Raw genomic sequence first — 48,884 nt, forward strand, 5'->3', positions numbered from 1 at the left:
CGCCTTTCTGTTTGCCGGACCAGAGCTTCAGGCCGTCATATCGAGTACGATACGCCCTTCGATCATGCCCTTGTGCATGCGGCCGAATACATCGTTGATATCTTCCAGCTTCGCGGTCGCGACTGTCGCTTTCACTTTGCCGTCGCCCGCGAAATCGAGTGACTCCTGAAGATCGAGCCGGGTGCCGACGATCGAGCCGCGCACGGTGATGCCGTTCAGCACCATGTCGAAGATGGGCAGCGGGAAATCCCCCGGCGGCAAACCGTTGAGCGCGACGGTGCCGCCGCGCGAAACCATGCCAAGCGCCTGTTCGAACGCCTTCGGGCTCACTGCCGTCACCAGCACGCCTTGCGCGCCACCGCTCGTCTCGCGCTTGATCGCCGCCGCCGGATCGCTTTCCTTCATGGCATTGACGGTAACGCTCGCTCCAAGCTGGCGGGCCAGATCCAGCTTGGCATCGTCGATGTCGACAGCAGCCACGTTCATCCCCATCGCCTTGGCATATTGCACTGCCATGTGGCCGAGCCCGCCAATTCCCGAAATCACCACCCAGTCACCTGGTTTGGTGTCGGTCACCTTCAAGCCCTTGTACACGGTCACCCCGGCGCAGAGCACCGGCGCGATCTCCGTGAAAGAGATGTTGTCCGGCAGGTGTCCCACGAAATTGGGATCGGCCAACACATATTCGGCGAAGCCCCCATTCACGGAATAGCCGGTGTTGAGCTGCTCCTCGCAGAGGGTCTCCCAGCCGCCGAGGCAATGCTTGCAATGTCCGCAGGCGGTGTAGAGCCAAGGCACGCCGACCCGGTCGCCCTCCTTCACATGCTTCACTCCCGCGCCGACGGCAGAGACGAATCCCACACCTTCGTGCCCCGGGATGAAAGGCGGGTTCGGCTTGACCGGCCAGTCGCCCTCCGCCGCGTGCAGGTCGGTGTGGCAAACGCCGGACGCCTGTATCGCCACCTGAATCATGCCCGGGCCAGGCTCTGGCACGGCCACTTCCTCGATTGCCAGCGGTTTGCCGAACTCGCGCACCACGGCAGCCTTCATCGTCTTGGACATCTTCGATCTCCCATTGATCGCAGGACAACCCCACCTGTTGTTGTCCTGTTAGAAAGACCGCATCGTGACGATCAATCAGGCTGGCGCGAAAGCCTCCGTCCGCTGTCCCGGATGCGAGACGGTTGGTCGCAGGCAACCGCCTTGCCGCGTACAGAGCCCCGCTCGCCGCACATTCGCCACCATATCCGTCCGTTCATCTGAGGTTGTGGATCAATGAACGAACTGCCGCGTTGATGTCGCAATCCATGCAACACGTATGAGGGCATATCCAATGCGAAACGCTATTCTCGCCGCCTTGATGGCAGCACTCACCCTTCCTGCAGCCATGGCTGTATCCGCGCCCGCCGAGGCCCATGACAGGCACGCCCGGCAGTATCACCGGACCGACAACGGCATTCGTTACTGGCGCGGTGACAATGGCCGTTATTACTGCCGCAAGTCTGACGGCACGACCGGCCTGCTGATCGGCGGCGTGGCCGGTGCACTGGTCGGCCGTTCGATCGACACACGCGGCGACCGCGCGACCGGAACGATCCTCGGCGCCGCAGCCGGTGCCCTGCTCGGCCGTGAGGTGGACCGCAACAACTCGCGTCCGCACTGCCGCTGACGCCCATCGACCTTTGCGAAGGCGCGCTGCCCTCCGGGAATGGCGCGCCTTCTCCACGCGCCGTCCGCAAAGGCAATTCCCGCCACGATCCGGACCATGGCCCCTTTCCTACACCGTGCCGCTATGCTCCAATGCGCCGCATGTCAGTTCCCACGCATCTCCCGTTTTCCATGGCTTCCAACGGTCACCGCACCGCCACCGCGGGCCGGCGGGATTTTCTCTCTGGACTGTGTAAACCGTGTCAACCTGCGTTCGCGATGGCGAACGCGTGATGACGACAAGGCCATCCATGCTCGTGACAGGCGGCGCCAAGCGGATCGGCGCGGCCATCGCCCGAGCATTCGCCGGCGCCGGCTGGCATGTGGTGATCCACTACGGCCGTTCGCAGACACAGGCCGAAGCCCTGGCGGCCGAATTGCCCTCTGCCGAAATCGTCAGCTGCGATCTTGAAGACTGGAACGAAGGTCCGGCGATGATCGCTGCACTGGCCGAGCGGCTGGACGACTGGCGCGTGTTGGTCAACTGCGCAGGTGTGTTCGACCTCGACACGGCGCAGGAACTCCAGCCGCCCGTTTTCGACACCGCCATGCAGGTCAATGCCGGGACCCCCGCGCGGCTCGGGCAGGCCTTTCTGGCACACGCGCGCAGCCCCGAAGGACGGCGGCTGATCCATGTGACCGACCAGAAGCTGCTCAATCCCAATCCCGACTTCTTCTCCTACACGATGAGCAAGCATGCGCTGGCAGCAACCATTCCCATGCTGTCGATGGCCCGCGCCGATCCGCGCGACCGCATCTATGGCATTGCCCCCGGCGCGATCCTTGCCAGTCACGACCAGACCGAGGCCGAGACCGAAGTCTCGCACCGGATGAACCTGCTCCACCGCAAGGCCACCCCCACCGACATCGCGGGCGCCGCGTTGTTTCTGGCCGGGGGCTGGCTTGCCAGCGGAGAAACGATCTTCGTCGATTCCGGACAGCACCTGCTCGCGCAGCAACGCGATGTCCTTTTTCTCGCCCGGCAATAACTGTGCAAAAGAGAGGCCGCACTGGTCATTGCAGCGATTGACGCTAGACTTCGCCTTCCCCCCTGGGCCGAGCCCGCAAGCAATTGAGTGTCATGGCTATTCTAGACCGTTTCCTGCAACGGGGCGTCCGCAACGGTGTCCTTGAAGTCGCGAGACCGGACGGCAGCGTGAGACGCTTCGGAAAGTCTGCCGAAGGGTTCCCCGAAGTGCGGCTGCGTTTCACCAATTCCTCAGCCGAACGGCAGATCCTGACCGACCCACGGCTCGGTGCCGCTGAAGCCTTCATGGATGGCACGCTCATCATTGAAGAGGGCGACATCATGGCTCTCGTCCAGCTGCTGCGCGCGAACAACCGCTGGGACAAGGGCGGGGAAGTCAGAGAGGTCTCAGCCCTCAAGAAGATGCGCGGGCGCGCCATCACCCTGATCGACGGGATGAACCGCGCCGCACGAGCCAAGGCCAACATCGCCCATCACTACGACATCGGCAACGCGCTCTATCGCCTGTTCCTCGATACCGATCATATGCAATACTCCTGCGCCTACTGGCCTCGCGAGGGCATGACGCTGGAAGAGGCACAGGAAGCCAAGCTTGCGCACATCGCCGCCAAGCTTGCACTCGAACCCGGGCAGAGAGTGCTCGACATCGGCTGCGGCTGGGGCGGCATGGCGATCTATCTGGCGCGCCACGCAGATGTTTCGGTCAAGGGCATTACCCTCAGCGAGGAACAGCTTGCACTCGCCAGCGAACGCGCGGTGGCCGCCGGCGTGGCCGGCCGGATCGAGTTCGAGCTGGTCGACTACCGCGACCTGGCCGCGCGCGGCGAGACATTCGACCGGATCGTCTCGGTCGGCATGTTCGAACATGTCGGCCAGGCCCAGTTCGCCCGCTATTTCCGCGATTGCGCGAAGATGCTGACTGACGAAGGGGTGATGCTGCTCCACACCATCGGCCGCATGGGCGGGCCTGGCGCGACCGATGCCTTCACCCGCAAGTACATCTTCCCGGGCGGCTACATCCCCGCGCTGAGCGAAACCGTCGCCGCCAGCGAAAGGGTGCGGCTGATGGCCACCGACGTAGAGAACCTGCGCCTCCACTACGCCCTCACCCTGCGCGAATGGTACAAGCGCTGCGTGGAGAACAGGGACGCGATCGTGGCCCTCTACGACGAGCGCTTCTACCGCATGTGGACCTTCTATCTCGCCGGGGCGACCGCCGCGTTCGAGAGCGGTTCCATGTGCAACTACCAAATCCAGTACGCCCGCAACCGCCATGCCCTGCCCCTGACGCGGGGCTATATGGCGCAGCGCGAGGCGCAGTTCCTGCAGGGCGGATGAAAACCCGGCATTGCACCGCGGCCCCTGCGCTGTTAGGCGCGCGTCGCATTTCCCGCCTTGTTTCCAGTGGAGCTCGCCGAGTCCATGTCTGACATCAAGAAGGTCGTCCTCGCCTATTCCGGCGGCCTCGACACCAGCGTCATCCTCAAGTGGCTGCAGGTCACCTACAACTGCGAGGTGGTGACCTTCACCGCCGACCTCGGCCAGGGCGAGGAGCTTGAGCCCGCGCGCGCCAAGGCGCAGCTGATGGGCGTGCCCGACAAGCACATCTACATCGACGACCTGCGCGAGGAATTCGTGCGCGACTTCGTCTTCCCGATGTTCCGCGCCAACGCCCGCTACGAGGGCGACTACCTGCTCGGCACCTCGATCGCGCGGCCGCTGATCTCCAAGCGCCTGATCGAGATCGCCCACGAGACCGGCGCTGATGCCGTGGCCCATGGCGCGACCGGCAAGGGCAACGACCAGGTCCGTTTCGAACTCAGCGCCTATGCGCTCGATCCCAGCATCAAGGTCATCGCCCCTTGGCGCAAGTGGGAGCTGACCAGCCGCACCGCGCTCATCGCCTGGGCCGAGCAGCACCAGATCCCGGTCCCCAAGGACAAGCGCGGCGAGAGCCCCTTCTCCACCGACGCAAACCTCCTGCACACCTCCTCGGAGGGCAAGGTGCTTGAGGATCCGTGGGAAGAGACCCCCGACTACGTCTATTCGCGCACCGTCAATCCCGAGGATGCGCCGGACCAGCCCGAATACATCACCGTGGACTTCGAGAAGGGTGACGGCGTCGCCCTCAACGGCGTCGCGATGTCCCCGGCGACCCTCCTCACCCAGCTCAACGAGCTTGGCCGCAAGCACGGCATCGGCCGCCTCGACCTCGTCGAGAACCGCTTCGTCGGCATGAAGTCGCGCGGCATGTACGAGACGCCGGGCGGCACCATCTACGCCGTGGCCCACCGCGGCATCGAACAGATCACGCTCGACCGGGGCGCCGCCCACCTCAAGGACGAGCTGATGCCCAAGTACGCCGAGCTCATCTACAACGGCTTCTGGTTCGCCCCCGAGCGCGAGATGCTGCAGGCGGCGATCGACCACTCGCAGGCCCGCGTGAACGGCACTGTCCGCCTCAAGCTCTACAAGGGCATGGCCTCGGTGGTCGGCCGCAAGAGCCCGGATTCGCTTTATTCCGAACGCCACGTCACGTTCGAGGACGACGCCGGCGCCTACGACCAGAAGGACGCGGCAGGCTTCATCAAGCTCAACGCCCTGCGGCTCCGTCTGCTGGCCCAGCGCGACCGCTGAGTCTTTTCAAGGTCTTACTCCTTTCAGGCGGCCCGTTGCCAAAGCGCGACGGGCCGCTTTTGCATGGGTGGCGCGGCGGGAGCCCCACCTGTAGGAGTCCGGGCCATCGTCAACTACTAAGCGTGGTAAGTTTTGTCAGTTCAGCGCACCGGACTCATGGCTGCCCTCGCAATGGCCGCTACCCTGCCCCTCGCTGGCCCGGTGCTCGCCGAAACTGACGCTCCCGCTGCCGTTCTGGCCGCTGTCGACTCCGCCATCACCATCGCCCCGCGCCCCGCGCCTGCCGTCGAGGTTGCCCCCGAAGCCGCCGCCACCCCTCAGTTCGAGACGATCGGCGAAGGCATGGCGAGCTACTATGGCCGCGAATTCGCGGGCAGCCGCACCGCCAGCGGCGCGCGCTTCGATCCCGCCGCGCTCACCGCCGCGCACCGCACCCTGCCCTTCGGCACGCAGGTGCAGGTGACCAACGAGGCGACCGGCGACTCGGTGATCGTCACCATCAACGATCGCGGCCCCTTCCACGGCAACCGCGTGATAGACCTCAGCCGCGCCGCCGCCGACGAGATCGGTCTGACCCGCGCAGGCCGCGGCATGGTCCAGCTCGCGGTCCTGACGGACACCCCCTCCAACAACTGATCGCCCGCCCGCTCCCGCGGCAAGAGCGCCTGCGCCATCGCTGCGCGCGGGCCGCAAAACCGTGCCCGGCCTGCATGTCATTGCTGTGGGGAAGAAGGTCAGGCCGGTACGCTCGTGGCAAGGGGGGTGTTATGCCGCGTCGCACCGACCTTCACCGCACCAACCGCGAACAGCACTTTGAGTTCCCCGCCTTTTTTCGGCTTTCGCCCAACCGTTTCCTGCCAGCGACGAGCCGTCAGGTTGACACGGTTTACACAGTCCAGAGGGAAAACCGGCGCCGGTCCGGTGAGCGATTTGTACTCCAGAGGCGCGTCATCCCCCTCCCCCGTCATCGCCGCATCCACCCGGCCAAAGGCACACCCCTGCCAGCCATCCCACCGCGCCGCGCTCGCCTCGCGGAAGGGCGCGTAGAGCGGCACCGGCGGATAGACCGGATCGGGCAGGTGCTCCGGCCGGTCCTCCTCGTGCGGCGCAAAGCCGTGCGCCTCCTCATAGGCGCGCTCGACCGCCTCGGCCGCCTCGTCCCACGCCGTGTTCGCCGCGATAAAGGCAGGCTCGGCGCTGGAGAGCACCCAGGCCGCGCGCCCCGGCGGCAAGGGCAAGGGATCATGCGCCCCGCCCCAGTCCTCCAGCGCCCGGTCCTCCTCCAGCACGCGCGCATCCGCGTCCTGCGCATCGGCGTCCGCGTCGCCGCCCTCTTCCGCGAAGTGCGCCTCGGGTCGCTCGCCCGCGACCATCGCCAGCAATTCGTCGAAACGGTCCTCGCACGGCCCCGCCTCCTCCGCCGCCCGGTCCAGCCGCGCCAGATGCGCCAGCAGCAGCCGCGTGTCATAGCGGCGCTTCTTGCCCACCAGCTCGCCCCGGAACCACACCGCCTCCTCGATCCCGTCGAGCGCGCGAGTGGCCAGCACTTCCTCGGCATGGCGCCGCGCCAGCACCAGCGCCGCCTGCCACCCCTGCGCAAAGCCCCCGTCGCGCCGCCGCAGCAGATAGGCCGACTGCCGGCTCATCCCCACGCGAGCGCAGGCCGCCCGCACATCGCCCTTCTCCGCAAGGTGATGGAGAAACCGCACCTTGCGGTCCGCGTCCCAGGCATGATGCGAAACGAACGTGGGATCGTCGCACTTTGGCGGCGGCCGGCAAAACCCGCCCGTCGCCGGACAAGACCACTCGCTGACCACGCCGTCCTGCGAAGGCACAGGCTTCGGCGGCACATCGCCCTGATAGAGATCGTCATAAGACGGATACTGCGCCGCGAACCACGCATCGTCCGGATCATCGTCAGGCAGCCCGATATCCCGCTCCACCGGAATCCACCCCCGCCCAAACCGCGTAGGCGGCCGATCCCGTTCCTCCCCGAGCTCGTCTCGGGGAGGGGGACCGCCCGGCTCCGCCGGGTGGTGGAGGGGCACAGGCCGCACATCCCGCCCTTCTTCCTCTACCCCTTCCCTAACCCCGCTCGCCCTGAGCTTGTCGAAGGGCCCACCACCCAAACCGTCAGCAAAGTCCGTCATCGTTCACCTCGCACAAAGCGGGAAACCCGCAGGAAGAGACCACGGCACGGCCCGGACGGCGGCGCCGAGGTGAACGACCCATTTATCGCAAGTCGGGGGCTGTAGGAAAATGGTTTGTGAGGGGGAAGGAAGGATGATGCGAGGGCCATCGCCCTCGCGCTCCCCATACTGTCGGCGGTGTGCCTTGCGGCTACGCTGGGCTGAGACTTGCAACCCTTACCCTATTCTTCGTCATCCCCGCGAAGGCGGGGATCCAGCTTCGGACGTCGCGTTTTCATCCAACCGTATGAATGGATTCCCGCCTTCGCGGGAATGACGAAGCGGCGCAATTCAACCTTGCTCAGGACATTTGTTCACTATATGTTCCGATTGGAGACACAGTCAATGCTGGCTTATGTCAACAACTTTCAGTAGGGGCTTGTCCAACATTTTGGACAAACTGAACTCTGCGGTGTGGTTTGAGAGATAACATGAAATGACCCTTTCTCGACCTCATTCAGATACTCCACCCTACGACATCAAAGGGCTTGCGAACCTATTTCTTGATTGGGCTGATGAGGATGGAATTCCCATCACTCCAATGAAAATACAGAAGATTTTATACTTCTCCCATGCAGACTACCTACAAATAACAGGCACCCCCCTCGCTTCACAATCATTTGAAGCTTGGGATTTTGGCCCTGTAGATCCCAGTGTCTTCGAAGAATTTAGGCGTTTTAGCAAAGCGCCCATCCAAGAGCGCGCCTACCGTTTTGATCCTATCGCTGGAAAACGCGTATTAGCAAAAATCGCCCCTTGCGGAGGGGATCTGAAAATTTTGAGAAGCCTGTACAATTTTTACAAGCGCGCAAGCGCGACCGCTCTATCCGACATGTCCCATGACCCAAATGGACCATGGGCGATGGCTAGACACCTATTTGAACAGGGCAAAAATGCCGATAGGCGGATGTCTGATAAGCTAATTGTTAGTTATCATCAAAGCAATCGCCCCAGCTAATTGACTCGACGGCCCCCTTATGTTCTCTTTTGGAGGATTCAATGGAGCCGTTATGAGCCGATCCAATTCGCCGTTAGCGTTGTCAGTTGTAAAAGTGACGATCCCGGGATCGGTCGAAAAAACAGCCGCAAAAATCCGACGGTTTGACACGGATGGCTTTGGCTTTTCGCACGATTACACTTGGGCCGTTATGGCCCAATCACTTCGCGGGGTCTTTGTGCCCAAGACCGTGCGGGCGTCGTTAGCAGGCAAGCATCCGCGAATAGCCAAATGTGTTGAGGCATTGTGCGTTCTCGGGTGTGATCTTAAGCTAGAAACAAGGTCTTTCGCAGATTTTCCAGACTCAGGGCTTCGCCCGGTGAGTATGCTGCAATGGGGACCTGACGTAACAGTCCGAGTTAAAGCCTCGTGCTGGTATATCGACAAATCTGACCGCCCTATTTTGCCAATTCTCCAGCCTCGGAAGGAGCCTCTGGATGATCAGGGCCTAGCTGTTTACCTAGCCTTTGCTCGGCAAGCCTTCTGTAAAGGCGACTGGAGTATGGCACGACCTCAACTGATTGATCTTTCCGGCGACGATAAAGATGGCGTGACAGCAGAGGTCATCAATGAAAGTGATCTACCCACAGTTTCCGACGAGCTTTTGGGCGAGTACGTAAAGACATATATTGAAGCCAAGAAGTTGGCAGATTCTGCAAAAGCACCGCGCCTTAGAAAGCCTAAGGACAAAGGTATGGGCGACCTCTTTGACCGCCCCTAATGAATCAAAAATTCCCTAGATAGCCCGTTGATTCTCCTCATTCGGGCTTTCTAACAAGTGAATAAGTCGGCACTTCTGTGTCATTCCAACTCGCCATTCTGTTGCCGCACACACTGCAATCAAAATGATCTTTGTCCCGCATAGGGAAACGCATGACAGTCACACTGTAAACTGCACCGCAATTTTCACACGCCACTTCGCCGCGATCTGCTTTACCCCATGTCTGTACCACGTGCAGTCTCCTCTCGACACGAGAGTGGCATGGTACTGCCAAAATTCCAAATTAACACATGGCACTGGTCAAGACGATGCAAGAGGGCGATCTTTGTTCGCCCTCTTGCATCGCGTAAACCGCCTGTACCCCTCCACCACGCTTCGCGTGGTCCCCCTCCCCTAGGGAAGCTCTGGGAGGGTTTGTCACTTCTCCAGCAACGGCTTCAGATAATGCCCCGTGAACGAGCGCGGGTTCTGCACCACTTCCTCCGGCGTGCCTTCCGCGACGATCTCGCCGCCGCGCACGCCGCCTTCGGGGCCGAGGTCGATGATCCAGTCGGCGGTCTTGATCACGTCGAGGTTGTGTTCGATCACCACCACCGAATTGCCCTGGTCGACGAGGCGGTGGAGCACTTCGAGCAGTTTGCGCACGTCCTCGAAGTGGAGGCCGGTGGTCGGCTCGTCGAGGATGTAGAGCGTCTGCCCGGTCGAGCGGCGGGCGAGTTCCTTGGCGAGTTTCACGCGCTGGGCCTCGCCGCCCGATAGCGTCGTCGCCTGCTGGCCCACCTTGACGTAGCCGAGGCCCACTTCGTTCAGCATGTGCATCTTGTCGCGGATCGGCGGCACGGCCTTGAAGAACTCTTCCGCGTCCTCGATCGTCATGTCGAGCACGTCGGCGATCGAGTGGCCCTTGAACTTCACTTCCAGCGTCTCGCGGTTGTAGCGCTTGCCGTGGCATTCCTCGCACGTCACGTAGACGTCGGGCAGGAAGTGCATCTCGATCTTGATCAGGCCGTCGCCCTGGCACGCCTCGCACCGGCCGCCCTTGACGTTGAAGCTGAAGCGCCCGGGCTTGTAGCCGCGCGCTTCGGATTCCGGCAGGCCGGCGAACCAGTCGCGGATCTGGGTGAAGGCGCCGGTGTAGGTGGCCGGGTTGCTGCGCGGGGTGCGGCCGATCGGGGACTGGTCGATCTCGATCACCTTGTCGCACATTTCGAGCCCGGTCACGCGGTCGTGCGGCCCGGCGATCACCCGCGCCCCGTTCAGCGTGCGCGCGGCGGCGGCGTGGAGCGTGTCGAGCGTGAGGCTGGACTTGCCCGAGCCGGAAACCCCGGTGACGCAGCAGAAGGTGCCGAGCGGGAACTTCGCGGTGACGCCCGTCAGGTTGTTGGCGCGCGCGTTCTCCACGGTGACGAAGTGGCCGTTGCCCTTGCGGCGCGTGGTGGGCACCTCGATCCGGCGGGTGCCGTTGAGGTATTGCGCGGTGAGGCTGTCCTTGCTCTTGAGCACCTGCTTCAGCGTGCCTTCGGCCACCACCTCGCCCCCGTGCACGCCCGCGCCGGGGCCAAGGTCCACCACGTGGTCGGCGGCGCGGATCGCGTCCTCGTCATGCTCGACGACGATCACCGTATTGCCAAGGTCGCGCAGGCGTTTCAGCGTTTCCAGCAGCCGGTCGTTGTCGCGCTGGTGGAGGCCGATCGAGGGTTCGTCGAGCACGTAGAGCACGCCCGAGAGCCCCGAGCCGATCTGGCTGGCAAGCCGGATGCGCTGGCTCTCCCCGCCCGAGAGCGTGCCGCTCGTGCGGTCGAGGTTGAGGTAGTCGAGCCCGACATTGTTGAGGAAGCCGAGCCGCTCGTTGATCTCTTTCAGGATGGCCCGGGCGATCTGCTGCTGCTGGCTGGTGAGCTTGCCCTCCAGCGCGCCGAACCACGCGAAGGCATCCGCCACCGAAAGCCGCGCGGCGTCGGCAATGTCGCTCTCCGCGATCTTGACGCTGAGCGCCTCTGGCTTGAGCCGCTTGCCCTCGCAGGTCTCGCAGGGCTGCGCGGTCTGGAACTTGCTCAGCTCCTCGCGCATCCATGCACTGTCGGTCTGGATCATGCGGCGGTTGAGGTTGCCGATCACGCCCTCGAACGGCTTGGTGACGGTATATTCCTTCTTGCCGTCCTTGAAGGTGAGCGGGACCGGCTTTCCGGCGGTGCCGTAGAGGATGACGATCTTCACCTCGCCCGGCAGGTCCTGCCAGGGCGTCGTCAGGCCGAAACCGAAATGCGCGGCGAGGCTGGAGAGCACCTGCATGTAGTAGGGGCTGGGCGGGTTGGACTTGGCCCAGGGCACGATGGCGCCCTGCTTGAGCGTCAGCCCCTCGTTCGGCACCACCAGCTGCGGATCGAACAGCAGCTTCTCGCCGAGGCCATCGCAGGCCGGGCACGCCCCCTGCGGCGCGTTGAACGAGAACAGCCGCGGCTCGATCTCCTCGATGGTAAAGCCCGAGACCGGGCACGCGAACTTTTCGGAGAACACGATGCGGTTGGGCGGCAGGCCGGCGCCCTTGAGGTTCTTGCCCTGCCCCTCGTCCTCGCGCCCCGGCACCACGCCGTCCGCCAGATCGACATAAGCCAGCCCCTCGGCCAGCTTCAGCGCCTGCTCGAAGCTGTCCGCCAGCCGCGTCTGGATGCCGTCCTTCACCGCGATGCGGTCGACCACCACCTCGATGTCGTGCTTGTACTTCTTGTCGAGCGCGGGGGCGTCCTCGATCGCGTAGAGTTCGCCGTCGATCCGCACGCGGGTGTAGCCCGCCTTCTGCCACTCGGCGAGTTCCTTGCGGTATTCCCCCTTGCGCCCGCGCACCACCGGGGCGAGCAGGTAGAGCCGCGTGCCCTCGGGCAGCGCCATCACCCGGTCGACCATGTTCGAGACCGTCTGCGCCTCGATCGGCAGCCCGGTGGCCGGCGAATAGGGAATGCCCACGCGCGCCCACAGCAGGCGCATGTAGTCCCAGATCTCGGTGACCGTGGCGACCGTCGAGCGCGGGTTGCGGCTGGTGGTCTTCTGCTCGATCGAGATCGCAGGGGAGAGCCCGTCGATATGCTCGACATCGGGCTTCTGCATCATCTCGAGGAACTGGCGCGCATAGGCGGAGAGGCTCTCCACATAGCGGCGCTGCCCCTCGGCATAGATCGTGTCGAACGCGAGGCTGGACTTTCCCGAACCCGACAGGCCCGTGATCACGATCAGCTTCTCACGCGGGAGCGCGATGTCGAAGCCCTTGAGGTTATGCTCGCGCGCGCCGCGCACGGTGATGTGGGTGAGACTCATGGGGAGCGTATGTTCCAGATTTGTTCACGCCAATCAAGCAGGCGCCGGGAGGTTTCCCTCTAGATATGCGCGCGTGCCCTCAAGGCAATGGTCCGGCAGGCGAGATGCCGCATCCAACCGTTCCTACCGACACTTTAACGCTTCGTCGCAAGGTCTTTGCAAACATATTCCGGATAGGCTCTGGTTCCCAGACAAGGGACTGAAGGGACCGGGACAACATGAGGGTATCGCACTTCGCACCGGCGCTTTGCGCGCTGGCTTTCGCTGCAGCACTGGGCTCCGCAGCATTTGTGTCGACTCCGGCACGCGCCGACGATCCGAAGGATCCATCCATGCGCACGGCCGAAGCCCGCGCGCGCGACAAAGCCATCATCAAGAAACTCAACGAAGACCAGCTCGCGTACGTGCGCAAGCGCGATGCGGAATATGCAAAGGGCTGGAACGCCTACCGCGAAGCGCAATCGGGCAATCACTACGAGGCAGATCAGCGCGCCTACGAAGACGCCCATCGTGACTACGAATCCGCAATGGCCTCGTGGCGCAACGACGTTGCCGCCTGCCGTGCGGGATATTACGAGCGCTGCGCCCGCTGATCGCACCAGGCGGCGGCGCCCGCTTGCCTGACTGGCTGGCCATAAGGTAAATTTCCGGCAGGCTCCACTGCCGGGACCCATCCCATAATTCTAATCCGCCGCGCTGTCGTTCTGCCTTCTGCTTGCAGCGCCCTGCTCCTCGCCGCGCTCATACCTGCGGCATGGCCCGCCGCCGCCCAGCCCGCTCCCGCCGAGGCCAGGCCGGTCGACATGGGACCGGAGCCCGGCGATCCGGTGGAGCGGTGCCGCGAACTCAACCGCGAACAGGCCTGCCTCGCGCGGGACCAGCTCGAAGCCTATGCCGCCAGCCAGAAGGCGCATGACGACGCCGTCGATGCCGCCACCATGCAGAGGCTGCGCGATAACGCGGCCTATTCGGCGGCACTGGAAGCCCACCAGAAGGCCGTCGAGAAATATCAGGCCGATTACGCCGCCTGGGAACAGGCCGTCGCGGCCTGTAAGCGGGGCGTCCGGAAATCGTGCGCGCAGGCCAAAGGCAACTAGAAAGACAACAAACAGGAACTGCCCCGACCCGTCCCCGGAATGCAATTTCCGGCAATTCATCGCTCACACAGGGCACTTCATCGCTCTCGCCGCGCTTGCAATCTTTTAATAACAATAGCCGAGTTGTATAAATGAAAATTACCGCAGGGAGAGACTGCACTTTTGGTAAGTTACACGAATGACTGCAAATTCCCGTAACAGACCCTTTTAAATACAAGCGACTCAAGACCTAACTGACAATCAGGCCTTCCGCCGCTTTTGGCTGGAAAGGACTTGCTGCATAGCAACGCGGCCTGTCTCGTTTTGCCGATTAACAATGATTTATCACCTGATTTCCGGACACATCCATCCGGAACTCCTCACCCTGCGCCTGCCCAGAGAGGAGATAGACCATGAGAAGGCTTACGATTGCCGCCAGCGCAATGGCAGCACTGCTCGTCGCTACGCCTGCGGTTGGAGACGTCATCGTGCAGGACGGAGGCTGGGCGGACCGGCCTTTCGTCGAAGTCCGCTACAGCGACCTCGACCTTGACAGCCAGGGCGGCCTCGCAACCCTGAACAGACGCCTTGCTGCCGCCGCGATAACCGTCTGCGGTGCTGACGAAATTCGCCAGTTACGGGTGCATGTTGCCGTTCGGAACTGCCGCAGCGATTCTATGGAGCGCGCTTTCGCCGATCGTGATGCCGTGATCGCCGCACGCATGGCCGCCCGCGACGATCCTACCCGGCTCGCTGCAATGGAACTGCCTGCCCTGCGCGTGCGCCGTTAACCCTGAGACCCCCGGCCGGGCCGACTTGCGGGCGACACCCTTGCAGCACGTCCCGCTGCAATCGCCCAGCGATCAAGTCCGGCCCGGCTCCAAGGCCCGCCCTATCCGCAAGCGGCGGGCCTTGGTTTGTCCTGCAACTTTGATGATCAGGCATGACCACGGGTTGCCTGCCTCGCCTCGGCGCTTAGGATGGCGCCATGATGATGATCCCCCCCAGCACTTTCGCCGCAGCCGTTCTGCTCGCCGGGACGGCACAGCCCGCCCTCGCCCAGATCTCCGTTGATCCGCACCATCTCGTCGAGGATGTGAAGGCCCTGGCATCCGACACCTTCGAAGGCCGCGCGCCCGGCACCGCGGGCGAGGAGCGCACGATCGGATACCTGATTGCGCGGATGCAGGACACCGGGCTCGAGCCGGCGGGGCCCGACGGGCAGTGGGTGCAGACGGTGCCGCTGCTCCACACCGCGTTGCAACCCGCGAAGACCCTGGCTTTCGCGACACCAGCAGGCGCCATGCCGGTGGCACAGAGCAAGGAGGTCTACGTCTCGACCGTACGCGCCGATGATGCAGCGGTAATCGCCAAGGCTCCGGTGGTCTTCGTGGGTTATGGCGTCAATGCGCCCGAGCGAGGGTGGGACGACTTCAAGGACGCAGATCTCAAGGGCAAGGTCGTGGTGTTCCTCGTCAACGATCCGGACTTCTCGGCCACGAAGGGCGAGGCGCCCTGGGGCAAGTTCGGCGGGCGGACCATGACCTATTACGGCCGCTGGACCTACAAGTTCGAGGAAGCCGCACGGCGGGGGGCCGTGGCCGCGCTGATCGTTCATGACACGGACGGTGCGGGCTATGGCTGGAACGTCGTGATCAGCCCCGGCGGCGAGAACTACGACATCGTGCGCAAGCCCGAAGACCTGACCACACTCAAGCTGCAGGGCTGGATTTCGGGCGTTGCGGCGAAGGACCTGTTCGCGAAGGCCGGGCTCGATCTCGAAAAGCTGCGTGCCGATGCGCGCAAGGCCACGTTCAAGCCGGTCCCGCTCAAGGGCGTGACTTTCGACGCCGATGTGCCCGTGACACACGAGCAGATCGCCAGCCACAACGTGCTCGGCCGCATTCCCGGCACCTCGCATCCTGACGAAGTGGTGATGTTCGGCGCGCACTGGGATGCCTATGGCAAGGGCGCGCCCGACGAACAGGGCCACATCTACCGCGCCGGGGCCAACGACGATGCGCTGGGCATTGCCGGTATCCTAGACATCGCGCGCGCCATGAAGGCGGGTCCGCCCCCGCAGCGCAGCGTGGTCTTCGCGGCATGGACTGCCGAAGAACGCGGGCTGCTGGGCTCCGAATACTATGCCGCAAACCCGGTCTATCCGATGGAGAAGACGGTCGCCAACCTTGCGATCGACATCCTGCAGACGGCGGGCGCGGCGAACGACGTCGTGCTGGTCGGCAAGGGACAGGACACGCTGGAAGACGACATGGCGCGCGTCGCTGCCACGCAGGGCCGCAAGGTCACGCCCGAAGGCTTGCCCGAACGCGGGCTGTTCTACCGCGCCGACCATTTCTCCTTCGCCAAGCGCGGGGTGCCGGTGATGCTGCTGATGGGGATCGCCGGAGCCGCCGACCTGAAGAAGGGCGGAACCGCGGCCGGTCAGGCCTGGATCGATGCCTATACCGGCAAGTGCTATCATCAGGCCTGCGACGCCTACGGCCCGGACTGGAACCTCGATGGTGCCGTGCAGGACATCGATCTGATCGGCACGATCGGCGAGGAACTGGCGAACTCGCGCGCATGGCCGCAGTGGAAGGCTGGATCGGAATTCAAGGCGATCCGCGACAAGAGCGCAGGTGAGCGGAACTAGGCCCATGCGGCGACGCCTCCTTGCTTCCGCGCTGCTGGCCCTCGCCCTCTCCGCTTGCGGTGGCGGCGTGCATTACCGGCCGGTGAGCGATGTGCCGGTGCGGATCGGGCCGCCCTATTCGGTGCGCGGAATGACATACACGCCCGCCGCCGATCCGCATTACGACATGCTGGGCTATGCGACGTGGTACGGGAACGAGAGCGGAAACCAGGTTGCCAATGGCGAGCGGTTCAAGCCGGACTGGATCACCGCCGCACACAAGACGCTGCCGCTGCCCAGCTATGTCGAGGTAACCTCGCTCGATACTGGCCAGCGCATTCTCGTGCGGGTCAACGATCGCGGGCCGTTCGGCGAGAGCGCGCGGATCATCGACCTGTCGAAAGGAGCCGCCGAACTGCTCGGCGTACGCGCCAAGGGCAAGGCGGCGGTGCGGGTCCGTGTAGTCCAGCCGGACGAGCGCGACCGCAAGGCGCTGCGCGAAGGGCATGCCGCGCGCAGGCTGTCACCCGTTTCGGGCCGGACGCTCACCAATCTGCAGGCGCAATTCGCACGTGGCGTCGGCACGCGCTGACAGGGCATCGCGCCGCCTCATTTCGCGATTGTCGTGTTTGCGACATTAGCGGAAGAGGGCCGTAGGTGGCCCTCAGAAGTTGCTGAAATGCCCTTCCTTGCGCGCCTGCGCACGCGCCGACGCGATGATCCCCTTCGATTTTCCCGGAGGAGAAACGCGTGAAATCAGTCGGTTGACCGAATGACTGCCGCATGTCGGGCAGACCGGTTGATCGCTCGAACGCATCAACAATTCGAAGTCGTCCGAGCATTGGGGACAGTGAAAATCGTATAGCGGCATCGGGCTTCCCGGTCGGTTTAGGTAAGACGCGAACCCCGATGCCAGTTCTGTGCCAGAATTCAGGCGCCCAAGATCAGGCAGCGCGCTGCTGGTATTCCTCAGCTTCCTTGCCGATCAGGATGTCGGCCAGGAACCAGTAGGCCTCCCCCCAGGCAGCAAGGATCTCGTCGGTCGCGGCCTCGCCCAGCACGTCGCGGATCGCGGGCAGCAGGGCTTCGGCCACGAGCGGATAGTGCTCGGCCTTCACGCCGGTGTCGCAGTGCCGCTCGACCATGCGGCGTACGGGCGCGTCGAGGTTCTGCAGCTTGTCGACATTCTCGGCATAGGCGAGGATCGCCACGGCCAGACGGCGCGGCTGCTCGCCCGACGCCTGCGCGGCCTGGTCGAACATGGCCTTCACCCCTTCATTCTGGAACAGGCGCTCGTACATGCAGGTCGTGATTGCGACGCCGTGCTCCTTCAGCGCAGGCGCCGTTGCCTTGACGATGGCGATGGTCTGTCCGGAAAGCGGTGCGGCCATGGTGTAATCCTCCCTGAAAGATGCGATTCGAATGCATCTATACGCAGATCCAAAAAGATGTAAATAGAATACATCATAAAGCACCGTACCCCGGAAGGACCCTGACTTGCGCCTGACCGCGCACACTGATTACGCCTTGCGTATCCTGCTCCACGCGGCACTGCTTGCGGACAAGGATGCGACAGCCCTGCTCTCGATCGCAGAGGTGGCAGCAGCCCACGCGATCTCGCGCAACCATGCGATGAAAGTGGTGAACCTGCTTGCCAACGCAGGCCTGCTCGAAACCGTGCGCGGGCGCGGCGGCGGGTTCCGGCTGGGCCAGCCTGCCGCGGAGATCCGGCTGGGCGACGTCGTGCGGCTGACCGAGCCGTGCCTGTCTCCCGCCGACTGCGCCAATTGCCTGCTGCGCCGGACCTGCGGACTGACCGCGATGCTCAACCGGGCGATGGGCGCATTTCTGGCCGAGCTCGACTCCCAGACGCTTGCCGACGCGGCGGCGACATCGCGCCTTCCCATGCCGGCGCCCTGATTTCTGGCACCCGTCCGGGAACTTTAGCCCTTCTCCTGCGTTAACCGTACGAGAGGAGAACCATAATGAGCATCGGAGCCGAAATTCCCTTCCGCCGCAGACGCCGTGGGCGGGACGCGACAGGCTCGCTGATCTTCGATCGCGAGCGCGAAACGCAAGTGCGTGAGCAGGCGGAGTCACGGGACGGCGAGATGCGCATCTGGGAGAACGGGCGCTTCCGCAAAGCCTGAACTCACTGCCTCTCGGGCGGCGGTACCCCCGCGTAACAAGCTTGCGCACGGGGATGCCGCCGCTTTACGTTTCCACTCTGCAACACACCCTTTGCGAAACCGTTTTACAAAGCCTCCGCAGGTGCTTGCAAAGCGCCGGAAACTCGGTTTGAAACGGCCTCCATGACCATTACGGCAGCTCTTTGCGCCGCGCCTTGTGCCGCGCCCTTCCCCCATTCCGGCTGCCGCACCCCTGGAGACCATAACAATGAATATCCGGCTCATGGCCGCTGCCGCTCCGCTCGCCGTTGCGGCATCCCTGCTTGGTGCGGGCATCTCCATGCCTGCTGAAGCCAGGACCGCGCAGGCCGCGCCCGCCTATTCCGGCCCCTTCGCGCAGGAAAGCGCGCTGCCCTTCCACGCGCCCGACTTCAGCAAGATCAAGGACAGCGACTACCAGCCCGCGATCGAGGCCGGGATCGCCGCCAAGCGCGCCGAAATGGAAGCGATCGCAAGCAACCCCGCCACGCCGACGTTCGAGAACACCGTCGTCGCCATGGAACGCGCAGGCACTCTGCTGGCACGCGTGACCGGCGTGTTCGACCAGCTGGTGAGCGCGAACACCAACGAGACGCTCGACGCCATCGACACCGCCATGTCCCCCAGGCGCGAGGCACTGAAGGACGAGATCTACCTCAACGACAAGCTCTTTGCCCGCGTGAAGGCGGTGCATGACAGCGCCGTGGGCAAGGCGCTGACCGGCGAGGACAAGATGCTGCTCGAGACGACGTATGCGACGTTCGTCCACCGCGGCGCCGAACTCGACGCCGCGCACAAGGCCGAGCTCAAGGCAATGAACCTGCGCATCGCCGCGCTCGAGACCAGGTTCTCGCAGACGCTGACCGCCGGCACCGATGCCGCCGCCGTCGTCTTCGACAGCAAGGAGCAACTCGCGGGCCTGTCCGATGCAGACATCGCCACCGCCGCCAAGCGCGCCGCCGACAAGGGGATGCCGGGCAAGTACGTGCTGGCACTGGTCAACACCACGCAGCAGCCCGCGCTTGCGCAGCTCACCAACCGCGACAGCCGCAGGAAGCTGTTCGAAGCGAGCGTCACGCGCTGCACCAGCGGCGAGAACGACACCACCGGCATCGTCAGCGAACTGGCGGTGCTGCGCGCGAAGAAGGCCAGGCTGCTCGGCCTGCCCGACTATGCGACGTTCCAGATGTACGACCGCATGGTCAGCAAGCCGGCCAAGGCGGTGGAGTTCATGAAGGGCTTCATCCCCGCGCTCGGCGCCACGCAATCGCGCGAGGAAGCGATCCTTGCCGATGCCGCCAAGGCCGACGGCGTGACCACGCTGGAGCCGTGGGACTGGGGCTTCTACGCCGAGAAGGTCCGCAAGGCGAAGTACGATCTCGACGATGCGCAGATCAAGCCCTACTTCAACGTGTGGAACACGCTGGAAAACGGCGTTTTCTATGCCGCCACGCAGACTTACGGCATCACGTTCAAGCGCCGCACGGACCTGCCCGTCTATCACCCATCGATGCGCGTCTATGAAGTCTTCGACAAGGACGGCAGCCCGCTCGCGCTGTTCTACTTCGATCCCTATGCCCGTCCCAACAAGCAGGGCGGCGCCTGGATGACGAACTTCGTCGAACAGTCCGATCTGCTGGGCGACAAGCCGGTGGTGGTCAACACGCTCAACATTACCCCGCCCGCCGAAGGACAGCCGCCGCTGGCGACGTGGGACGATGTGACCACGATGTTCCACGAATTCGGCCACGCGCTGCACGGCATGTTCGCCAGCCAGAAGTACCCCTCGCTCTCGGGCACGAACACCGCGCGCGACTTCGTGGAGTTCCCCAGCCAGTTCAACGAGAACTTCGCCACGGTCCCGGCGGTGCTGCAGCACTTCGCGAAAAACGCGGCGGGCGAGACCATCCCCGATGCGCTGATGCAGAAGATCGAGGCCGCCGCGAAGTGGAACCAGGGACTGGACTTCGGCGAAATCCTCGAAGCCGCCATGCTCGACATGAACTGGCACATGCTCGACGAGCAGCAGGCGGCACAGCGGCCGCTCGCCTTCCAGAGCAAGGCCCTGGCGGACATGGACGCCGAAGGCCTGCATACCAGCATGGTCCCGCCGCGCTACCTCACGCCCTATTTCCGGCACATCTGGAGCAACGGCTATTCGGCCGGCTACCACGCGTACATCTGGACCGAGATGCTGGCGCACGACGGCTGGGACTGGGTTGAAAAGAACGGCGGCATGACCCGCGCCAACGGCGACCACATCCGCGCCACCTTCCTCGGCCAGGGCCACAGCCAGGACTATTCGGTGATGTACCGCAACTTCACCGGGCATGACCCCGAGCTGGAACCGATGCTGGAAGCGCGCGGCCTGACCGGCGGCGAGTAAAGCTGAAGGATCCCCTCCCGCTCGCATCAAGGACGGGAGGGGATCTGCCGGTTGCGGCAGACCTCACGACACGCCCCGACAGCCTCCGCACGGGCAATCGCGTGCGGCCATATTAGCACCGTTCAGCGAAGGAGCTGCCGTTCCGGACGCCGGCATTGCGGACATTGCCGTCCCCGGATTCGTCATTCCCGCGCAGGCGGGAATCCAGTCAGCGCAGCGGTTCGGTTCTCAAAATAATGGCGAGATCACGCGGCTCAGGTTTCATTCTTCAGTCAGGCGAGAGTGTAGCCAGCAGGCGCAAACACATCCTTCACGGCAAGGTTCCTGCTGGATTCCCGCCTTCGCGGGAATGACGAAGGAGAAAAATGTCTGCCTCCCCAACTTATTCGCCGAAACGGGCCTTTCCCGATGCGCCGACGTCGCCGACATTCAGCGTGCCCGCTTTAAGCATCCGCTCCGCCTAGCGTGACATGAAGCAATCCACGGCCTCGCCGCGAATGGGCGATAGGCCAAACCCGGAAGCGGACTTGAATATCAGCGCGAAATCGCCATCAGGATCAGGATCATAAGCGAGGAAGATATCGTCGTCCTCAGCAACGATAATGACCCGTCTCGGCACCGGCTTGGATATACCTCCAGGAAAGCGCCCGTCACCATCAATCTCAGCGAGGTAAGGCTCGATCAAAGCCGCTCTCATCTCGTCTAGTTGCTGCGAAAACCATTCGGTGGGGAGTGACTCTCCGAGCTGATCCGGACGCGGGGTAGGCACGACGAAGGTTTCGATTTCCGCCACTACCTGTTGCCTGACATCGGCCAGAGAAATGCGTGCTTCCATATTCAGTAATTTTAGTGGAAGGCGCTGCGGTAGCAAGGTACGCTTCTCCCGACCTTCCCCCCGTCCAATCCCCGCAAGCAGCCTTCCACGGGTGGCCGCTCATTCACAGGCCGGTGCGCAGTTGAACTAACCCACAGACAGCGCCCGTGCGCCGGGTTCGCCCACCCAGCGCGCCGGGCAGCCCCAGACGCGCGCGACGACATCGGCGCCGAGTGCCAATTCGGGTGCGCCGTCTGCAGCGAGGCGGCCCCGGTCGAGCACGATGACCCGGTCTGCATGGTTCATCGCCATCGCCAGATCATGCAGCACCAGCACCACGCCCCGGCCCAGCTGCGCCTGTTTGCGGAAACAGGCCACCAGTGAGGCGGCATGGGCAAGGTCGAGGCTGGCCAGCGGCTCGTCAGCGAGCAGCCAGCTCGGCCCTGTCGCCAGCACGCGCGCCATCAGCGAACGCGCACGCTCCCCGCCCGACAGCTGTGAGACACGGCGATGACGGAACGCTTCGAGGTCCATCGCCGCGATCGCATCGTCGATGGCCGCCTGCGCCTCGCTGCCGGGAACGCCGTGCCAGGGCAGGCGCCCGAGCGAAACGAGCACTTCGACCGAGAGGTCCCACGCCACTTCAGGCATTTGCGGCAGATAGCCGATGGTCCGCGCGCGCACGTCCGGCCTCAGGCCCGCCATCGGCTGCCCACCCAATGCGACATGCCCGGCATCAGGCGCTAGCAGCCCGGCAAGGCTCGCCAGCAGTGTCGACTTGCCCGCGCCATTGGGGCCGCAAATTGCGGTAACCTCGCCGAGGTCCAATGTCATCGTAAGGTCCGCGAGACGGCTCTTCACGCCCAGACTCAGTGTCGCCAGCGTCATGCCAGCCCCCTTCGCATGCGCAGGAGCAACGCCAGAAAGAATGGCGCGCCCAGCAAGGACAGCGCGATGCCCAGCCGCAGTTCCCCTCCGGTGAGCGGCAGTACGCGGCACAGGCAATCGGCCACCAGCAGCAACAGCGCCCCGGCGAGCGCGCTCGGCACGATCAGCGAACTGGGGCGCCGGTCGGTCAGCGGGCGGACAAGATGCGGCACCATCAGCCCAACGAAGCCGATGATCCCCGCCACCGCCACGCCCGCCCCCACGGTCAGGCCGATCCCGGCGATCATCAGCCCCTGCAAGCGTCGCGGATCCACGCCCAGCGACCGCGCAGCCGCCTCACCCAGCGTCAGCGCGTCGAGGCTCCGACCCGCCGCCATCAGCACGCCGATGCCTGCCAAGGTGAAGGGCGTGGCCACCCAGACTTCGCGCCAGGACCGGTCGGCCAGCGTGCCCATCAGCCAGGTGACGATCTCGCTCATCGCGAACGGCGTGGGTGAAAGGCTGATGGCAAGGCTCATCAGGGCTCCGGCGAGGCTGGAGATCATCAGCCCGGCCAGCGTGAACAGCGCGATGCCGCCCTCGCGCCCGGCGATCAGCGCCAGCAGCGCCATGGCACCGCCAGCGCCGATCAGCGCAAAGACGGGCAGCAGCCACGCGGAAGCGGCATAGCCGGTCCAGAAGCTGAGCACAGCGCCCAGCGCCGCACCCGGTGCAATGCCGAAAAGGCCCGGATCGGCAAGCGGATTGCGCAGGAACCCCTGCATCGCCGCGCCCGAGGCGCCCAGCCCGGCGCCGAGCACCAGCGCCAGCGCCGCGCGCGGCAGGCGCAGCTGCATCAGGATCACCGAGGCATTGCGCGTTTCGGGTGCGAAAGGATCGATCCACACCCGCCCCGCCAGCAGCGAAAGCGGCACGGCCACGACGAGCGCAGCCAGCAGGATCAGGATGAGACGGCGGTTCATGAACCCTCCAGTCCCTTGCGCACTTCGGAGAGCCGCGCCAGCGCGCGCGGGATGGTCGGCCCGCCGCACCAGAGCAAGGCGCTGTTCAGCGGCGCGCGTTCGGTACCCTTGAGCGCCTTCAGCGCGGGATGCCGCAGCATGCGGTCTTCTTCCGATTGCGGATTGCCGACCGCGAAGATCACTTTCGGCGGATCGGCCAGCACGCGTTCGAGCGGCAGGAAGTCCGCCTGCGAGAGCCCACGTGCCGCTGCCCCGTTAGTGAAACCGGCGTGTTTGAGCAGGTCGGCGATCAGCGTCCCGTCTCCCGCGACGATGCCGCCCGATTCCCAGACGAGCGCGGGGACAGGCGCTTGCCCGGCGGGCGCTGCGGCAGCGGAGAGCGCCTGCTGCATGGCGTTCACCAGACCGGACCCGGCGTCGGGATTGCCCGTCATCCTGGCCAGTTCGCGCACTTGCGCTTCGGACTCGGCGATGTCGGCGGGCATGGCCATGGTCACTACCCGGATGCCGAGATCCTGCAGCGCCTGCCGGGTCGCCGGAGCGAGGAAGCTGCCGGCCACCACCACGTCCGGTGAAAGCGCCGCGACTTCTTCCACGGAACCCGACACGGCCCGGAAACGCCGCGCCTTGCCAAGGTCCATCGAACTCGAGGCCGGGTCATGGCTGTAGTGCGAGATGGCCAGAAGCTGCCCCGGCGCGGTCACTTCAGCCAGGATCGCATCGGTGCAGGGGTTGAGCGAGACCACGGTCGGGTGCGCGCCTGCAGGAGCGGGCGCCGCCGTCCCGCCGGTATGGGAACCGCCGCAAGCGGCGAGGCCCAGCGCGGCGAGGATGACGGCGCCGCGCATCGTCAGATCTTCACCCGGACCCCGGCATAGGCCGAGCGCCCCGGCGTGCCGTAAGTGCGGACGACCTCGTAATGCTCATCGAACAGGTTTTCCACGCGGCCATAGACCTCGATGTTGCTCGTCACGGCATAGGACGCACGCGCGCCCACGACGACATGGCCCTCCAGATAGTACGTGTTGGCCGTATCATCATAGCGCCCGCCGCCCACGCGCAGGTCGGCGCCGAGCTTCAGGCCCAGAGCCCAGCTCTTGTCGAGGCTGGCGTAGAAGTTGCTCTTGGGCCGCCGGGCAAGCTGTGCGCCGGTGTCCTCGTTGGTGGCATCGAGATAGGTATAGGCAAGGTTCACATCGAAGCCCTGCCGGTTCGCCACCTGCATGCCCAGTTCCAGCCCTTGCGCACGGGACCGGCCGACGTTGTAGTAGTTCCAGTTGGCGAAGTCGTAGTCGATCAGGTTCTTCGTCTTGCGGTCAAAATAGGTCAGCGTGAAGCGGCCGGTGCCTTCGGCAAACGGCTGCTCGATGCCCACGTCCCAGCCCTTCGAGGTTTCGGGATCGAGCGCGCGGTACCCGGCATTGGTGTAGAGCTGATAGAGCGACGGCGCCTTGAAGCCCTCACCATAGCTCGCGCGCAGGACCGGCGCTTCGTCGCCCGAGCCGATCACCCAGGCGCCGTTCGCGGCGAAGGTGGTCTTGTGGCCGAAGTCCGAATTGTCGTCATAGCGCAGGCCACCGTTGAGCGTCAGGCCGGCGAGCGGGCGCAGTGTCAGGTTGCCGTAGTAGCTGTCGATCGAGGTCGAATCCTTCGAACCGTAATTGTTGTCGAACTTCTGCTTCTCGGTCTCGGCGCCGATCAGGATCGAGGCCATCTCCACCGGCGCGAAGGACACCTGCCCTTCGAAGCGCTCGACGCGGCCATTGGTCTCATAGGGGCCCCACATGGCATCGTCCGAAATGCGGTGGGTGTCGGTCAGGCCATAGCCCACGCGCGCATTGAGGCGGTTGTCGAGGCCTGAATAGCGGAGATTGGCATAACCCAGCGCATCGCGCTTGAGGCCCACGTTCAGCGCATCGGCGCCGGTGTTGTCGTAATCGTAGTTGGCCTTGGTCCAGTAACCGCCGAGATCGGCAGAAAGGCCCGAAACCAGTGCCACTTCGGCGCGGGCATTGGCGCTCTTGCTCTCGAAGCCGTCCTTCTCCGCACCGCCAAGGCGCTCGTCGAAGGCCGAGAAGCCGTCGCCCTTCATCCAGTTGCCGCCCAGCGTCAGGCCGACCGGCCCCAGCTTGCCCATGGCCGAGGCGCTGGCCTGGCGGCGGTTGCGCCAGCCGTATTCGGCCTGCGCGCGGCCGGTCCACTGGTCAGTGGGACGCGCGGTGATGAAGTTGATGACGCCGCCGATCGCGCGGCTGCCCCACAGCACGCCCGAGGACCCGCGCACCACTTCCACGCGGTCGAACTGGCCGATGGTGAGCGAACCGAAATCGAAGCCGCCGCCGACATCGCCCGGATCGTTCACCGGCACGCCGTCGATCAGCACGAGGCTCTGGGCATTGTCGGCGCCGCGGATGAAGACGCTGGCGGGCTGGCCGAAACCGCCCGACTGCGTGAACGCCACGCCCGGCAGGCGCGCCAGCACGTCGAGCGCGGTGGTGGCCTGCGTGCGCTCGATCTCGTCGCGGGTAACAACGCTCACCGACTGGCCGACCTGGGTAACCGGGGTGGGCTCGCGGGTGGCGGTGACGACGATGGGATCGTACGCTTCATCCGCCAGTGCGGGCGTGCTCACGACAAGCGCGGTGCCGAGCAGAAACAGGTATTTCATAGATAGTCCTCCGAACCTTGAACGTTGATGCCGTTCATGGCGGAGGCGCGCGCCGATCCTTGCGGCACGCTCTCGCTGCATTCCGGTACACCCCGCCCGGCGCGGAACGACCGTCTCGGGCAGGTCTCCTGGCTCCCGGATCACTGTCCAGTCCCGCCTTCCCAGCCGTCCCGTTTAAGGGTTTGCGGCCAGTGGCATATCGGGCCTGGACTCCCCGGTCACAGTTGCGGGGGCAGCGCCGGAATCGAACCGGCTTCCCTCTTCGGCCCGGCCCCTCTTGCGAGAAACGCGGACAACCCATGACGTGGGAGCGCCGATAGAGCGGCCATCACGGCTTTGCAAGCACGGCCCGCAAACAGCCCCCTCAGCCCGGCCAAAGCGATTTCTTAAGCCATTAAGTCTATCTGCTCACCCTGTCCCGCCAAGGGACGGCGCGCAAAGCGCGGATGTGCCACTGGCAAAGGCCGGTTAGGCCCTTTTCTGCGCCCTTGCACCTGCCGCCGCGAAAGGAACCGAGTGCCCGCGACCGCCCCCTTCCCTGACCCGCTCCGGGCCGAATGGGAAGAAGCGCGTCCGCGCGATTTCGCCGCGCGGTTCGCCCGGCGCACGCAGGGGGCCGGGCGCAAGCCGGTGAAGATGCCGCGCCGCTGGACGCTGGGCGTCACCGCCCTTGCCGCGATCGCCCTGCCTGCCTTTGCCGCCCCGGGCGAATGGAACCGCTTCCAGATCGCCGACGCCGTGAAACAGGACGCAGCCGTGGCGCCGATGCCCTTCGAGCAGGCCGGCTCAAGCTTTCCCGGCTCGGCATTCTACTATCTCGAAGCGGCGCAGCCCGTGCAGCAGGTGGGCGAAGGCATCCATTCGGATGCCGATGACCCGGCAGCAGGCCCGACGCTCGGCAACGGGCCCGTGGCGCGGCCGCTCTATGCCGACAACCCGGGTGTCGACCGCACCCGTGCGCTGCAGTGCATGACGGCCGCCATCTACTACGAGGCGGCGAGCGAATCCGACGCGGGCCAGCGCGCGGTGGCGCAGGTCGTCCTCAACCGCGTCGCCCATCCTGCCTTTCCGGACACGGTCTGCGGCGTCGTCTATCAGGGGTCCGAACGGTCTACCGGATGCCAGTTCTCGTTCACCTGCGACGGCTCGCTGGCGCGCCGTCCCGTGGCGCTGTTCTGGAACCGTGCCGAAACGATTGCGCGGCAGGCGCTGGCCGGCCACGTCTATGCGACAGTCGGGCTGGCCACGCACTACCATACGGTGCAGGTGCACCCATACTGGGCGCCGAGCCTGCATTACCTGGGCACTATCGGCGAGCACCGCTTCTACAGCTTCAACGGCCCGGCCGGGAACCCCGGCTCGTTCCATTTCGCCTATTTCGGCGGTGAACCGGCCGCGCGGCCGCACGCGCGCACCAGGTTAGCCGAGCCCGACCCGGGGCTTGACCCGGTCACTCTGCAACGCGCCTTCGCCAGACCGGACCTGCCCACGCCAGCAGCGACGCCCACAGCCGCCTCGCTGGTCGCACAATCCACGCCGAACTATACCCGCGACCTGCGCGACCGCGGCGGCGATGCCGTCTACCGTGCCCGGAACCTTCCCGAAGCGCATGGCATCAAGCCGGAGTTCGCCAATACGGGCCGCTGGATCGCGCAACCCGGAAGCTGAAGACCTTAGGGTCAGGACCCATTAGTCACGCCATCGAGGCGCCCGACTGGCGAACATATCGGGCCAAATTGTCCGCCGGGAAGGCTGGTTGCCTTTCCCAGGGCGATTTGGCTCGAGATGGAAGCCATCCGGGCGTCCCGCAGGGATTTGACCAAAATGGCCCACCGCCGCGTCGAGAAGTCTTGAAATATCGACATATTCCTTTGCCTTCTCTCCTTGCGCTGAGCCATTTTGCCTCAAACCGCGATGGCGTGAATAATGGGTCCTGACCCTAACGGTTTCCGCGGCGTTAGCATTCGTAAATACCCGGATCATGGTGATGAACACGCAGGCAACCAAAGCTTCTCACCAATGTTTAGCGCCTGCCCCGTTAAAACCGGTGTCCATGCAGCTGACCCGATTCGAGGCCCCCTGAAAATGACAATCCGTTTTGCTGCTGCCTGGGGTGGAGCAACCCCGGTCATCATGCGCTCCCTGTGCCGCTCGGCACCGCTCGGTGCAGTCAACGACAATTACCGTATGCTGACCGTCCGGCGGATCAAACAGCGCCCCACCCTCGCCATCGCGCCGGTGGAGGGTGACGGAGAGATTCTGACGGCAGCGCTGCGCCATTTCGGCCGGTACGGACTCGCCGCCGCCGCGAAAGCGCGCACCGAAGCCATAGTCGCCCATGCAGCTGGCGACGTGGAAGGTCGCGACAGGTGGATCGCGATCTGCCGCCAGCTCGACCGGCGCATGGCGTCGTCCTGCGAACTCACCCTGCTTACCGAAGACGACTGAGCCACCGGGCCGGATGGCCCCACGAGCTATGGGAGCCGGTCCGGCGCGCCGTACGCCAGCCGCACGCACGATGCCCGCTGCCGCATGACGCTTGTCAGCGCCCGGAACGGATGGCAACGGCCTGCCCGGACCGAAAATCCGTGAGCCTGAAAGACGTTGCTTTCCAAAATTCACACGCATTATTGCTATTGCGAACTGTTATCAATTAAATCTTCAGTCACGGCCTCGAAATCGGTCGTTTAGCGGTTGCAATGCCCGCACGAGGGGCGTAGGGCGCGCTCTGCAACACCGGCGCCTGCCTTTAGCGGGATGAAGCAGGCCGTCTTGAAGTCCGTCAATCCCGCCACTGGGAAGGACACGAACGCATCATGGCTCGTAAGAAGATTGCCCTCATTGGCGCCGGTAACATCGGCGGCACTCTCGCGCACCTCGCCGCGCAGAAGGAACTGGGCGACATCGTCCTGTTCGACATCATGGACGGCGTTCCGCAGGGCAAGGCGCTCGACCTGTCGCAGTGCGGCCCGGTCGAAGGCTTCGACGCCAAGATCACCGGCACCAGCGACTATGCCGACATCGCGGGCGCGGACGTCGTGATCGTCACCGCCGGCGTGCCACGCAAGCCGGGCATGAGCCGCGACGACCTGCTGGGCATCAACCTCAAGGTCATGAAGGCCGTCGGCGAAGGCATCAAGAACAACTGCCCCGACGCGTTCGTCATCTGCATCACCAACCCGCTCGACGCGATGGTCTGGGCGCTGCGCGAATTCTCCGGCCTGCCCCACAGCAAGGTCGTCGGCATGGCCGGCGTGCTCGACTCGGCCCGCTTCTCGACCTTCCTCGCCTGGGAATTCGGCGTCTCGGTGCGCGACGTGACTTCGTTCGTGCTCGGCGGCCACGGCGACACCATGGTGCCGGTGGTCGAATACTCGACCGTCAAGGGCATCCCCGTTCCCGACCTCATCAAGATGGGTCGCACCACGCAGGAGCGTATCGACGAAATCGTCAAGCGCACCGCCAACGGCGGCGGCGAAGTCGTCGCCCTGCTCAAGACCGGTTCGGCTTTCTATGCTCCGGCGGCTTCGGCGATCTCGATGGCCGAATCGTACCTCGGCGACCAGAAGCGCATCCTGCCCTGCGCTGCCTACCTCGAAGGCCAGTACGGCGTTGACGGCCTTTACGTCGGCGTGCCGGTCATGATCGGCAAGGACGGCGTCGAGCAGATCATCGAGATCGAACTGAACGAGAAGGCCAAGGCCGGCCTTCAGGTCTCGATCGACGCGGTCAAGGAACTGCTGGTTGCCTGCAAGGGCATCGACGGCGACCTGGCCTGACATTTCCGCAATCGGTCCCGCGATACCGGCCTGTTCCTATGGCCAGTGTCGCGGGCACAAAATAACTACTTGGTACCTCCCCGGCCCTCACCGGCTGCTTCCAGGCTCAGGAACAGGAATAACCAATGTCCATTCTCGTCGACAAGAATACCAAAGTCATCACGCAGGGCATGACCGGCAAGACCGGCAGCTTCCATACCGAAACCGCTCTCGCTTATGGCACCAAGATGGTTGGCGGCGTGACCCCCGGCCGTGGCGGCACCGAGCACCTCGGCCTGCCCCAGTTCGATACCGTGCATGAAGCCAAGGCCGCGACCGGCGCCACCGCTTCGTGCGTCTACGTGCCGCCCGCAGGTGCCGCCGACGCCATCCTCGAAGCCATCGATGCGCAGATGGAACTGATCATCTGCATCACCGAAGGCATCCCCGTGCTCGACATGATCCCGGTGAAGCGCGCGCTGACCGGTTCGAAGTCGCGCCTGATCGGCCCGAACTGCCCCGGCGTGCTGACGCCGAACGAGTGCAAGATCGGCATCATGCCCGGCAACATCTTCTCCAAGGGTTCGGTCGGCGTCGTCTCGCGCTCGGGCACGCTCACCTATGAAGCCGTGTTCCAGACCACCAACGCCGGCCTCGGCCAGACCACCGCGGTCGGCATCGGCGGCGACCCGGTCAACGGCACCAACTTCATCGACGTGCTCGAACTCTTCCTCGCCGACGACGAGACCAAGTCGATCATCATGATCGGCGAAATCGGCGGCTCGGCCGAAGAAGAAGCCGCGCAGTTCCTCAAGGACGAAGCCAAGCGCGGGCGCAAGAAGCCGATGGCCGGCTTCATCGCGGGCCGCACGGCGCCTCCGGGCCGCCGCATGGGCCACGCCGGTGCGATCGTCTCGGGCGGCCAGGGCGGCGCCGAAGACAAGATCGCGGCAATGGAAGAAGCGGGCATCCGCGTCAGCCCTTCGCCGTCGCTGCTCGGCGAAACGCTGCTGCAGGCGCTCAAGGAAACCGTCTGATTTCCTTCGGTCGGGGCGCGGATTTAGGGAAAACACCCGATCCGCGCCTCACCGGACAATAACCATAAGGCGCAAAGACGCCGTATAACAACATCGTGGACTGACTGCCTCCCTCCGGGAACCGGCCAGCCCGAAACTAGATTGCTCGATAGCGGCGGACTACCGCCGCGCGAAAGGTGCTCCCTATGGGCAACGAGAATATGGATTTCACGCCCGACGTCGATCTCGACGAGACGCAACCCGGCCCCAGCTGGCAGCGCGCCAATTGGCCCCGCGTAGGCGCGGAGTTCGAGGACGACTGGACCCAGGGTCTGGACCCCACGGCCCTCAGGGTGCAGCTCGAAAAAGCTGCCGCCAAGGGCGGGGCCAAAGTCGACCAGGCCCGTCTAGACGAAGCGGCGGCCGACGCCATCCGCGCAATGATGCTGATCCGCACATATCGTGTCCGCGGTCACCTTGCAGCAGATCTCGACCCGCTCGGCCTCAACCAGCGCCAGCTCCCCGCTGATCTCACACCCGAGTACCATGGCTTCACCGGCGCCGCGCAGGACCGCCCGGTCTATGTCGGCGGCAATCTCGGCCTTGAATGGACGACCGTGCGCGAGCTCGTGCAGATCCTGCGCGCGAACTACTGCGGCAAGGTCGGCCTGGAATACATGCATATCGCCGATGTCGAGGAACGCCGCTTCCTGCAGGAACGCATGGAAGGCGCCGACAAGGAGATCGAGTTCACCCCCGAAGGCAAGAAGGCGATCCTTCAGGCCGTCGTGCGCGGCGAGCAGTACGAGAAGTTCCTCGGCAAGAAGTACGTCGGCACCAAGCGTTTCGGCCTCGACGGCGGTGAATCGATGATCCCGGCGCTCGAAGCCGTGATCAAGTACGGCGGCCAGCTCGGCGTGCGCGAGATCGTCTACGGCATGGCCCACCGCGGCCGCCTCAACGTGCTCGCAAACGTGATGGCCAAGCCCTACAAGGTGATCTTCCACGAATTCTCGGGCGGCACTGCCAACCCCGAGGACGTGGGCGGATCGGGCGACGTCAAGTATCACCTCGGCACCTCCACCGACCGTGAGTTCAACGGCATCAAGGTCCACATGAGCCTGATGCCCAACCCCAGCCACCTCGAAACCGTGAACCCGGTGGTGCTCGGCAAGGTCCGCGCCTACCAGACGATCCACGACGATATCGGCGACGACATCGGCCCCGGCGCCAGGCACAAGACGATCCTGCCCGTGCTGATCCACGGCGACGCCGCTTTCGCCGGTCAGGGTGTGGTGTGGGAGTGCTTCGGCCTTTCGGGCGTGGCCGGTTACAACACCGGCGGCTGCCTGCACTTCGTCATCAACAACCAGATCGGCTTCACCACCTCGCCGGCCTTCGCGCGCAACTCGCCCTACCCGACCGACGTCGCCAAGGGTGTCCAGGCGCCGATCCTGCACGTCAACGGGGACGATCCGGCCGCGGTGACCTTCGCCTGCAAGCTGGCGATCGACTACCGCGAGACCTTTGGCCGCGACGTCGTGATCGACATGTGGTGCTACCGCCGCTTCGGCCATAACGAAGGTGACGAGCCCAGCTTCACCCAGCCGCTGATGTACGCGCAGATCCGCAAGCATCCGCCGGTGAGCAAGATCTACGCCGAAAAGCTCAAGGCCGAAGGCGTGATCGACGATGCGTTCCTCGCCGAGACCGAGGCTGCGTTCAACGATCACCTCGAAGAGCAGTTCGAGGCAGCCAAGACCTACAAGTCGAACCATGCCGACTGGTTCGGCGGCCAGTGGAGCGGCTTCCACAAGCCGGCCGACGCCGAAACCGCGCGCCGCAACGTGCACACCGGCATCGAGGCCAAGCTGTTCGAAAGCCTCGGCCGCGTGCTCACCACCGTTCCCGATGACCTGACCGTCCACAAGACGCTCAATCGCGTGATCGATGCCAAGCGCGAAATGTTCACCACCGGTGAAGGCTTCGACTGGGCGACCGCTGAAGCGCTGGCGTTCGGTTCGCTGTGCTCGGAAGGCTACGGCGTGCGCCTGTCCGGCCAGGACTGCGAACGCGGCACCTTCTCGCAGCGCCACGCGGTCTGGGTCGACCAGAAGACCGAGCGCAAGTACACCCCGCTGACGACGCTGCCGCACGGCCGCTTCGAAGTGCTGAACTCCACGCTGTCCGAATATGGCGTGCTGGGCTTCGAATACGGCTATGCCAGCGCCGACCCCAAGACCATGGTCCTGTGGGAAGCCCAGTTCGGTGACTTCGCCAACGGCGCGCAGATCATCATCGACCAGTACGTCGCCGCATCCGAAGCCAAGTGGCTGCGCGCCAACGGCCTCGTGATGCTGCTGCCGCACGGCTACGAAGGCCAGGGTCCTGAGCACTCCTCCGCGCGCCTGGAACGCTTCCTGCAGCTGTGCGCCAGCGACAACATCCAGGTGTGCAACATCACCACGCCGTCGAACTACTTCCACGTTCTGCGCCGTCAGATGCACCGTCCGTTCCGCAAGCCGATGGTCATCATGACTCCCAAGTCGCTGCTGCGCCATCCGATGGCCAAGTCGCAGGCTTCGGACTTCGTCGGCGAAGGGCACTTCTTCCGCATCCTGTCGGACATCAAGCCCGCCGCCGACAAGGACACCAAGAAGGTCATCCTGTGCTCGGGCAAGGTCGCCTACGACCTGTTCGAAGCGCGCGACCAGAACGAGATTGACGACACGCAGATCATCCGCCTCGAGCAGCTCTATCCCTTCCCTGGCGAGCCGCTGGCCCTGCGCCTCTCGCGCATGACCAACCTCGAGGAAATCGTCTGGTGCCAGGAAGAGCCGCGCAACAACGGTGCCTGGTTCTTCGTCGAATCGCTGATCGAGGAAGCCGCCAAGGAAGCCGGCGTGAAGAACCCGCGTCCGCGCTACGCCGGCCGCAACGCCTCGGCCTCGCCGGCCACCGGCCTCGCCAAGCGCCACGCCGCCGAACAGGCCGCGCTGGTTGCCGACGCGCTCCACCTTTCCGTCCGTGACGAACTACGACGCAAGCAGAAGGCTTGAGATAAACCATGTCCACCGAAGTCAAGGTCCCCACCCTCGGCGAATCCGTCTCCGAGGCTACCATTGGCCAGTGGCTCAAGCAGCCCGGCGAAGCTGTCGCCGCTGACGAGCCCATCGCCAGCCTCGAGACCGACAAGGTCGCCATCGACGTCATGGCGCCCCACGCCGGTGTCATGGGCCAGCAGCTCGCCGCCGAAGGTGACACCGTCGTCGTCGGCGCGTTGATCGCCACCATCGAAGCGGGCTCGGGTGCCGCCGCGGCCCCCAAGACCGCCGCGCCCAAGGCGGAAACGCCTGCCCCGGCAGCTGCCGCTCCGGCTCCGGCCGCCGAGGAAGCCACTGGCGCTGCCGTGCTCTCGCCCGCGGTGCGCCGCGCGGTGCTCGAATACGGCATCGATCCGGCCACCATCAAGGGCACCGGCAAGGACGGCCGCATCACCAAGGATGACGTGATCGCCGCCGCCAAAAACAAGCCCGCTTCGGCGCCCGCCGCCGCTGCACCTGCCGCGGCCCCGGCCTCGGCCCGCAATGAAGAGCGCGTGAAGATGACGCGCCTGCGCCAGACCATCGCCAAGCGCCTCAAGAGCGCGCAGGACAACGCGGCGCTGCTCACCACCTTCAACGATGTCGACATGTCGGCCGTCATCGAAGCGCGTGAGAAGTACAAGGACGTGTTCCAGAAGAAGCACGGCATCAAGCTCGGCTTCATGAGCTTCTTCGCCAAGGCTTCGGTCCTCGCGCTCAAGGACATCCCGGCAGTCAACGCGCAGATCGACGGCGACGAGATCGTCTATCACGACTACGTCGACATCTCGATCGCGGTCTCGGCCCCGAACGGCCTCGTCGTCCCGGTCGTCAAGGACTGCGACAAGCTGGGCTTCGCGGGCATCGAGAAGGCCATCGCCGACTTCGGCAAGAAGGCCAAGGACGGCACGCTGACCATGGAAGACATGAAGGGCGGCACCTTCACGATCTCCAATGGCGGCGTGTTCGGCGGCCTGATGTCGACCCCGATCATCAACCCGCCGCAGTCGGCCGTGCTCGGCCTGCACCGCATCGAGGACCGTCCGGTCGTCCGCAACGGCGAGATCGTGATCAAGCCGATGATGTACATTGCGCTTTCCTACGACCACCGCCTGATCGACGGTCGCGAGGCTGTGACCGCGCTCAAGACCATCAAGGAAGCGATCGAGGATCCGACGCGCCTGCTGATCGATCTTTGAAGTTCCCATGCCGTGCGGCATCCTTCGACAAGCTCAGGATGAGCGGACGTTGCGCGGCATTCTATTGAAGTAAGCACAATTCCCGCTCAGGCTGAGCTTGTCGAAGCCCAGGCGCGACGGAGGCCTCATATGGCTGATTACGATTACGACGTCCTTGTCATTGGTGCCGGCCCCGGCGGTTATGTCGGCGCGATCCGCGCCGCGCAGCTGGGCCTGAAGACCGCCTGCGCCGAAGGGCGCGAGACGCTGGGCGGCACCTGCCTCAACGTGGGCTGCATCCCCTCGAAGGCGCTCCTCCACGCTTCGGAATACTTCGAGGCAGCCAAGGGCGGCGCGATGGCCAAGATGGGCATCAAGGTCACCCCCGAGCTCGACCTCGACGTGATGCAGGGCCAGCGCAAGGACGCGGTCTCGGGCCTGACCGGCGGCATTGAGTTCCTGTTCAAGAAGAACAAGGTCGACTGGCTGAAGGGCTATGCCCAGTTCAAGGATGCCCACACCGTCGAAGTGGCGGGCAAGACCTACACTGCCAAGAACGTGGTGATCGCCACCGGTTCCTCGGTCACCCCCCTGCCCGGCGTCGAGATCGACAATGCCAAGGGCGTGGTCGTGGACAGCACCGGCGCGCTGGAACTCTCGGCTGTGCCGAAGAAGATGGTCGTCATCGGCGGCGGCGTGATCGGGCTGGAACTCGGCTCGGTCTGGCGCCGTCTGGGCGCGGAAGTCACCGTCGTCGAATTCCTCGACCAGCTCCTGCCCGGCATGGACATGGACGTGCGCAAGGAAGCGTCCAAGATCTTCAAGAAGCAGGGCATGACGCTCAAGCTCTCGACCAAGGTCACCGGCGTCGAAGTGAAGGGCAAGAAGGCCAAGGTGACGGTCGAGCCGTCCAAGGGCGGTGATGCCGAGGTGCTGGATGCCGATGTCGTGCTCGTCGCGATCGGCCGCCGTCCCAATGTCGACGGCCTCGGCCTCGACAAGATCGGCCTCGAACTCAACCAGCGCGGCCAGATCGAGACCGACCATGACTTCGCCACCAAGGTGGACGGCGTCTGGGCGATCGGCGACGTGATCCCCGGCCCGATGCTGGCGCACAAGGCCGAGGACGAAGGTCTTGCCGTGGCCGAGAATATCGCTGGCCTCACCGGCATCGTGAACCACGACGTGATCCCGGGCGTGGTCTATACCCAGCCCGAAATCGCCGGCGTGGGCCTGACCGAGGAAGCCGCCAAGGAGCGCGGTGCAGTGAAGGTCGGCAAGTTCCCGATGCTCGCCAACTCGCGCGCCAAGACCAACCACGAGCCCGACGGCTTCGTGAAGGTGATCGCCGACGCCGAAACCGACCGCGTGCTCGGCGTGTGGTGCATCGCCTCGGTCGCCGGCACGATGATCGCCCAGGCCGCACAGGCCATGGAATTCGGCGCCACCAGCGAGGACATCGCCTACACCTGCCACGCCCACCCGACGCACTCGGAGGCGATCAAGGAAGCGGCGATGGCCGTGACCGGCAAGCCGATCCACATCTGATACTTGCTATGCTTCGACAAGCTCAGCATGAACGGGTGTATTGCATAACCGCAAAACCCGCTCGCCCTGAGCCTGTCGAAGGGCCTTGCGCCGCACGATGACCCTGCGCCCCTTCCACCTGGCCTTCCCCGTCCACGACCTCGCCGCCGCGCGTGCGTTCTGGGGCGGACTGATGGGCTGCGCGGAAGGGCGCAGCAGCGACCACTGGGTGGATTTCGACTTCTTCGGACACCAGATCGTCGCGCATCTGGTGCCGGACATGACCGGCGCTGATGCTGCCACCAATCCGGTCGACGGCCACGGCGTTCCGGTGCCGCATTTCGGCATTGTGCTGGACATGGCGGACTGGCAGGCGCTGGCCGAGCGGCTAAAGGCCGCCGGGATCGAATTCGGGATCGAACCTTATATCCGCTTCAAGGGCCAGCCGGGCGAGCAGGCCACGATGTTCTTTCGCGATCCCTCGGGCAATGCCATCGAGATGAAGGCGTTTGCCGATTTGGGTCAGTTGTTCGCGCGCGATTGAACCGGCACGCGACCGGAGGGCCCCTCCCCGCTCGTCCTGAGCTTGTCGAAGGACACTGGCGCAGCGCCGGAACCGGCACCCTTCGACAAGCTCAGGGTGAGCGGCGCTTTAGGGCGCACGCAATTGCCCGGTGCCGACCCGCCCTGTCACTTCACCACGTCCGCCTCGTGCCAGACGACGGCCTGCGCGGCTTTCATGCAGTTCTCGGCGGTGTCCCAGCTGATCGTGGGCGAGCCGTAAAGCCGCCAACCTTGCGCCAGCGCCTCCGAAACGCGCTCGCAAAAGGCGCGGTCATCCTGGCCGGTGAGCAAGCGGTAGATCGGCCGGTCTTCGGGTGTCTTGTACATCGCAAATCCTCTCTGACCGCCTTGAGCCGGATTATGCGCCGCTTTGCAAGCGCATCAGAATAGCGAGCGCCCTTGGCGCGTCCCCCTCTGGCACGAACACATGATCATGGTGATAAGCGGCGACCATGTTGCACGGAATGCCCACCTCGGCGAGCGCGCCCGAGACCGCGGCTGTCAGGCCCGTTCCGTCGAGCGCCGAGTGCACTTCCAGCACGATCCGCGCCATCGGCAGCGAGAGGTCGTGAGCTGCCTCCCGCGCAGCATCCAGCGGGAGGATCTGGCTCAGCCCCTCGTCCTCGTGGAAGGTCGCAAGCGCGTCCTGATGCCATGGGCCGCCGGTGCAGAAGACCCAGGGCTGCGGATCGAGGCGGGGGTTCATCCCCGCGATCATCGCCCCGCGTCCCTTGACCGGCGTGCCCATCGCGAAATCAGAGAATGTACTTCGACAGGTCAGCGTTGCCCGCAAGGCCAGCCAGCTTCTCGCGGACATAGGCCTCGTCGACCGTGACGGTCTCGCCCGTGCGGTCCTCGGCTTCGAAGCTCAATTCCTCGAGCAGCTTTTCCATGACCGTCTGCAAGCGGCGGGCACCGATGTTCTCGACCGTCTCGTTTACCTGCGCGGCGATCTTGGCCACTTCGCCGATGGCGCCGGGCGTAACGTCGATGGTCACGTTCTCGGTGCCCAGCAGCGCGCGGTACTGTTCGACGAGGTTCGCGCGCGTTTCGCTGAGGATGCGCACGAAATCCGCCTCGGTGAGCGCACTCAGTTCCACGCGGATCGGCAGGCGGCCCTGCAGTTCGGGCAGCATGTCAGAGGGCTTGGCGACGTGGAACGCGCCCGAGGCGATGAACAGCACGTGGTCGGTCTTCATCGGGCCGTACTTGGTGGCGACCGTGGTGCCCTCGATCAGCGGCAGCAGGTCGCGCTGCACGCCCTCGCGACTGACCGAACCGCCGCGCACATCCGAAACGGCGATCTTGTCGATCTCGTCGAGGAAGACGATGCCGTTGATCTCGGCATTGGCCAGCGCGGCGCGGGCGACGTCGTCCTGGTCCATGCGCTTTTCGGATTCCTCCTCGACCAGCTTGTCCCAGGCATCGGGCACCCGCATCTTGCGGCGCATGAGCTTCTGGTTGCCGAACGCCTTGCCCATGATGTCTGACAGGTTGATCATGCCGACCGAGCCGCCCATGCCGGGGATTTCCATCGGCGCGCTGGGTGCGTCCTCCACCTCGATCTCGACCTCGGTGTCGTTCATCGCGTTTTCGGTGATGCGCTGGTGGAAGGCGGCGCGGGTCGCCTCGGAGGCGCCCTCGCCAACGAGCGCATTCAGCAGGCGGTCCATCGCGGCCTTGCTGGCGGCTTCGCGCACGGACTCGCGGCGGCGGTCCTTTTCCAGCCGGATCGCTTCCTCGACGAGATCGCGGGCGATCTGCTCGACATCGCGGCCGACATAGCCGACTTCGGTGAACTTGGTGGCTTCCACCTTCACGAAAGGCGCATCGGCCAGCTTGGCGAGACGGCGGCTGATCTCGGTCTTGCCGCAGCCCGTGGGGCCGATCATCAGGATGTTCTTGGGCGTCACTTCGTCGCGCAGCTCGAGCGGCAGGCGCTGACGGCGCCAACGGTTACGCAGCGCGACGGCGACGGCCTTCTTGGCCTCGCTCTGGCCGACGATGTGCTCGTCGAGCGCGCGGACAATGGCTTTGGGGGTGAGGCTGTCTGTCATGGTGTCCTGCGGATAATCAGATGGTCTCGACCGTCACGCGGTCGTTGGTGAAGACGCAGATGTCGGCGGCAACCTGCATGGCCTTTCGCGCCATCTGCTCGGCGTCTTCCTCGTAGGCATCGAGTGCGCGGGCGGCAGCAAGCGCATAGTTCCCGCCCGAACCGATCGCGGCGATCCCGCCTTCAGGCTCGAGCACATCGCCATTGCCGGTGAGCACCAGCAACGTCTCCTCATCGGCCACGATCATCAAGGCTTCGAGATTGCGCAGGTACTTGTCGGTGCGCCAGTCCTTGGCGAGTTCGACCGCTGCACGCATCAGCTGGCCGCGATACTGCTCCAGCTTGCGCTCCAGCCGCTCGAACAGGGTGAAGGCATCGGCGGTGGCACCGGCGAACCCGGCGATCACCTTGCCGCCCTCACCGATGCGGCGCACCTTGCGCGCATTCGGCTTCATCACCGTGTTGCCCATGGAAACCTGCCCGTCACCGGCGATGACGGTCTTGCCGCCCTTCTTCACGCCGATGATGGTCGTACCGTGCCACTGGATCAGGCCGTGGCTCGCCCCGTCATTTTGCATGGGCCGCATATATGCCGCGCCGGGCCATGTTCAAGCCACGGCGGCGCCAGCAAATCAGCTGCCGTTCGGTCCCGGCCCGCTCGGAGCGGCGCTGCCGGTGCCGCCAGCCCCCACCGCGCCGATATTGCCGAACAGGTCTTCCAGCAGCGAGCGGTGGCGGCCCAGCGTCGGCGTCTTGTCGCCTTCGGGGCTGATCCGCGCGACCTGCTCCATGCCGCGCTTGTCGACGGCCACGACATTGCCTGCCGCGTCAAAGCGCACGCGCAGGATCGTCTCGTCCGACGTGCGCGGACGGCCGAACGGTGGCGTCCTCACCGTCTGCGAGACGTAGTAATAGTCCTTCTGTCCAAACTGGCTGATGAAGGTCGGTCGGCCGAGCGTCTTTTCCACCGAAAGACGATTGTCGATGCCCGGCTGGACCGAATCGAGCAGGGTCTGGTCGATCAGGTAGCCACGGTGATCGCGGATCGACGCGCAGCCGGCCGTCAGCGCCGAAAGCGCCAGAACCAAGCCTGCCGTCCTGATCTTGAGACCAACCTTGCGCATTCTCGTACTCCAAACCCGGCGGATACCGACACTGCCCCGTCGAAACATCGATGCAGGCATTGCAGCGGGTATCCTAGCCCTATATCGCCCATGGCCTTAAGGCCCCGAAAGCGCCCGCGCAATGGGCGTTGGCCCGGATCGATTGAATTGCCGCTGAACGAAAGGCTTCTATTCCCGTGTCCCTCATCTCACGCATTCTCGGCAAGCGGCCGGATTCCCGCGAAGCGGTACGCCCGCTGTGGCACCGCGTGGTCGAAATCGCGCGCGAGAAACCCTGGTACGCCGAATGTGGCGTGGCCGATTCCGTTGCGGGCCGCTTCGATGCGATCACTCTGGTGCTGGCGCTGGTCATGCTCCGGATGGAACGCGACAAGGCTGAAGACGACACGCTGATTGGGCCGTCGGTGCGGCTGACCGAACTCTTCGTGGAGGACATGGACGGCCAGTTGCGCCAGTCGGGGGTGGGCGATCTCGTCGTCGGCAAGCACATGGGCAAGCTGATGAGCGTTGTCGGCGGCCGCATCGGCGCGCTGAAGGAGGCGCTGCCGCAGGATGATACAGCCCTGACTGCCGCACTCCAGCGCAACGTCACGCTGATCGAAGGCGCCGACACGGCCCGCCTTGCGGCTGAAGTGCGCCGCCTTCACGCACAGATCGGCGCCCTGTCGAACGAGGATCTGCTGGCGGCGAGGATCGCACGGTGAGCACCCCTGAATTATCGCGCGTGTTCGACGTGCGACAGGTCGAGGGCAAAGCCGCCCGTATCGAAGCAAACGAGGCCGAACGCCAGGCGCTCGCAGAGCGCTTTACGCTGGTTCGGGTGGACAGCCTTGTTGCCGATCTGGAACTGCATCGGAACGACCGCACCGTGGAGGCGCACGGGCGGCTGAAGGCTGAATTCGTGCAGTCCTGCGCCGTGTCGGGGGAGGACCTGCCCGTCTCCGCCGACGAGCCGCTCTACTTCCGTTTCGTGCCGGAAATGACCGGATACCAGCCCGATGAGGAAATCGAACTCACCGCCGACGATTGCGACGAGGTCGAATATTCCGGCTCCCACTTCGATCTGGGCGAGGCTGTCGCGCAAAGTCTGGGGCTGGTCATCGATCCCTATCTCACCGGCCCGCAGGCCGATGCCGCACGCAAGGCCGCCGGGATCGGCACGCCCGAGGATCAGGGCCCCTTCGCGGCGCTCAAGGGATTGAAGCTGGGGAAGGACTAGGCCTTCCCCGGATATTCCGGCTCAGAACGGGATATCGTCGTCCAGATCGTCGCCGAAGCCGCCGCTGCCGCCCGAGGAACCGCCGGTGCGCCCCCAGTCATCGCCACCGCCGGACGAACCGCCCGAACGGCCCCAGTCGCCACCGCCACCCGAACGGCCGCCGCCACTGCTGCCACCGAAGCCGCCACCCGAGGAACCGCCCTCATTCCAGCCACCGCCACCGCGCTGGCCGCCACCGCCGCCCGGCGCACCGTCGAGCATGGTCAGCACGCCGCCCATGCCGCCCACCGAAATCTCTGTGGTGTAGCGGTCATTGCCGCTCTGGTCCTGCCACTTGCGGGTGCGGAGCTGGCCTTCGATGTAGACCTTCGAGCCCTTGCGCAGGAAGCGTTCGGCAACCCCGACGAGGCCATCCGACTGGAGCACCACGCTGTGCCATTCGGTGCGTTCCTTGCGCTCGCCGGTGGCGCGGTCCTTCCAGCTTTCCGAAGTGGCAATGCGCAGGTTGGCGATGCGTCCGCCGTTCTGGAACGACTTCACCTCGGGATCGGCCCCGAGGTTGCCGATGAGAATGACCTTGTTGACGCTGCCTGCCATGATGGAATCGCTTTCCTCTCGAATTCAGGCAGAGGGGTTAGCGAACGACAGGGCTTCCTGCCAACCATCGACAGGACTGTTTTCCCCGCTTCCCAAAGCGGGAGAGGGTCATCTGCCGATGATGCGGTCAAAAAGGCTTCTGCCCCGTCGGGAAGGCGGCGTCTGCCCCGTGACGCGAAACAGGTAGTTCGCTAGCTGCACGGCCTGATTCTTGTCCATCAGCACCAGCTGCGTGTGCACATCATCAGGTGTGTGCGGCGGCGGCTTCTGCACTGTCTCGAGCTTGAGCGCCAACCGGGGGCCAAGGTCCTGCGACGTCCAACCCACAAGTGCACCGGAACCCCTCTCCATAGGCTGCCACCCCGCGATAGTTCCCCAACAGGGCTATACGGCTCGGGGACAGATTACAATTTTGTTATTCAGCCTGTCCTGAAGTGGGCCGGGCCATGTGCCCGAAGCATGGGTCCTTCGGGCAGAAGCACACGGTGCCTCGCGGCCTCGCTTCCAGACGGCAGGCGCGCCTGTCCTGCACAGCCGTCAAAGCCCGGCAGCTACCGCGATCCAGTACGTCGCGCCCGCCGCCACATAAGCAAGGCCAAACAGGTAGGCGAGCATGAACGCCGGCCATTTCCAGCCGTTGGTCTCGCGCCGGGTCACGGCGATGGTCGACATGCACTGCGGCGCGAAGACGAACCACGCGAGGAACGCCAGCGCCATCGGCAGGGTCCAGCGGCTCTTGAGCTGATCGCCGAGTTCGGCGGCCTGCTGGTCCTCGTTGTCACCCGCATCGACGGCATAGGTCGTCGCCAGCGAGGAAACCGCCACCTCGCGCGCGGCCATCGCGGGGATCAGCGCCAGCGCCATGTCGCGGTTGAAGCCGATCGGTTCGACCACCACGGCAAGGCCATTGGCGAGCCTGCCTGCGATCGAGACATCGACCTGGCTCTCGCCGGGCTTCGCCTGCGGGAAATTGAGCAGGATCCACAGCACCACGGTGACGGTGAAGATGATCGTGCCCGCGCGGCGCAGGAAGATCCACGCGCGCTGCCACAGGCCAATTGCCATGTCCTTGAGGCGCGGCAACTGGTACTTGGGCAGTTCCATGATGAAGCCCGAAGCCTCGCCCTTCGTCACCGAACGGCGCAGCACCAGCGCAACCAGCATCGCCCCCAGCACGCCCGCAACATAGAGCGCGAGGAGCACCAGCCCCTGCAGCCCAACGCCGCCACCGACGTTGGTATTGGGAATGAAGGCGGCGATGATCACCGCATAGACCGGCAGGCGCGCCGAGCAGGTCATCATCGGCGCGATCAGGATCGTCGTCAGCCGGTCCTTGGGATCGGTGATCGAGCGCGTCGCCATGATGCCGGGAATGGCGCAGGCAAAGCTGGAGAGCAGCGGAATGAAACTGCGCCCGGACAGGCCGACATGCGCCATCATCCGGTCCATCAGGAACGCGGCCCGGGCCATGTAGCCCGAAGCTTCCATCGCCAGGATGAAGGCAAACAGGATCACGATCTGCGGCAGGAACACGACGACCGAGCCGACGCCGGATATCACGCCCTCGGTAATCAGGTCGCGCAGCAGACCGTCCGGCATCAATGCACGCACCGTATCGTGCAGCCAGCTCACACCCGCGTCGAGTGCGTCAGCGAACGGCGTCGCCCACGCGAAAACCGCCTGGAACACCACGAACAGCAGTGCCAGCAGGATCACCGGCCCCAGCCAGGGGTTGAGCAGCATTCGGTCAAGCCGGGCGTGCAGGCGGTGGCGCTTCGATTCGGACAGGATCGCTGCATCCGCCATGGCGTGGGCGGCAACGCGCCGTTCGGTCTGCGTGAGATTGGTCAGGCCCGGCCCGGGATGGCGCGCCTCGGCCGAAGCGATTGCCTCGCCCAGTTCGGTCAGTCCGCGCCGCCGCACGGCGACGGTCGGGACCACCCGAACGCCCAGCTCTTCCTGCAGGACGGCGGGATCGAGCACCAGCCCATCACGCTCGGCCAGATCGACCATGTTGAGCGCGACGACCGCGGGCTTGCCCAGCGCCAGCACTTCCTGCGCGAAAACGAGATGCTGTTCGAGGTTGGAGGCATCGAGCACCACTATCAGCACATCTGGCGCGGCTTCGCCCGGGAAGTGGCCGCTGATGACCTTGGACGTGACTTCCTCGTCCGGACTGGTGGGATCGAGACCGTAGGCGCCCGGCAAGTCGGTCATCTCGACCGGCTCGCCAGTGGGCAGAATGAGCCGGCCGGACTTGCGCTCGACCGTGACGCCAGGATAGTTCGCGATCTTCTGGCGCGCGCCGGTCAGCGCGTTGAACAGCGCGCTCTTGCCCGCATTGGGGTTCCCAACCAGGGCAACTTTACGAGGACGGCTCAAATGCTGGCCCTCTCGAGAAGCTCCACATTCATAGCCACCGCATGGGCCCGGCGCACAGCGACCGTCATGCGCCCCACCGTGATCGCGATCGGGTCACGACCGCCCAGAATGCCGCGATGAGCGACAGCGACACGCGCCCCTTCCTCAAGCCCGAGCGCACGCAGGCGGCGTGCTTCCTCCGGCACCAGCGCCGGCCAGTTCACCGCCACGATTCGGGCCGTCTCACCGATGGGAAGCAAGTCGAGTGTCATGAATGCCGGGCTGCCAGAAATTGCGACCAATTGCAACTGGTTCGCAATAACTTCGGGGACCTGTCATTGTCCCGGATCAATTTGCGCGATCGCCGTGACGAAACCCGGAGTTTCAGGCCTTACCGGAAACGGGCCTCAATGCGCCGGGTAACGCATCCGTCCCAGCAGCCGCGTCACGCTGAAGCGCTCCTCCGGCTTGCGCAGAAACTGCCCTTTCGCCTTCTCGAAACGCATGATGCCTTCGATCCGGCGATCAAGGAAGGCGCGGGTCTCGGCCTTGTCCTCACTGGTGTCACGGGCAAAGACCTGCAACGTGGCGGCATAGATCCCTGCAAGGATCGCGCGCTTGGTGTAGTGGTTGTAGTCCGTCGCGGTATCGCCCGCGAGCCGCCACATCCTGTCCGCGCTGCGCCAGCCCAGCTTCGCGGCCGTTGCCACATTGCGCGGCATGGCCATGATCGCCAGCGCGCGCGTCAGCGCCTCCTCACGCCCGGTCGCCGCGTCGAGCCGGGCCATCACCAGACGCCGAATGCGTTCGCGAATCGGCAGGTTCGACAGCGTCGCGGCCGGAACCGTTTCCACCATGCGCGCATCGACATGACCGATCCACGCCTCGATCATGGCCATCTGCCCGTCCCGAAAGGCGAATGCGGCAAGGTCCGGGTCGATACCAGCCATGTCGGCAGCATGCTCGATGGCCTGCATGGTCCATCCGTCGAAAGCGGCGGCATCGGCAATCGCCGGAGCCAGTTGTGCCCGCAGGGCATCAAGCGTCGTGGGGTCTTCCATGATCCGTCAGCCTTCAGAAAACCGGGCCGTAGACCGGCTTTGAGGATTTCGACGCGCCCTTCTTGGCGTAAGTCTCGATCGTAGCGGTGAGACTGTTCCCCTCACCTTCCAGCTTCGCATAATCGCGCGCGCTGCGGCCGGAGTTGTCGGCTGCATCCGGGTCCGCCCCCGCCTGCAGCAGCGCCTGCATCAACTGCTTGTCCTTGCGGTGGACTGCGGAAATCAGCGGCGTCTCGCCGGCATCGTTGGACACGTCGGTGCGCGCGCCATGCTCGACGAGGAACTCCGCACCTTCGCGCCAGCCAAGGTTGACCGCCAGTTGCAGCGGCGTGAGCCCATGATCATCGCCCTGGTTCACATTGGCGCCCTTTCCAGCGAGATAGCTCAGCCAGGTCAGGTCACGCCGCTGGGTCACGATGTGCAGCGCCGTCTCGCCGGTGGAGACATCGCGCGCGTTGACGAGCGACCCCGAGTCCATGAGCGCCTGCTCGACCTTGTCGCCCTCTTTCTTCTTCACTGCTTCGAGGAACTTGTATCCATCCGAAAAGTCCGCCCATGCGGGAGCGGGCATCATCAGGCCCATGGCCAATACGGGAACGGCGGCTCTCAGGACCGCCCGGGAAAGGGACATCCTGCTTGCGGTCTTACGCTTCGACACGTTGAAATTCCTCCGGACTCTTCTCAATCGCAGGACACGCCCGCCAACCGCGCCTTGCATAGGCGCGTTTAGCAGAGCATGAACCGGCACGCCATGACCTACCGAAAATCCCGGTTCGCCCGAATCCCCTTTGCCCTGGCCGCTTGTCTGGCCCTGTCCATGCCCCTCGCTGCCTGCCAGCAGCAGCAGACCGAGCAGCCGCCGCTCGAAGGCGCGGCGATCGGCGGCCCGTTCACGCTGGTCAACAAGAACGGCAAGACCGTCACCTGGGCCCAGTTCAAGGGCGAATGGCGGATCGTCTATTTCGGCTACACCTTTTGCCCCGATGCCTGCCCGCTGGACGTTCAGGCGATGATGCGCGGCTTCAATCTCTTCACCAAGGCGCATCCCGATCTGGCAGCCAAGGTGCAGCCGATCTTCATTTCGATCGACCCGGCGCGCGACACGCCCGAGGTCGTCGGCGAATGGACCGGCGCCTTCGGCCCGCGCCTGATGGGCCTGACCGGCACGCCCAAGCAGGTAAACAAGGCCGCCGATGCCTTCGCCGTCTATCACAAGCGCGGCGCGGATACCGCCGGCGGCTACCTGATGGACCACAGCCGCATCAGCTACCTGATGGACCCCGACGGCAAGCCGATCGCCATGCTGCCCACCGACAAGGGCCCCGACGCCGTCGCCGCCGAACTGGCGAAATGGGTGCAGTGAGCCACGACAAACCCTTTTGGGAACGGCCGCTCGCCTCGCTCAGTCGCGAGGAGTGGGAAGCGCTGTGCGATGGCTGCGGCCAGTGCTGCCTGCACAAGGTGGAAGACGCCGACACCGGCGAGATCTACCACACCAATGTCGCCTGCAAGCTGCTCGACCTCACGACCGCGCGTTGCAGCGACTACACCCATCGCCGCCGCTTTGTGCCCGACTGTATCCGGCTGACCCCGGAAACCGCGGGTGAACTGGCCTGGCTTCCGCACAGCTGCGCCTACCGCCTGCGCGCGGACGGCGAACCTTTGCCCGAGTGGCACTATCTTGTCTGCGGAGACCGCGAGGCAGTGCACCGCGCGGGCATGTCGGTGGCGGGCAAGGTCATCAGCGAGACGGTTGCCGGTCCGCTCGAACACCACATCGTCTGGCCTTACGGCGAAGATGATGACGATGAATACGAGGACGACGGCGCCGCGCCATGGGACGTGAGCTGAGCGCCGTGCTCGACTGGCTGCGCCGCGATCCGCACGCCGATCCCACAGTGGAAGTCGCGGGCCGCGCCTTGCCGGTGGTGATCCGGCGGCTGGAACGCGCGCGGCGCATGACCATGCGGCTCGCGCCCGATGGCAGCGAAGTGCGCATCTCGATCCCTCGCTGGACGCGCACCGCCGAAGCGATTGCCTTCGCGCAATCGCGCCGCGACTGGCTCGCGCGGCAGCTCACCGCCCTGCCCCCGGCCGTCGTGCTTGCCCATGGTACAGAGCTGCAGTTCCGCGGCCGCTCCCTGCAACTGGTCCACGATCCCAAGGCGCCACGACGCCCGGTGGTGACGGATACAGCGCTCCATCTGGGCGGCCCCGAAGCATCGCTGGAAACGCGCCTGCTGCGCTGGATGCGCACCGAGGCGCTCGACGTACTAACCGTGGACCTTGCTGAATATTGTGAACGCGCAGGCGAGCCCGCCCGCCGCGTGGCCCTGTCAAACGCGCGGCGGCGCTGGGGGTCTTGCGCACCTGACGGCTCGATCCGGATCAACTGGCGACTGATCATGGCGCCCGACATGGTGCGCCGCTCGGTCGTCGCGCATGAAGTCGCCCATCTCGTCCATTTCGACCACTCCCCGGCGTTCCATCACTGCCTGAAGGAACTGTTCGAAGGCTCGGTCCATGAGGCCAACCGCTGGCTCAAGGCCCATGGTCGTTCGCTCTACGCGCCATTCGGGTAGCGTTCCGCCCGATTAGCGCCTAGATAGCGCCGATGGTTTTCATGAAGCGCTCGGGATACTGGAAAGACGTCAGCCCTACCGGGATGATCGCGGACTTCCGGCTGGTCTGGAATCAGGCCGGGCACAACCGCTGGCGCATCGCCGCGCTGGCTGCTGCCTGCACTTTCGCGGTGTTCTACCTCATGGTGCAGCAAGGCGGCGAGGCGCCGCATCCGCCGCCCAAGGTGATCTACATCTCCACCCTGCCCGCGCACCGCAGCGACGAGGAGATCATGGCCGAGAACCTCGCGAACCAGAAGCGCAAGGAAGCCTGGCAGGCCGAACAGGCCAAACGCGACGAGGAAGTACGTGACCTCTACCGCACCATTGGCCGCGCCTCGGGCATGGACGTCGACAAGATCGAGCGCGACGCCGCCGCCGAAAAGGCTGCCGCGGACAAGGCAGCGGATGAAAAGGCCAAGGCGGAAATCGCCGCCGGACGGGCCGCCGCCGAAACGAAAGCCAAGCAGCAGCAGGAACAACAGCAGCAGTGAGTGAGGACGCGCGCTGGCTCGCGGCGGCCGCTGCTCTGGCCGCGCGCGCCCGGCCGCTCAGCCGCCCCAATCCGGGC

General features: G+C 64.9%; 50 protein-coding genes and 1 riboswitch. Of the genes, 29 read left to right on the forward strand and 21 right to left on the reverse strand.

Annotated elements, in window-relative coordinates:
- Positions 1 to 27: 27 nt before the first annotated feature.
- Positions 28 to 1,062: an alcohol dehydrogenase AdhP gene (gene adhP / locus MTR64_RS09830; RefSeq protein ID WP_243993308.1), complete on the reverse strand. Its 1,035-nt coding sequence runs from the start codon at positions 1,060 to 1,062 to the stop codon at positions 28 to 30.
- 271 nt (positions 1,063 to 1,333) lie between these two features.
- Here adhP and MTR64_RS09835 point away from each other — a divergent pair, with 271 nt between their 5' ends.
- The 5 genes from MTR64_RS09835 (at position 1,334) to MTR64_RS09855 (ending at position 5,968) form a co-directional block, all read left to right on the forward strand.
- Positions 1,334 to 1,669, forward strand: a complete 336-nt coding sequence (locus tag MTR64_RS09835) for a glycine zipper 2TM domain-containing protein (protein WP_243993309.1) — start codon at positions 1,334 to 1,336, stop codon at positions 1,667 to 1,669.
- 289 nt (positions 1,670 to 1,958) lie between these two features.
- Positions 1,959 to 2,696 (forward strand): SDR family oxidoreductase, encoded by a 738-nt coding sequence (locus tag MTR64_RS09840; protein WP_243993310.1) that lies wholly within the window; start codon positions 1,959 to 1,961, stop codon positions 2,694 to 2,696.
- Between the two features lie 92 nt (positions 2,697 to 2,788).
- Positions 2,789 to 4,033 carry an SAM-dependent methyltransferase gene (locus tag MTR64_RS09845; RefSeq protein WP_243993311.1) on the forward strand — a complete coding sequence of 415 codons (1,245 nt, stop codon included), beginning with the start codon at positions 2,789 to 2,791 and terminating at the stop codon, positions 4,031 to 4,033.
- Between the two features lie 84 nt (positions 4,034 to 4,117).
- Positions 4,118 to 5,332, forward strand: a complete 1,215-nt coding sequence (locus MTR64_RS09850; RefSeq protein WP_243993312.1) for an argininosuccinate synthase — start codon at positions 4,118 to 4,120, stop codon at positions 5,330 to 5,332.
- A 156-nt stretch (positions 5,333 to 5,488) separates the two neighbouring features.
- Positions 5,489 to 5,968 carry a septal ring lytic transglycosylase RlpA family protein gene (locus tag MTR64_RS09855; RefSeq protein WP_243993313.1) on the forward strand — a complete coding sequence of 160 codons (480 nt, stop codon included), beginning with the start codon at positions 5,489 to 5,491 and terminating at the stop codon, positions 5,966 to 5,968.
- Between the two features lie 98 nt (positions 5,969 to 6,066).
- Here MTR64_RS09855 and MTR64_RS09860 read toward each other — a convergent pair whose 3' ends face one another.
- Positions 6,067 to 7,275 (reverse strand): hypothetical protein, encoded by a 1,209-nt coding sequence (locus MTR64_RS09860; RefSeq protein ID WP_243993314.1) that lies wholly within the window; start codon positions 7,273 to 7,275, stop codon positions 6,067 to 6,069.
- A gap of 682 nt (positions 7,276 to 7,957) precedes the next feature.
- Here MTR64_RS09860 and MTR64_RS09865 point away from each other — a divergent pair.
- Together MTR64_RS09865 and MTR64_RS09870 are read left to right on the forward strand one after the other, a co-directional pair.
- Positions 7,958 to 8,479 carry a Panacea domain-containing protein gene (locus MTR64_RS09865; protein ID WP_243993315.1) on the forward strand — a complete coding sequence of 174 codons (522 nt, stop codon included), beginning with the start codon at positions 7,958 to 7,960 and terminating at the stop codon, positions 8,477 to 8,479.
- Positions 8,480 to 8,531: 52 nt separating this feature from the next.
- Positions 8,532 to 9,239 carry a hypothetical protein gene (locus MTR64_RS09870; protein WP_243993316.1) on the forward strand — a complete coding sequence of 236 codons (708 nt, stop codon included), beginning with the start codon at positions 8,532 to 8,534 and terminating at the stop codon, positions 9,237 to 9,239.
- 417 nt (positions 9,240 to 9,656) lie between these two features.
- On the opposite strand, the gene uvrA is transcribed toward MTR64_RS09870, so the two are convergent.
- Entirely contained in the window at positions 9,657 to 12,551 is a 2,895-nt protein-coding gene (gene uvrA / locus MTR64_RS09875; RefSeq protein WP_243993317.1) for an excinuclease ABC subunit UvrA, read from the reverse strand.
- Between the two features lie 218 nt (positions 12,552 to 12,769).
- Here uvrA and MTR64_RS09880 point away from each other — a divergent pair, with 218 nt between their 5' ends.
- The 5 genes from MTR64_RS09880 to MTR64_RS09900 all read left to right on the forward strand — a co-directional run bounded on the left by MTR64_RS09880 (position 12,770) and on the right by MTR64_RS09900 (position 16,854).
- On the forward strand, positions 12,770 to 13,144 hold the full coding sequence (locus MTR64_RS09880) for a hypothetical protein (RefSeq protein WP_243993318.1): 375 nt from the start codon (positions 12,770 to 12,772) through the stop codon (positions 13,142 to 13,144).
- Positions 13,145 to 13,354: 210 nt separating this feature from the next.
- Complete coding sequence (locus MTR64_RS09885; RefSeq protein ID WP_243993319.1) at positions 13,355 to 13,648, forward strand: hypothetical protein; 294 nt, start codon at positions 13,355 to 13,357, stop codon at positions 13,646 to 13,648.
- 392 nt (positions 13,649 to 14,040) lie between these two features.
- Entirely contained in the window at positions 14,041 to 14,418 is a 378-nt protein-coding gene (locus MTR64_RS09890; protein ID WP_243993320.1) for a UrcA family protein, read from the forward strand.
- A 197-nt stretch (positions 14,419 to 14,615) separates the two neighbouring features.
- A complete protein-coding gene (locus MTR64_RS09895; protein ID WP_243993321.1) occupies positions 14,616 to 16,283 on the forward strand; it encodes a M28 family metallopeptidase in 1,668 nt (555 codons plus the stop codon).
- A gap of 4 nt (positions 16,284 to 16,287) precedes the next feature.
- Positions 16,288 to 16,854 carry a septal ring lytic transglycosylase RlpA family protein gene (locus MTR64_RS09900; RefSeq protein WP_243993322.1) on the forward strand — a complete coding sequence of 189 codons (567 nt, stop codon included), beginning with the start codon at positions 16,288 to 16,290 and terminating at the stop codon, positions 16,852 to 16,854.
- Between the two features lie 72 nt (positions 16,855 to 16,926).
- On the opposite strand, the gene MTR64_RS21560 is transcribed toward MTR64_RS09900, so the two are convergent.
- Complete coding sequence (locus MTR64_RS21560) at positions 16,927 to 17,133, reverse strand: FmdB family zinc ribbon protein (protein ID WP_419144934.1); 207 nt, start codon at positions 17,131 to 17,133, stop codon at positions 16,927 to 16,929.
- Positions 17,134 to 17,206: 73 nt separating this feature from the next.
- Positions 17,207 to 17,653 carry a globin domain-containing protein gene (locus MTR64_RS09905; protein WP_243993323.1) on the reverse strand — a complete coding sequence of 149 codons (447 nt, stop codon included), beginning with the start codon at positions 17,651 to 17,653 and terminating at the stop codon, positions 17,207 to 17,209.
- A 106-nt stretch (positions 17,654 to 17,759) separates the two neighbouring features.
- Between MTR64_RS09905 and MTR64_RS09910 the strand changes: the two genes are divergently transcribed.
- From MTR64_RS09910 to MTR64_RS09920, 3 genes are all read left to right on the forward strand, one after another.
- Complete coding sequence (locus MTR64_RS09910) at positions 17,760 to 18,182, forward strand: Rrf2 family transcriptional regulator (RefSeq protein WP_243993324.1); 423 nt, start codon at positions 17,760 to 17,762, stop codon at positions 18,180 to 18,182.
- A 65-nt stretch (positions 18,183 to 18,247) separates the two neighbouring features.
- A complete protein-coding gene (locus tag MTR64_RS09915; protein ID WP_243993326.1) occupies positions 18,248 to 18,412 on the forward strand; it encodes a hypothetical protein in 165 nt (54 codons plus the stop codon).
- Between the two features lie 247 nt (positions 18,413 to 18,659).
- On the forward strand, positions 18,660 to 20,816 hold the full coding sequence (locus tag MTR64_RS09920; RefSeq protein ID WP_243993328.1) for a M3 family metallopeptidase: 2,157 nt from the start codon (positions 18,660 to 18,662) through the stop codon (positions 20,814 to 20,816).
- A gap of 460 nt (positions 20,817 to 21,276) precedes the next feature.
- Here the strand turns inward: MTR64_RS09920 and MTR64_RS09925 are convergent, their stop codons facing one another.
- From MTR64_RS09925 to MTR64_RS09945, 5 genes are all read right to left on the reverse strand, one after another.
- Positions 21,277 to 21,651, reverse strand: a complete 375-nt coding sequence (locus tag MTR64_RS09925) for a hypothetical protein (protein WP_243993330.1) — start codon at positions 21,649 to 21,651, stop codon at positions 21,277 to 21,279.
- A 126-nt stretch (positions 21,652 to 21,777) separates the two neighbouring features.
- Entirely contained in the window at positions 21,778 to 22,518 is a 741-nt protein-coding gene (locus MTR64_RS09930; protein WP_243993332.1) for an ABC transporter ATP-binding protein, read from the reverse strand.
- Positions 22,515 to 23,480 (reverse strand): FecCD family ABC transporter permease, encoded by a 966-nt coding sequence (locus tag MTR64_RS09935; RefSeq protein ID WP_243993334.1) that lies wholly within the window; start codon positions 23,478 to 23,480, stop codon positions 22,515 to 22,517. Before MTR64_RS09935 ends, MTR64_RS09930 begins: the two co-directional genes overlap by 4 nt.
- The gene (locus MTR64_RS09940; protein ID WP_243993336.1) at positions 23,477 to 24,328 is read right to left on the reverse strand and encodes a helical backbone metal receptor; all 852 of its coding nucleotides are present in this window, start codon (positions 24,326 to 24,328) and stop codon (positions 23,477 to 23,479) included. The genes MTR64_RS09935 and MTR64_RS09940 overlap by 4 nt, the downstream gene beginning before the upstream one ends.
- Before the next feature lie 2 nt (positions 24,329 to 24,330).
- Positions 24,331 to 26,148 (reverse strand): TonB-dependent receptor plug domain-containing protein, encoded by a 1,818-nt coding sequence (locus MTR64_RS09945; RefSeq protein WP_243993338.1) that lies wholly within the window; start codon positions 26,146 to 26,148, stop codon positions 24,331 to 24,333.
- Between the two features lie 100 nt (positions 26,149 to 26,248).
- Positions 26,249 to 26,464, reverse strand: a riboswitch (cobalamin riboswitch).
- Between the two features lie 200 nt (positions 26,465 to 26,664).
- On the opposite strand from MTR64_RS09945, the gene MTR64_RS09950 reads away from it, so the two are divergent.
- From MTR64_RS09950 to MTR64_RS09985, 8 genes are all read left to right on the forward strand, one after another.
- The gene (locus MTR64_RS09950) at positions 26,665 to 27,816 is read left to right on the forward strand and encodes a cell wall hydrolase (RefSeq protein WP_243993340.1); all 1,152 of its coding nucleotides are present in this window, start codon (positions 26,665 to 26,667) and stop codon (positions 27,814 to 27,816) included.
- A 465-nt stretch (positions 27,817 to 28,281) separates the two neighbouring features.
- On the forward strand, positions 28,282 to 28,596 hold the full coding sequence (locus tag MTR64_RS09955) for a hypothetical protein (protein ID WP_243993342.1): 315 nt from the start codon (positions 28,282 to 28,284) through the stop codon (positions 28,594 to 28,596).
- A 368-nt stretch (positions 28,597 to 28,964) separates the two neighbouring features.
- Positions 28,965 to 29,927 (forward strand): malate dehydrogenase, encoded by a 963-nt coding sequence (gene mdh, locus MTR64_RS09960; protein WP_243993345.1) that lies wholly within the window; start codon positions 28,965 to 28,967, stop codon positions 29,925 to 29,927.
- Positions 29,928 to 30,052: 125 nt separating this feature from the next.
- The gene (sucD, locus tag MTR64_RS09965) at positions 30,053 to 30,943 is read left to right on the forward strand and encodes a succinate--CoA ligase subunit alpha (RefSeq protein ID WP_243993347.1); all 891 of its coding nucleotides are present in this window, start codon (positions 30,053 to 30,055) and stop codon (positions 30,941 to 30,943) included.
- A gap of 185 nt (positions 30,944 to 31,128) precedes the next feature.
- Positions 31,129 to 33,981 (forward strand): 2-oxoglutarate dehydrogenase E1 component, encoded by a 2,853-nt coding sequence (locus MTR64_RS09970; protein ID WP_243993349.1) that lies wholly within the window; start codon positions 31,129 to 31,131, stop codon positions 33,979 to 33,981.
- Positions 33,982 to 33,989: 8 nt separating this feature from the next.
- On the forward strand, positions 33,990 to 35,204 hold the full coding sequence (odhB, locus tag MTR64_RS09975) for a 2-oxoglutarate dehydrogenase complex dihydrolipoyllysine-residue succinyltransferase (protein WP_243993351.1): 1,215 nt from the start codon (positions 33,990 to 33,992) through the stop codon (positions 35,202 to 35,204).
- Positions 35,205 to 35,333: 129 nt separating this feature from the next.
- Entirely contained in the window at positions 35,334 to 36,731 is a 1,398-nt protein-coding gene (lpdA, locus tag MTR64_RS09980; RefSeq protein ID WP_243993353.1) for a dihydrolipoyl dehydrogenase, read from the forward strand.
- Between the two features lie 97 nt (positions 36,732 to 36,828).
- On the forward strand, positions 36,829 to 37,254 hold the full coding sequence (locus MTR64_RS09985; protein ID WP_243993354.1) for a VOC family protein: 426 nt from the start codon (positions 36,829 to 36,831) through the stop codon (positions 37,252 to 37,254).
- Between the two features lie 146 nt (positions 37,255 to 37,400).
- On the opposite strand, the gene MTR64_RS09990 is transcribed toward MTR64_RS09985, so the two are convergent.
- Genes MTR64_RS09990 through MTR64_RS10010 form a run of 5 tightly spaced genes read right to left on the reverse strand, consistent with a single transcriptional unit; the run spans position 37,401 to position 40,454 of the window.
- Positions 37,401 to 37,601, reverse strand: a complete 201-nt coding sequence (locus MTR64_RS09990) for a DUF1737 domain-containing protein (RefSeq protein ID WP_243993356.1) — start codon at positions 37,599 to 37,601, stop codon at positions 37,401 to 37,403.
- 31 nt (positions 37,602 to 37,632) lie between these two features.
- Positions 37,633 to 37,980 (reverse strand): ACT domain-containing protein, encoded by a 348-nt coding sequence (locus MTR64_RS09995; protein WP_243993358.1) that lies wholly within the window; start codon positions 37,978 to 37,980, stop codon positions 37,633 to 37,635.
- Between the two features lie 49 nt (positions 37,981 to 38,029).
- Complete coding sequence (hslU, locus tag MTR64_RS10000; RefSeq protein ID WP_243993361.1) at positions 38,030 to 39,331, reverse strand: ATP-dependent protease ATPase subunit HslU; 1,302 nt, start codon at positions 39,329 to 39,331, stop codon at positions 38,030 to 38,032.
- A 16-nt stretch (positions 39,332 to 39,347) separates the two neighbouring features.
- Positions 39,348 to 39,908 carry an ATP-dependent protease subunit HslV gene (hslV, locus tag MTR64_RS10005; protein ID WP_327194265.1) on the reverse strand — a complete coding sequence of 187 codons (561 nt, stop codon included), beginning with the start codon at positions 39,906 to 39,908 and terminating at the stop codon, positions 39,348 to 39,350.
- 54 nt (positions 39,909 to 39,962) lie between these two features.
- On the reverse strand, positions 39,963 to 40,454 hold the full coding sequence (locus MTR64_RS10010; RefSeq protein WP_243993363.1) for an outer membrane protein assembly factor BamE: 492 nt from the start codon (positions 40,452 to 40,454) through the stop codon (positions 39,963 to 39,965).
- Between the two features lie 176 nt (positions 40,455 to 40,630).
- Here MTR64_RS10010 and MTR64_RS10015 point away from each other — a divergent pair, with 176 nt between their 5' ends.
- A complete protein-coding gene (locus MTR64_RS10015) occupies positions 40,631 to 41,158 on the forward strand; it encodes a ubiquinol-cytochrome C chaperone family protein (RefSeq protein WP_243993365.1) in 528 nt (175 codons plus the stop codon).
- Positions 41,155 to 41,673: a YceD family protein gene (locus MTR64_RS10020; RefSeq protein WP_243993367.1), complete on the forward strand. Its 519-nt coding sequence runs from the start codon at positions 41,155 to 41,157 to the stop codon at positions 41,671 to 41,673. The genes MTR64_RS10015 and MTR64_RS10020 overlap by 4 nt, the downstream gene beginning before the upstream one ends.
- Before the next feature lie 21 nt (positions 41,674 to 41,694).
- Here the strand turns inward: MTR64_RS10020 and ssb are convergent, their stop codons facing one another.
- The 6 genes from ssb to MTR64_RS10050 all read right to left on the reverse strand — a co-directional run bounded on the left by ssb (position 41,695) and on the right by MTR64_RS10050 (position 46,323).
- Positions 41,695 to 42,270 carry a single-stranded DNA-binding protein gene (gene ssb, locus MTR64_RS10025; protein WP_243993370.1) on the reverse strand — a complete coding sequence of 192 codons (576 nt, stop codon included), beginning with the start codon at positions 42,268 to 42,270 and terminating at the stop codon, positions 41,695 to 41,697.
- Between the two features lie 108 nt (positions 42,271 to 42,378).
- On the reverse strand, positions 42,379 to 42,564 hold the full coding sequence (locus MTR64_RS10030) for a hypothetical protein (RefSeq protein ID WP_243993372.1): 186 nt from the start codon (positions 42,562 to 42,564) through the stop codon (positions 42,379 to 42,381).
- Positions 42,565 to 42,807: 243 nt separating this feature from the next.
- Positions 42,808 to 44,652: a ferrous iron transporter B gene (gene feoB / locus MTR64_RS10035; protein ID WP_243993374.1), complete on the reverse strand. Its 1,845-nt coding sequence runs from the start codon at positions 44,650 to 44,652 to the stop codon at positions 42,808 to 42,810.
- The gene (locus MTR64_RS10040; protein ID WP_243993376.1) at positions 44,649 to 44,903 is read right to left on the reverse strand and encodes a FeoA family protein; all 255 of its coding nucleotides are present in this window, start codon (positions 44,901 to 44,903) and stop codon (positions 44,649 to 44,651) included. The genes feoB and MTR64_RS10040 overlap by 4 nt, the downstream gene beginning before the upstream one ends.
- A gap of 135 nt (positions 44,904 to 45,038) precedes the next feature.
- A complete protein-coding gene (locus MTR64_RS10045) occupies positions 45,039 to 45,692 on the reverse strand; it encodes a COQ9 family protein (protein ID WP_243993378.1) in 654 nt (217 codons plus the stop codon).
- Positions 45,693 to 45,705: 13 nt separating this feature from the next.
- Complete coding sequence (locus MTR64_RS10050) at positions 45,706 to 46,323, reverse strand: ankyrin repeat domain-containing protein (RefSeq protein ID WP_243993380.1); 618 nt, start codon at positions 46,321 to 46,323, stop codon at positions 45,706 to 45,708.
- Between the two features lie 105 nt (positions 46,324 to 46,428).
- Between MTR64_RS10050 and MTR64_RS10055 the strand changes: the two genes are divergently transcribed.
- From MTR64_RS10055 to MTR64_RS10070, 4 genes are read left to right on the forward strand one after another with little or no spacing between them, the layout of a single operon-like run.
- A complete protein-coding gene (locus MTR64_RS10055) occupies positions 46,429 to 47,055 on the forward strand; it encodes an SCO family protein (protein ID WP_243993382.1) in 627 nt (208 codons plus the stop codon).
- Positions 47,043 to 47,543 carry a YcgN family cysteine cluster protein gene (locus MTR64_RS10060; protein WP_243993384.1) on the forward strand — a complete coding sequence of 167 codons (501 nt, stop codon included), beginning with the start codon at positions 47,043 to 47,045 and terminating at the stop codon, positions 47,541 to 47,543. Before MTR64_RS10055 ends, MTR64_RS10060 begins: the two co-directional genes overlap by 13 nt.
- On the forward strand, positions 47,528 to 48,274 hold the full coding sequence (locus MTR64_RS10065; protein WP_243993386.1) for a M48 family metallopeptidase: 747 nt from the start codon (positions 47,528 to 47,530) through the stop codon (positions 48,272 to 48,274). The genes MTR64_RS10060 and MTR64_RS10065 overlap by 16 nt, the downstream gene beginning before the upstream one ends.
- A 41-nt stretch (positions 48,275 to 48,315) precedes the next feature.
- Positions 48,316 to 48,807 carry a hypothetical protein gene (locus tag MTR64_RS10070; RefSeq protein ID WP_243993388.1) on the forward strand — a complete coding sequence of 164 codons (492 nt, stop codon included), beginning with the start codon at positions 48,316 to 48,318 and terminating at the stop codon, positions 48,805 to 48,807.
- The last annotated feature ends 77 nt before the right edge of the window (positions 48,808 to 48,884 follow it).

The organism is Novosphingobium album (ex Hu et al. 2023) (assembly GCF_022832385.1).
In the GTDB taxonomy this organism is placed as follows: domain Bacteria; phylum Pseudomonadota; class Alphaproteobacteria; order Sphingomonadales; family Sphingomonadaceae; genus Novosphingobium; species Novosphingobium album.

What these genes read in the sequence shown, in the direction of transcription:
- adhP (WP_243993308.1), bottom strand. Translation starts at nt 1,062, where the DNA reads ATGTCCAAGACGATGAAGGCTGCCGTGGTGCGCGAGTTCGGCAAACCG.
- MTR64_RS09835 (WP_243993309.1), top strand. Translation starts at nt 1,334, where the DNA reads ATGCGAAACGCTATTCTCGCCGCCTTGATGGCAGCACTCACCCTTCCT.
- MTR64_RS09840 (WP_243993310.1), top strand. Translation starts at nt 1,959, where the DNA reads ATGCTCGTGACAGGCGGCGCCAAGCGGATCGGCGCGGCCATCGCCCGA.
- MTR64_RS09845 (WP_243993311.1), top strand. Translation starts at nt 2,789, where the DNA reads ATGGCTATTCTAGACCGTTTCCTGCAACGGGGCGTCCGCAACGGTGTC.
- MTR64_RS09850 (WP_243993312.1), top strand. Translation starts at nt 4,118, where the DNA reads ATGTCTGACATCAAGAAGGTCGTCCTCGCCTATTCCGGCGGCCTCGAC.
- MTR64_RS09855 (WP_243993313.1), top strand. Translation starts at nt 5,489, where the DNA reads ATGGCTGCCCTCGCAATGGCCGCTACCCTGCCCCTCGCTGGCCCGGTG.
- MTR64_RS09865 (WP_243993315.1), top strand. Translation starts at nt 7,958, where the DNA reads ATGACCCTTTCTCGACCTCATTCAGATACTCCACCCTACGACATCAAA.
- MTR64_RS09870 (WP_243993316.1), top strand. Translation starts at nt 8,532, where the DNA reads ATGAGCCGATCCAATTCGCCGTTAGCGTTGTCAGTTGTAAAAGTGACG.
- uvrA (WP_243993317.1), bottom strand. Translation starts at nt 12,551, where the DNA reads ATGAGTCTCACCCACATCACCGTGCGCGGCGCGCGCGAGCATAACCTC.
- MTR64_RS09880 (WP_243993318.1), top strand. Translation starts at nt 12,770, where the DNA reads ATGAGGGTATCGCACTTCGCACCGGCGCTTTGCGCGCTGGCTTTCGCT.
- MTR64_RS09885 (WP_243993319.1), top strand. Translation starts at nt 13,355, where the DNA reads ATGGGACCGGAGCCCGGCGATCCGGTGGAGCGGTGCCGCGAACTCAAC.
- MTR64_RS09890 (WP_243993320.1), top strand. Translation starts at nt 14,041, where the DNA reads ATGAGAAGGCTTACGATTGCCGCCAGCGCAATGGCAGCACTGCTCGTC.
- MTR64_RS09895 (WP_243993321.1), top strand. Translation starts at nt 14,616, where the DNA reads ATGATGATGATCCCCCCCAGCACTTTCGCCGCAGCCGTTCTGCTCGCC.
- MTR64_RS09900 (WP_243993322.1), top strand. Translation starts at nt 16,288, where the DNA reads ATGCGGCGACGCCTCCTTGCTTCCGCGCTGCTGGCCCTCGCCCTCTCC.
- MTR64_RS21560 (WP_419144934.1), bottom strand. Translation starts at nt 17,133, where the DNA reads ATGCCGCTATACGATTTTCACTGTCCCCAATGCTCGGACGACTTCGAA.
- MTR64_RS09905 (WP_243993323.1), bottom strand. Translation starts at nt 17,653, where the DNA reads ATGGCCGCACCGCTTTCCGGACAGACCATCGCCATCGTCAAGGCAACG.
- MTR64_RS09915 (WP_243993326.1), top strand. Translation starts at nt 18,248, where the DNA reads ATGAGCATCGGAGCCGAAATTCCCTTCCGCCGCAGACGCCGTGGGCGG.
- MTR64_RS09920 (WP_243993328.1), top strand. Translation starts at nt 18,660, where the DNA reads ATGAATATCCGGCTCATGGCCGCTGCCGCTCCGCTCGCCGTTGCGGCA.
- MTR64_RS09925 (WP_243993330.1), bottom strand. Translation starts at nt 21,651, where the DNA reads ATGGAAGCACGCATTTCTCTGGCCGATGTCAGGCAACAGGTAGTGGCG.
- MTR64_RS09930 (WP_243993332.1), bottom strand. Translation starts at nt 22,518, where the DNA reads ATGACGCTGGCGACACTGAGTCTGGGCGTGAAGAGCCGTCTCGCGGAC.
- MTR64_RS09935 (WP_243993334.1), bottom strand. Translation starts at nt 23,480, where the DNA reads ATGAACCGCCGTCTCATCCTGATCCTGCTGGCTGCGCTCGTCGTGGCC.
- MTR64_RS09940 (WP_243993336.1), bottom strand. Translation starts at nt 24,328, where the DNA reads ATGCGCGGCGCCGTCATCCTCGCCGCGCTGGGCCTCGCCGCTTGCGGC.
- MTR64_RS09945 (WP_243993338.1), bottom strand. Translation starts at nt 26,148, where the DNA reads ATGAAATACCTGTTTCTGCTCGGCACCGCGCTTGTCGTGAGCACGCCC.
- MTR64_RS09955 (WP_243993342.1), top strand. Translation starts at nt 28,282, where the DNA reads ATGCGCTCCCTGTGCCGCTCGGCACCGCTCGGTGCAGTCAACGACAAT.
- mdh (WP_243993345.1), top strand. Translation starts at nt 28,965, where the DNA reads ATGGCTCGTAAGAAGATTGCCCTCATTGGCGCCGGTAACATCGGCGGC.
- sucD (WP_243993347.1), top strand. Translation starts at nt 30,053, where the DNA reads ATGTCCATTCTCGTCGACAAGAATACCAAAGTCATCACGCAGGGCATG.
- MTR64_RS09970 (WP_243993349.1), top strand. Translation starts at nt 31,129, where the DNA reads ATGGGCAACGAGAATATGGATTTCACGCCCGACGTCGATCTCGACGAG.
- odhB (WP_243993351.1), top strand. Translation starts at nt 33,990, where the DNA reads ATGTCCACCGAAGTCAAGGTCCCCACCCTCGGCGAATCCGTCTCCGAG.
- lpdA (WP_243993353.1), top strand. Translation starts at nt 35,334, where the DNA reads ATGGCTGATTACGATTACGACGTCCTTGTCATTGGTGCCGGCCCCGGC.
- MTR64_RS09985 (WP_243993354.1), top strand. Translation starts at nt 36,829, where the DNA reads ATGACCCTGCGCCCCTTCCACCTGGCCTTCCCCGTCCACGACCTCGCC.
- MTR64_RS09990 (WP_243993356.1), bottom strand. Translation starts at nt 37,601, where the DNA reads ATGTACAAGACACCCGAAGACCGGCCGATCTACCGCTTGCTCACCGGC.
- MTR64_RS09995 (WP_243993358.1), bottom strand. Translation starts at nt 37,980, where the DNA reads ATGAACCCCCGCCTCGATCCGCAGCCCTGGGTCTTCTGCACCGGCGGC.
- hslU (WP_243993361.1), bottom strand. Translation starts at nt 39,331, where the DNA reads ATGACAGACAGCCTCACCCCCAAAGCCATTGTCCGCGCGCTCGACGAG.
- hslV (WP_327194265.1), bottom strand. Translation starts at nt 39,908, where the DNA reads ATGCAAAATGACGGGGCGAGCCACGGCCTGATCCAGTGGCACGGTACG.
- MTR64_RS10010 (WP_243993363.1), bottom strand. Translation starts at nt 40,454, where the DNA reads ATGCGCAAGGTTGGTCTCAAGATCAGGACGGCAGGCTTGGTTCTGGCG.
- ssb (WP_243993370.1), bottom strand. Translation starts at nt 42,270, where the DNA reads ATGGCAGGCAGCGTCAACAAGGTCATTCTCATCGGCAACCTCGGGGCC.
- MTR64_RS10040 (WP_243993376.1), bottom strand. Translation starts at nt 44,903, where the DNA reads ATGACACTCGACTTGCTTCCCATCGGTGAGACGGCCCGAATCGTGGCG.
- MTR64_RS10045 (WP_243993378.1), bottom strand. Translation starts at nt 45,692, where the DNA reads ATGGAAGACCCCACGACGCTTGATGCCCTGCGGGCACAACTGGCTCCG.
- MTR64_RS10050 (WP_243993380.1), bottom strand. Translation starts at nt 46,323, where the DNA reads ATGTCCCTTTCCCGGGCGGTCCTGAGAGCCGCCGTTCCCGTATTGGCC.
- MTR64_RS10055 (WP_243993382.1), top strand. Translation starts at nt 46,429, where the DNA reads ATGAACCGGCACGCCATGACCTACCGAAAATCCCGGTTCGCCCGAATC.
- MTR64_RS10060 (WP_243993384.1), top strand. Translation starts at nt 47,043, where the DNA reads ATGGGTGCAGTGAGCCACGACAAACCCTTTTGGGAACGGCCGCTCGCC.
- MTR64_RS10065 (WP_243993386.1), top strand. Translation starts at nt 47,528, where the DNA reads ATGGGACGTGAGCTGAGCGCCGTGCTCGACTGGCTGCGCCGCGATCCG.
- MTR64_RS10070 (WP_243993388.1), top strand. Translation starts at nt 48,316, where the DNA reads ATGAAGCGCTCGGGATACTGGAAAGACGTCAGCCCTACCGGGATGATC.